The sequence below is a fragment of the Oceanospirillum maris DSM 6286 genome (assembly GCF_000422865.1).
Lineage (GTDB): Bacteria > Pseudomonadota > Gammaproteobacteria > Pseudomonadales > Halomonadaceae > Oceanospirillum > Oceanospirillum maris.
The window spans coordinates 57,672-115,342 of sequence record NZ_AUGW01000014.1 but is presented as its reverse complement, the minus strand read 5'-3'; the positions used below and the strand labels follow the sequence as shown (position 1 = coordinate 115,342).

42 protein-coding genes (1 of these 42 only partly in view) are annotated in these 57,671 nt (G+C 46.0%); 18 read left to right on the top strand and 24 right to left on the bottom strand.

The features are described from left to right. The 12 genes from G517_RS18115 to paaF form a co-directional block, all read right to left on the bottom strand. Positions 1-490, bottom strand: the 5' portion of a protein-coding gene (locus G517_RS18115) for a DUF2889 domain-containing protein (RefSeq protein ID WP_036590691.1). It extends 101 nt beyond the left edge of the window; 490 of the gene's 591 nt are visible here — the first part of the coding sequence; its start codon is at positions 488-490; its stop codon lies off the left edge, out of view. A gap of 30 nt (positions 491-520) precedes the next feature. Further along, a complete protein-coding gene (locus G517_RS0106855; RefSeq protein WP_028303794.1) occupies positions 521-1,885 on the bottom strand; it encodes an FAD-dependent oxidoreductase in 1,365 nt (454 codons plus the stop codon). Positions 1,886-1,894: 9 nt separating this feature from the next. Beyond that, the gene (paaX, locus tag G517_RS0106850) at positions 1,895-2,830 is read right to left on the bottom strand and encodes a phenylacetic acid degradation operon negative regulatory protein PaaX (protein ID WP_028303793.1); all 936 of its coding nucleotides are present in this window, start codon (positions 2,828-2,830) and stop codon (positions 1,895-1,897) included. A 238-nt stretch (positions 2,831-3,068) separates the two neighbouring features. Next, the gene (locus G517_RS0106845) at positions 3,069-5,114 is read right to left on the bottom strand and encodes a methyl-accepting chemotaxis protein (RefSeq protein WP_028303792.1); all 2,046 of its coding nucleotides are present in this window, start codon (positions 5,112-5,114) and stop codon (positions 3,069-3,071) included. Between the two features lie 243 nt (positions 5,115-5,357). Beyond that, complete coding sequence (locus tag G517_RS0106840; RefSeq protein ID WP_028303791.1) at positions 5,358-5,558, bottom strand: hypothetical protein; 201 nt, start codon at positions 5,556-5,558, stop codon at positions 5,358-5,360. Positions 5,559-5,718: 160 nt separating this feature from the next. Continuing rightward, a complete protein-coding gene (locus G517_RS0106835) occupies positions 5,719-7,608 on the bottom strand; it encodes a methyl-accepting chemotaxis protein (RefSeq protein WP_028303790.1) in 1,890 nt (629 codons plus the stop codon). Between the two features lie 439 nt (positions 7,609-8,047). Continuing rightward, positions 8,048-9,349 carry a phenylacetate--CoA ligase PaaK gene (gene paaK, locus G517_RS0106830; RefSeq protein ID WP_028303789.1) on the bottom strand — a complete coding sequence of 434 codons (1,302 nt, stop codon included), beginning with the start codon at positions 9,347-9,349 and terminating at the stop codon, positions 8,048-8,050. A gap of 231 nt (positions 9,350-9,580) precedes the next feature. Next, positions 9,581-10,789 carry a 3-oxoadipyl-CoA thiolase gene (gene pcaF, locus G517_RS0106825; protein ID WP_028303788.1) on the bottom strand — a complete coding sequence of 403 codons (1,209 nt, stop codon included), beginning with the start codon at positions 10,787-10,789 and terminating at the stop codon, positions 9,581-9,583. A 13-nt stretch (positions 10,790-10,802) separates the two neighbouring features. Further along, complete coding sequence (paaI, locus tag G517_RS0106820; RefSeq protein ID WP_036590690.1) at positions 10,803-11,288, bottom strand: hydroxyphenylacetyl-CoA thioesterase PaaI; 486 nt, start codon at positions 11,286-11,288, stop codon at positions 10,803-10,805. Next, positions 11,281-12,807, bottom strand: coding sequence for a 3-hydroxyacyl-CoA dehydrogenase PaaH (gene paaH / locus G517_RS0106815; RefSeq protein WP_028303786.1), 1,527 nt, complete (start codon positions 12,805-12,807; stop codon positions 11,281-11,283). Before paaH ends, paaI begins: the two co-directional genes overlap by 8 nt. Positions 12,808-12,816: 9 nt before the next feature. After that, positions 12,817-13,620, bottom strand: a complete 804-nt coding sequence (gene paaG / locus G517_RS0106810) for a 2-(1,2-epoxy-1,2-dihydrophenyl)acetyl-CoA isomerase PaaG (protein ID WP_028303785.1) — start codon at positions 13,618-13,620, stop codon at positions 12,817-12,819. A gap of 3 nt (positions 13,621-13,623) precedes the next feature. Beyond that, positions 13,624-14,397, bottom strand: a complete 774-nt coding sequence (paaF, locus tag G517_RS0106805) for a 2,3-dehydroadipyl-CoA hydratase PaaF (RefSeq protein WP_028303784.1) — start codon at positions 14,395-14,397, stop codon at positions 13,624-13,626. A 347-nt stretch (positions 14,398-14,744) separates the two neighbouring features. Here paaF and paaN point away from each other — a divergent pair, with 347 nt between their 5' ends. The 6 genes from paaN to G517_RS0106775 all read left to right on the top strand — a co-directional run bounded on the left by paaN (position 14,745) and on the right by G517_RS0106775 (position 24,150). Further along, positions 14,745-16,412 (top strand): phenylacetic acid degradation protein PaaN, encoded by a 1,668-nt coding sequence (gene paaN, locus G517_RS0106800; RefSeq protein WP_028303783.1) that lies wholly within the window; start codon positions 14,745-14,747, stop codon positions 16,410-16,412. Positions 16,413-16,509: 97 nt separating this feature from the next. Continuing rightward, positions 16,510-17,121, top strand: a complete 612-nt coding sequence (paaY, locus tag G517_RS0106795; RefSeq protein WP_028303782.1) for a phenylacetic acid degradation protein PaaY — start codon at positions 16,510-16,512, stop codon at positions 17,119-17,121. A 22-nt stretch (positions 17,122-17,143) separates the two neighbouring features. Then, the gene (locus tag G517_RS0106790; RefSeq protein ID WP_036590687.1) at positions 17,144-17,950 is read left to right on the top strand and encodes an enoyl-CoA hydratase; all 807 of its coding nucleotides are present in this window, start codon (positions 17,144-17,146) and stop codon (positions 17,948-17,950) included. A 443-nt stretch (positions 17,951-18,393) separates the two neighbouring features. Continuing rightward, a complete protein-coding gene (locus G517_RS0106785; RefSeq protein WP_028303780.1) occupies positions 18,394-19,362 on the top strand; it encodes a cytochrome-c peroxidase in 969 nt (322 codons plus the stop codon). After that, entirely contained in the window at positions 19,352-22,930 is a 3,579-nt protein-coding gene (locus G517_RS20025; RefSeq protein ID WP_051206180.1) for a hybrid sensor histidine kinase/response regulator, read from the top strand. Before G517_RS0106785 ends, G517_RS20025 begins: the two co-directional genes overlap by 11 nt. A gap of 176 nt (positions 22,931-23,106) precedes the next feature. After that, positions 23,107-24,150, top strand: a complete 1,044-nt coding sequence (locus G517_RS0106775) for a response regulator (protein ID WP_028303779.1) — start codon at positions 23,107-23,109, stop codon at positions 24,148-24,150. 104 nt (positions 24,151-24,254) lie between these two features. Here the strand turns inward: G517_RS0106775 and G517_RS0106770 are convergent, their stop codons facing one another. Continuing rightward, on the bottom strand, positions 24,255-26,204 hold the full coding sequence (locus G517_RS0106770) for an acetoacetate--CoA ligase (RefSeq protein WP_028303778.1): 1,950 nt from the start codon (positions 26,202-26,204) through the stop codon (positions 24,255-24,257). 331 nt (positions 26,205-26,535) lie between these two features. Between G517_RS0106770 and G517_RS0106765 the strand changes: the two genes are divergently transcribed. Both G517_RS0106765 and G517_RS0106760 read left to right on the top strand, forming a co-directional pair. Further along, on the top strand, positions 26,536-27,240 hold the full coding sequence (locus G517_RS0106765) for a glycerophosphodiester phosphodiesterase (RefSeq protein WP_028303777.1): 705 nt from the start codon (positions 26,536-26,538) through the stop codon (positions 27,238-27,240). A 343-nt stretch (positions 27,241-27,583) separates the two neighbouring features. Beyond that, on the top strand, positions 27,584-28,486 hold the full coding sequence (locus tag G517_RS0106760; RefSeq protein ID WP_028303776.1) for a DMT family transporter: 903 nt from the start codon (positions 27,584-27,586) through the stop codon (positions 28,484-28,486). 54 nt (positions 28,487-28,540) lie between these two features. Here G517_RS0106760 and G517_RS0106755 read toward each other — a convergent pair whose 3' ends face one another. The 6 genes from G517_RS0106755 to G517_RS0106730 all read right to left on the bottom strand — a co-directional run bounded on the left by G517_RS0106755 (position 28,541) and on the right by G517_RS0106730 (position 38,081). Further along, positions 28,541-30,925, bottom strand: a complete 2,385-nt coding sequence (locus G517_RS0106755; RefSeq protein WP_028303775.1) for a sensor domain-containing phosphodiesterase — start codon at positions 30,923-30,925, stop codon at positions 28,541-28,543. A 361-nt stretch (positions 30,926-31,286) separates the two neighbouring features. Next, complete coding sequence (locus G517_RS0106750; RefSeq protein ID WP_028303774.1) at positions 31,287-32,198, bottom strand: hydroxymethylglutaryl-CoA lyase; 912 nt, start codon at positions 32,196-32,198, stop codon at positions 31,287-31,289. After that, the gene (gene accC, locus G517_RS0106745; protein ID WP_028303773.1) at positions 32,198-34,246 is read right to left on the bottom strand and encodes an acetyl-CoA carboxylase biotin carboxylase subunit; all 2,049 of its coding nucleotides are present in this window, start codon (positions 34,244-34,246) and stop codon (positions 32,198-32,200) included. The genes G517_RS0106750 and accC overlap by 1 nt, the downstream gene beginning before the upstream one ends. A gap of 21 nt (positions 34,247-34,267) precedes the next feature. After that, positions 34,268-35,059, bottom strand: a complete 792-nt coding sequence (locus G517_RS0106740) for an enoyl-CoA hydratase/isomerase family protein (RefSeq protein ID WP_028303772.1) — start codon at positions 35,057-35,059, stop codon at positions 34,268-34,270. 14 nt (positions 35,060-35,073) lie between these two features. Continuing rightward, positions 35,074-36,681 (bottom strand): carboxyl transferase domain-containing protein, encoded by a 1,608-nt coding sequence (locus G517_RS0106735; RefSeq protein ID WP_028303771.1) that lies wholly within the window; start codon positions 36,679-36,681, stop codon positions 35,074-35,076. A 230-nt stretch (positions 36,682-36,911) separates the two neighbouring features. Further along, positions 36,912-38,081, bottom strand: a complete 1,170-nt coding sequence (locus G517_RS0106730) for an isovaleryl-CoA dehydrogenase (protein WP_036590683.1) — start codon at positions 38,079-38,081, stop codon at positions 36,912-36,914. Between the two features lie 396 nt (positions 38,082-38,477). Between G517_RS0106730 and G517_RS0106725 the strand changes: the two genes are divergently transcribed. Further along, on the top strand, positions 38,478-39,167 hold the full coding sequence (locus G517_RS0106725) for a pseudouridine synthase (protein ID WP_028303769.1): 690 nt from the start codon (positions 38,478-38,480) through the stop codon (positions 39,165-39,167). Between the two features lie 78 nt (positions 39,168-39,245). On the opposite strand, the gene G517_RS0106720 is transcribed toward G517_RS0106725, so the two are convergent. The 5 genes from G517_RS0106720 to G517_RS0106700 form a co-directional block, all read right to left on the bottom strand. Beyond that, on the bottom strand, positions 39,246-41,201 hold the full coding sequence (locus tag G517_RS0106720; protein WP_028303768.1) for a methyl-accepting chemotaxis protein: 1,956 nt from the start codon (positions 41,199-41,201) through the stop codon (positions 39,246-39,248). A gap of 312 nt (positions 41,202-41,513) precedes the next feature. After that, positions 41,514-42,389 carry a class I SAM-dependent methyltransferase gene (locus G517_RS18105; RefSeq protein WP_051206179.1) on the bottom strand — a complete coding sequence of 292 codons (876 nt, stop codon included), beginning with the start codon at positions 42,387-42,389 and terminating at the stop codon, positions 41,514-41,516. A 184-nt stretch (positions 42,390-42,573) separates the two neighbouring features. Continuing rightward, positions 42,574-44,259, bottom strand: coding sequence for an AMP-binding protein (locus tag G517_RS0106710; RefSeq protein ID WP_028303767.1), 1,686 nt, complete (start codon positions 44,257-44,259; stop codon positions 42,574-42,576). Positions 44,260-44,431: 172 nt separating this feature from the next. Further along, a complete protein-coding gene (locus G517_RS0106705; protein WP_028303766.1) occupies positions 44,432-44,854 on the bottom strand; it encodes a MerR family transcriptional regulator in 423 nt (140 codons plus the stop codon). 259 nt (positions 44,855-45,113) lie between these two features. Beyond that, complete coding sequence (locus tag G517_RS0106700; protein ID WP_028303765.1) at positions 45,114-45,995, bottom strand: AraC family transcriptional regulator; 882 nt, start codon at positions 45,993-45,995, stop codon at positions 45,114-45,116. Between the two features lie 192 nt (positions 45,996-46,187). On the opposite strand from G517_RS0106700, the gene G517_RS0106695 reads away from it, so the two are divergent. From G517_RS0106695 to G517_RS0106655, 9 genes are all read left to right on the top strand, one after another. Continuing rightward, positions 46,188-47,681, top strand: coding sequence for a CoA-acylating methylmalonate-semialdehyde dehydrogenase (locus G517_RS0106695; protein WP_028303764.1), 1,494 nt, complete (start codon positions 46,188-46,190; stop codon positions 47,679-47,681). A gap of 270 nt (positions 47,682-47,951) precedes the next feature. Beyond that, a complete protein-coding gene (locus tag G517_RS0106690) occupies positions 47,952-49,118 on the top strand; it encodes an acyl-CoA dehydrogenase family protein (protein ID WP_028303763.1) in 1,167 nt (388 codons plus the stop codon). Beyond that, positions 49,115-49,927: an enoyl-CoA hydratase gene (locus G517_RS0106685; RefSeq protein WP_036590681.1), complete on the top strand. Its 813-nt coding sequence runs from the start codon at positions 49,115-49,117 to the stop codon at positions 49,925-49,927. Before G517_RS0106690 ends, G517_RS0106685 begins: the two co-directional genes overlap by 4 nt. Positions 49,928-49,963: 36 nt before the next feature. After that, positions 49,964-51,076 (top strand): enoyl-CoA hydratase/isomerase family protein, encoded by a 1,113-nt coding sequence (locus G517_RS0106680; protein WP_036590679.1) that lies wholly within the window; start codon positions 49,964-49,966, stop codon positions 51,074-51,076. A 50-nt stretch (positions 51,077-51,126) separates the two neighbouring features. Further along, a complete protein-coding gene (mmsB, locus tag G517_RS0106675; protein WP_028303760.1) occupies positions 51,127-52,017 on the top strand; it encodes a 3-hydroxyisobutyrate dehydrogenase in 891 nt (296 codons plus the stop codon). A gap of 365 nt (positions 52,018-52,382) precedes the next feature. Further along, positions 52,383-54,281: a propionyl-CoA synthetase gene (locus G517_RS0106670; RefSeq protein WP_028303759.1), complete on the top strand. Its 1,899-nt coding sequence runs from the start codon at positions 52,383-52,385 to the stop codon at positions 54,279-54,281. 500 nt (positions 54,282-54,781) lie between these two features. Continuing rightward, complete coding sequence (locus G517_RS0106665; RefSeq protein ID WP_028303758.1) at positions 54,782-55,537, top strand: ABC transporter ATP-binding protein; 756 nt, start codon at positions 54,782-54,784, stop codon at positions 55,535-55,537. After that, positions 55,534-56,253: an ABC transporter ATP-binding protein gene (locus G517_RS0106660; RefSeq protein ID WP_028303757.1), complete on the top strand. Its 720-nt coding sequence runs from the start codon at positions 55,534-55,536 to the stop codon at positions 56,251-56,253. Before G517_RS0106665 ends, G517_RS0106660 begins: the two co-directional genes overlap by 4 nt. A gap of 130 nt (positions 56,254-56,383) precedes the next feature. Then, positions 56,384-57,601 carry an ABC transporter substrate-binding protein gene (locus tag G517_RS0106655; protein WP_028303756.1) on the top strand — a complete coding sequence of 406 codons (1,218 nt, stop codon included), beginning with the start codon at positions 56,384-56,386 and terminating at the stop codon, positions 57,599-57,601. Positions 57,602-57,671: the final 70 nt, after the last annotated feature.

The window sequence follows — 57,671 nt, the reverse complement described above, 5'->3', positions numbered from 1 at the left end:
CCAGAGCATGACAGGTGTTTAAAATACTGGGAGGCTTGTTATTGGCTTCTTCTTTGTCTTTTAGCTCTTTGTAAATAGCCTGAAATGCCGTTGTCGCCATAGGGCCTAACAGTTCGGTGTGATGGGTACAGCCTGCAGTATCACCGAGTCTTGTTTTAACCACTTTATTCCAGCCCGGCCCGATGGTTATTCCCTTTAATTTTTTATAGGCAGGGGTGATATTAGGACAGATCGTAAAAGGCGCAAAATCGGTACTGGCTTCGGCATCCTGTATGGTTAAATTTGAATCTAGCGTTATGCGTAGCCACATCTCATGTAGCGGCTCACCGGCGGGAATAACGCCGCCACGGTCTTCATTTGGAATATCCTGGGTTTTAATATCGGTCATATGGCCTTCAATATCCCAAAGCCCATCATCCCGTTTATAGGCTTGACACGTAACCGTTCTCGTATGAATCAGCTGGCGATTTTGGCTGGGCGACAATGTCATGGAAATCCTTAACAAAATAATAAAATATAATTAGCTACCAAAAATCTGAGCGAGCATGGCTTGGGTCGACGTGAATTTTTCCCGTGGCTTTTGATCTTTAGCCGCCGCAATTTCTGCTTGATTCAACTGCTGCCATTGGCTGTAGTTAACCACTTGCAAGCCTTTTTCCGCGATAAGTGTGTCAATGCTGACAAGGGGCGCTTGTTTAGGCGTTAGCACACCGGATTCAACATCACTTAAGATACGTTTACTCATTTCAAGGGCATCGGCACGGTTTGTCGGTATAACCCCTGTAGGGCCGCGACGTGCCCAACCTGTAATATAAACACCTGGCTCAGTTAAGCCATTTTTGTGTGGGATTCGCCCCAATTGATCATCAAAAGGAAGGCCTTTAATCGGGCGGCTATGGTAACCAATGGCACTAATCAACGTATCAATAGGCAGAGTGACCCGCTGAGGAGCTTGTCCTGCTAAGCGTTGCTCAAGTTCAAGGTGCGTGATACGCCCAGCATCGCCAAGAATAGCCTTAGGTTGATGCCAAAACAGCAGGTGTATACGGGTTTTTCCAGTCGTTTGTGTCACTGGTGCTCTTTGAGCTTGGGCTTGAACAGCATTAACTGAAAACTGCCGAAACAGATCAAGATTCATCTGTTTGGCTCGGGCCTCACGGGGCTCCCATTCCGAGCTTGGTTCAGCGGGAATCGCGCAAGCATTAATAACGGGCAATGCTTGGGCCAGCTCATTGAGCTCTGCAAGTTCCGGCGGGGTAAAGCGCGCTTGCTCTGGGCCACCTCGGCCGATGAGATAAATATCATCAATGACACATTGATCCATCTGCTCTAGGGCCGGTTGACAGATATCAGTGGCGGCCCGTTCTTCTGGGGTTTTCGCAAGGAGGCGGGCAATATCTAAAGCGACGTTACCGTGGCCGATGACCGCTACTGCAGAACCTTTTAGCTGGATATTTTTTTTCGTATTGCTCGTATTGATTGACTTATGGGCATCGGGGTTGGCGTTATACCAGCCGACAAAATGACTTGAACCATAAACACCGTCAAGATCCTCACCGGCAATATTCAGTCGATTATCTTCTGCGGCCCCCGTGGCAACAATAATAATGTCGTAGCAGTTTTTAAGCGCCTCGAAGGAGATTTCCTCACCGACTGTTAGATTAGCAAGCACTCGGATATTGTCTTTTTCAAGGGTTCGCTCAAACTGGCGGGTGACGTTTTTGGTGCCTTGGTGATCCGGTGCGACGCCTGCTCTGACCAAGCCAAACAGTGTTGGTAGGCGCTCAATAATATCAATCTGACAATCTGGGATTTTTCGACTGAGTAATTCTGCTAAAAAACAGCCAGAGGGGCCGCTACCAATAATCGCAATTTGAAAAGACATCGTATTTCCTTAAACCGGTAAGGTCTTTAAGCCACCAAAGCGCTTATAAAAAGTAGCAGAAGCGTTAGGAAGAGGCCCTTCTGCGGTTTCTAAAATCTGATCAAGGTGTTGCTCTGTTTTTTCGGCGACAAGTCGGTATAAATTTCGGCAGAGCAAGCGGGCGGCAGTACCTTCCCAGTCGCTAGGGAGTAGCTCCTCTGGCAGTTGAGGATCTTTTAGCAAAATCCGACGATATTCATGGATAAGAAGCGTACGTACTAAGAAGCAGTCTTCAGGATCAAGATGTTCCGCATCTTTCAGCTCCTGCCAAATAGGCCGGAATTTATTGAGAAAGTATCGATAACCCTCGGATAGCGCATCAAGATTCCAGCACTCTTTTACCATTAAGCGAAGGGGACGACCGTTGAGCAGATCCTGCTTTCGGGTTTCAAAAATAATGGCATCATCAAGGGCGTTAAGGTCTTTTAACGTGGCCTGAAGCTCAGGTAAGTCAACCTTTGGGTGAGCCATAACGCCAGGGGCGATATTACCAAAGCCTAACCAGCCTAATTCTTCTTTAACCGGACGCCGGGTTTCCTGTTCCATCTGTCCTGTCATTACGATACACCACTGGCCATCCCAGTCAGGCAAGACCGGTGCGTAGACGCGTTTAAACGCTTTCTCAAATCGACGGCGGCCAGCCCCTGTTAAACTGTAATAGCTGCGACGGCCGACTTGCTCAGCGGTTAACCATTCCTCTTTCGCTAAACGAAAGACAGAGGTACGAACTAAGCGTTGATTTAAGCCGAGGGGTTCAAGGGCTTTAATCAGGCTCCCAAGCCAAACTGTACCGCCACGAGTAGCGATGGCATCACCATAAACAGTAATAATCAGAGAGCCTGCTCGAATAGGCCGCTGCTGACAGAATTCTTCTACTAACTGCTGAACTGCTCGGTTATTTGGCATTAGGATTCTTTGTAACGCGTTGAGTTATTAGGGGATTAAGATTGTACGGAGGGGCGCGCATGCAGGCAAGGGCATTGGCAACCTTAAGTGATGGATGGTTTAAGTGATAGGCGGATGGTTTAAGCAATGAGCGGTTTGATAAAGACTGGCCTAAGTCAAAAGAACCCTCGGTGTAGAGGGCTCTTTGTCGCTGATTATTTTAAATGAAAGCTAATCGTGAAAAGTACAGATTAACCCTTTATTGACTAATGGCTCGGTGTTTTTCTTCAACCATGTCATCTAATAGTGACATAACCTCATCACTAGCACTTTCTGACCGTTTAACGGCGGCGATAATCTCATTCCTGAGATCTTGGTTTTTTAACCAATCATCACCAGCCAAACCAACGGCAAAGCGAGCACACTTGTGTACCGCTTCATGGGGTTTTTGCAGCTTTTTAAAGCTGTTCAAATGGCTAAACTGCTCTTGACCTACCCCTTCGTTATACCATTTTCCGAGACGACAGTTATGGTGATCAACACTGACCGCATCCACTTCGTTTTTATGGTGTTCCGTATCCTGGATACTCAGGTAGGTGCGCTGTTTGTAAACGATATGGTCAACTTTTGCTAGAATGGTAAAGTTTTTATCGCTGGAGCGGGCAAGGCGATTATGGGTATCAACAGCAGATTTGGCTAGGCGACCAAAGGTTTCATTAAAGCCGCCAATGTCACGATTAAGTGCTTCGGCTTCACCTCCGGCTTGCTCTGATGCGATACGCATCTGCTTAGAGCGTTCAGAAAAGGTGTCGATGATACGGCTAATGCTATCAGCAGCGCTTTTAGAGCGTCCAGCAAGGGTGCGCACCTCATCTGCTACTACAGCGAAACCTCGGCCATGCTCTCCTGCCCGTGCAGCCTCAATTGATGCATTAAGTGCTAATAAGTTTGTTTGTTCTGAAATATCAGAGATTAAAGTTAGAGCTTCTACTACTCGTTTACCATCATCATCTAATTTAATCACTAGGTCTTGAATGTTACTTAATACTCCGGTGATATTCGCTAGCTGAACCAGCATCGTATCAATAACGCGTTCAGACGCTTCAACATCTTGCCGGTTTTCACCAGCGGTATTCAATGCGATTTTGATCTCTTCAATAACATCGGCTAGATCGGTCTGAATGGTGGTTAAGTTGGGGACTAAGCAGCTAACATTGACTTCATTAAGCTGTGACATAAGCTCATTGCGTGAGCGAATACTTTGTACTTGGCGCATCGCCTCTAAACCGGTATTTAGCTGCTCAAGAGAACGGTGTGGTGCCCCTGAAACCGCGGTGCTAATGGCGTAGCGGTGAGCTTGTCCTCCTGATACATCCTGGAATGCGCTGTTTGCTTCTAAGTAGAAACTTTGAATCTGATCCAACAGCTCGTTCATTTCCCAGGCGACTTGGCCTACTTCGCCTAAGCCAGAAATATCATTCACGCGGTGATGAAATTCACCCATTTTAGAACGTTTAATCGTGTGGTGAACACGGTGCAATACTTTTAGTGCCCGCCCTAAAATTCCCCGTGTATAGATAATCACCGCAAGAACGGCTAAGGGATAAAGCAAAAACCAACTGCTGGCAGAATAAAGGTATTGTCCAGCCAATGTGACTGCTGTCGCCAGTGCGAGATGTAGCCCTTGGGCGATATTGACTTGGGTATGGAGGAAGGGCCAAGCGGCGCTATTACTGGATGTTTGCCGTGCGTAAGTTGAATTGTAGCCCTTGATACCTTCTTGCTTGCTTGGTGGTTGGTTGTGGTGAGCTTCAATCAGGTAATCGCTGTAACTACTATGCCCAGCCTCTTTGAGCTGTTGCTCTAGGCATTCTAAGCCAGAGTTAGGTTCTTTGGCTTCGGCTTCTAATACTTTCTTATAAATAGGCTCGATTAGCTGGATCATTGACTCGGATGCAGGGTAATGCACGGCGATATAGCCAATTTTTTGACCTTTAGCATCAAAGTTGGGGTATAAGGCTGAAAAACTCCAATAGGGCTGACCACTGGCGTTGCTGTTTTTTACTAAGATAAAAGCTTCATCATCTTTTTCTAAGCGTTTCCAAACGCGATGCCATATACAGCGTGGCATATCGTCGTGCCGAACAAGGCTATGATTATGACCAATCAGTTCTTTCTCGTGGTAACCTGAAACCCGCATAAACACACGGTTTACGTAATTAATCTTGCCGTCTAAACCTGTAGCCGACACCATAGTGTCACCCTTCGTAGGGGTGTTAATTTGGCCTGAGTCAAACGTTGACATGATGTCTCCTTGAGAATAATAAAGCCTTTCTGTTCATCAGGTTATCAATACTATCTGGTATCAATCATATCTGCCCTACCTTTAAGATGGCAATCAATTAGTGGTTGCTTACGAATTAAATACCTAATTCTTATTAAATATTTTCATTGGAGAAAAATAAAGGGGGAGAGGGGGATTTAAAAAGCTAAACATAGAATAAAAAAAAGGAAGCCACTGGCTTCCTTCTCTGATCAATAAAGCAGTTTACGCGCTAACATTGACCTTGTTACCTAGATGAGACTCAACAGATGCCGCTGGTTGAATCGTATTGATGGAACTCAGTAGCGTATCCATAATAACTTCACCTTGGTCTTTAGCGATATTGACCAATTTAATTTGTGCGCCTAAAAGCACATCCTGTTTAGCAACTTGATTTGCTATTGAACTTGTGTTTCCGATATCCATTATGTTCTCCCTCTGGATTCTATTGGATATTAAAGTAGTACCTTTAGTAGTCTAGCGGCTGACACTACTGAAACTTGAATATTTCAGGTATTTTTTTGTAAATTTCATGTTGGTATCTAGTTAATAGCGATTTAGTATATATTGCTAATTTATAATAAGCTCAGATGATAAACTTACCGGCTTCTGCTTTCAGATCAGAGGCAAACTTAGACAGCTTGTGTACCTGTTGTTCACTTTCTTCTGCATCTTTAGCCAAATCATCAGCGACGCTTCGAATGGTGCCCGTATTAGCGTGGATCTCTTCGCTTAGTGCAGCCTGCTGCTCTGTCGCAGCACTAATTTGAGCCGCTAGATTATTGATCTGTTGTACTGCATGAATAATTTGTATCAGCATATCTTGAGCGGTTTTAGCATCTTGTACGCTATCTTGAGCCAAAGTACTGCTTGCATCCATTAAAGCAGTGGCTTCCAGTGCGGATTTTTGCACCAGTTCCATGACTTTCTGTATCTCACTGGTGGAGCTGCTGGTACGTTGAGAAAGATTGCGTACCTCATCAGCCACCACGGCAAAACCACGGCCAGCCTCACCAGCTCGCGCGGCTTCAATAGCGGCATTAAGTGCTAACAAGTTTGTTTGATCCGCAATTTCTTCAATGGTGTTTAAAATGCCACTGATACCTTGAGCATTGTGGTTTAGCTCAGTAACCACTTGGCTTGCAGTTTGAAGCTTCTCTGCCAAGCCGTTAACAGAGCGTTGGCTCTTTTCAACTTGATGAATACCATCTTGGCCTAATGTTACAGTTTGCTGCACTTGATCGAGAGTGTTGTGGACGTGGCTTACAATATCTTGAGTAGAATGCGCTAATTGATTGATCGCATCGGCAACAGCGCTGGTTTCTGTACGCTGCTGATAAATCTTATTGCCGTTTTCCGTTGTTTTAGCTGCAATAATTTCGGACTGGCTACTCAGGTCTCTAGCTGTGTGTTCTAGCTTAGAAATAATGGCATGAAGGCTGATAACGAAGTGGTTAAAGTCTCGGGCTACTTGACCTACTTCATCGGTGCTGTGGGTTTCAATACGCTTGGTAAGATCCCCTTCGCCTTTTGCTATATAGCTAAGAGCTTGGCCAACACTTTGCAGGTCTTTTAGAAGCACTTTAACCATAACTGCAACGGTAAGCATTACAATCAGAAATATAGCAACACTGATACCCAGTTGAATACCAAGGGTTTCTGTAAATGCACGCATCTCTGTTGCTTCGTCAACTTCAACACCGAGCAGCCATGATGATCCTGGTATTTTTACTAAACGAACTAGCTTTGTACCACTAGAGGTTTGAACGGAACTTAAAATTTTGTTGCTGGATAAGCTGGTTGCATTGGATGCCTTGAGCTGGCTGTAAAGCTTATCCAGAGGCTCCAGTTGTAACGTTTTATCTTGGTGGGCAATAATCAATCCTTGGTCATTGAGTAGGAATAACTGGCTATTTTCACCAGACTCAAAGCCTGTAATCTCATTGAAAAGCTGGTTGAGTTGTAAGTCTGCCCCAATAATACCCGTCATACTGCCATTTTGAATCAGTGGGCGAGCAATCGTAAACGTCATCTCTTTAGTTGTTCTATCTTCATAGGGGCCGATTAGGATCATTTTCTTCTCGGCTAGCGCTTTTTTATACCAAGGGCGAGTCCTTGGGTCATAGCCGTTAACAAAGAATGTGCTGCCGTTGCTACCTATGCGTGTTCCGTCGGTTAGACCTGCAAAAATAGCAATAAACTCTCCTGCTTCACGGGTCATGTTGAGCTGTTCGATAAACGCATCTTGATCTGCAGGGCGGCTGGCAAGGGTGTTAAGTAATTGGTACTTAGCTGCTAGCCAACGCTCAACGCCTTTACTTACGGCATTGGTAACACCATCAACCCGTTGATCCGCATTAATTCGTGTCATATTGGATAGGCGAAAGGCAGAAAATCCCGTTAACGTCAGAGAAGTAATAAAGACCGCTAATGTCGCCATGGCGATGATCTTAGCTCGCAATGAAATCCCCTTCATTATTATATTCCTCGTTGGGATGAGTGGCCAAATCTTATGATTTTATGGTAATACACAAATGATGATGACGTATCTATTATGATTGCCGTGCGAACGTATCAAAAGAACATGCGTAAAATGTGCCTGTATCGTATTTCAATTGCGAAACAGCAAGGCAAAGCAATAAGATATAGAACCAGTATAAGTTTTGCAGAGCGTAAATACTAGTGCTGATACTTTAATAAGGGGTCGTACGTCACAGATTTTTTATTAGAAATGGAATCGATGGCGAGATATTAAAACGAAATGGATTGTTTGCTCTAAATTAGTGCAGATATTTCAAGTTTAAACTTGAGATTTATTCTCATTTATATTCGATATGCTCTAGCGTTTTGTTATAAGTGAAGTAAAGAGTAACACTTGCTGATCCTTCAGCAAGTGTTCAAAACCTTATGACGGATTAGCGTAGATCGGTAACATGCTTGGCTTTGCCTTCAGAGCGAGCCAAAGTACCCGGATCATTAACTTTGATCTTGGTGCTAATACCGATAAATGATTTGATATGGTGCTGAAGCTCAGCGGCGACGTCGGACTTAGCGCTATCGGACAAGCCCGCTTCTTTTAGCTCAACGCTAACATCAACTTTATCAAGGTTACCATCCTTATAAACGGTTAGCTCATAATGTGGCGTTAGGGTATTCATCTTCAATACCTGCTCTTCTATCTGAGTCGGGAAGACGTTGACGCCACGAATAATCAGCATATCGTCAGAACGGCCAGTGATCTTATCGATACGACGCATTGGCCGAGCGGTACCAGGTAATAAACGGGTCAGGTCTCGGGTGCGATAGCGAACAACCGGCATGGCTTCCTTGGTTAAAGAGGTAAACACCAGCTCGCCGTATTCGCCATCGGGTAAGACTTCACCGGTATTGGGATCAATAATTTCAGGATAAAAGAAATCTTCCCAGATCGTCGGCCCATCTTTGGTTTCGATACATTCTTGGGCAACACCTGGCCCCATAACTTCTGATAAACCGTAGATATCCACGGCATCAATACCTAAGCGTTGTTCCAGCTCATTACGCATCTGGCCTGTCCAAGGTTCAGCACCAAAAATACCAATACGCAGTGCCAGCTCTCTAGGGTCAAGACCTTGGCGATCCATCTCATCCGCAAGATTAAGCATATAAGATGGTGTCACCATAATGATATCAGGGTCAAAATCTCGGATCAGTTGTACCTGTTTCTCCGTTTGGCCACCAGACATAGGAATAACCGTACAACCTAATTTTTCTGCACCGTAGTGAGCACCGAGCCCGCCGGTAAAAAGGCCGTAGCCATAGGCGATATGCACTTTATCACCGGCATGGCCGCCAGCGGCACGAATAGAGCGCGCCACGACGGTGGCCCAGTCATCTATATCACTATGGGTATAGCCCACAACGGTCGGTTTACCCGTAGTTCCGCTAGAGGCATGAACCCGTACAACATCGCTCATGGGAACCGCGAACATATTAAAAGGGTAGTTATCTCTTAGATCGTGTTTGGTGGTAAAGGGGAACTTGGCCAGATCATCAAGAGATTTCAGATCAAAAGGGTGTACACCTTTAGCATCAAACGCTTTTTTATAATGAGGCACATTATTATACGCGTGAACTAAGCTCCAACGCATACGTTCAAGTTGATGTGCACGGAGTTGATCAATACTAGCAACTTCCATTGCATCAAGAGAGCCACGGGTAGAACGGTTAGTAGTCATAGGATTCTCTCCAATCTTTATTTTTATATTTATAATAGTTACGAGTTATTATCTGTAACGCTGTTGTTGTATGTTATGAGTTATAAATTTTTTTATTTATTATCAATTTATTGTTAATAACGGATTTTCTAAACTGAATTCTTTTAAAGGAAAAAGGCCGATCTGCAGTGACAGGCCTTTCTGCTTTAATATTTTTCTAGGCTGTTGTTTTTCTCGCCTACTATCACGACATTAGACTCGCTCGATAATCATTGCGATACCTTGGCCGACGCCAATACACATAGTACAAAGTGCATAACGGCCACCGGTACGGTGCAGTTGATACATCGCTGTTGTCACCAAGCGAGCACCGGATGCTCCCAGCGGGTGCCCTAGAGAGATCGCGCCACCGTTCGGATTTACGTGAGCGGCATCATCTGGCAAGCCTAGGTCGCGCATAACGGCTAAACCTTGAGAGGCAAACGCTTCGTTTAGTTCGATGACATCCATTTGATCAAGGGTTAAACCGGCTTTTTCTAGCACCTTGCGGGATGCAGGAGAAGGACCAAAGCCCATAATACGGGGTTCTAAACCGGCGGTGGCCATGGCTACTACACGAGCTTTTGGGGTTAGGCCATATTTTTCAGCCGCATCTTTAGACGCGATCAATAGCGCGCAGGCACCGTCATTTACACCGGATGCATTGCCTGCGGTTACTGAGCCGCCGTCACGGAAAGGGGCCCGTAGTTTTGCCAAGTCACCCAGAGTGGTTTCAGCTCTAGGGTGCTCATCGGTATTAACAACTCGGTCATCACCTTTGCGCTGAGGAATGGTTACTGGACAGATCTCCTCTTTAAATAAGCCCTTAGCCATCGCTTCAGCGGTTTTCTGCTGACTGCGAAATGCAAACAGGTCTTGGTCTTCACGGGAGATATTAAAATCTTCAGCAACATTTTCAGCAGTTTCTGGCATGGAATCCACGCCATACTGCGCTTTCATCAGTTTATTAACAAAGCGCCAACCGATGGTTGTATCGTAAAGACCGTTAGGGTTGCGACTAAAAGCAGATTCCGCCTTACCCATAACAAAAGGCGCACGGGACATAGATTCGCAACCACCGGCGACCATGAGATCTGTTTCACCGGCTTTAATCGCACGAGCAGCCGTGCCAATAGCATCCATACCCGAACCACAGAGACGGTTAAGGGTCGTGCCAGGAACGGTTGTTGGCATACCGGCCAATAGCGATGACATCCGAGCCACGTTACGATTGTCTTCACCGGCTTGGTTGGCGTTACCGTAAATCACATCGTCTACTTGAGACCAGTCAACCTGCGGATTGCGATCCATAAGAGCTTTGATCGGAATAGCGCCTAAGTCATCAGCGCGAACTGAGGACAGGCTGCCAGCATAGCGGCCAAAGGGTGTGCGAATAGCATCGCAGATATAAGCGTCTTTCATGCTTAATTTCCTCTTATTGATCTGATGATGAAGTGGCTTCAGTCGATATTATCTCGCCTTTAATTTGGCGCGATTTACCACGAAAATAAGCGATAGGATCACCGGCGGAATTGCTGATAGTGACATCATAGATACCGCTGCGACCGGCCAAGCTTACTTTTTTTGCTTCAGCAACCAAGGTGTCACCCAGTTTGCCAGGGGCGATAAATTCGATATTACAACCCGCTGCCACAGTCACTTTGTTATAGCTGTTACAGCTATAGGCAAAAGCCGTATCGGCCAGTGTAAACATCATGCCGCCATGACAGATACCGTGCCCGTTCGACATATCTTTACGTACCACCATGCTCAGTTTTGCATAGCCTTCACGAACGTCGATAATCGTCATTTCCAGAGCTTGGGCCGCCCAGTCACTTTCATACATCTTTTGAGCACAGCGGTTAGCCAGTTCATCCGGTGTTAGGTTGTCCAATGAGGTGTTGATAGTTGAATTAACCATGAAAGGTCTGTGCTCCAAATACTTTACGACGCAGCAATGGGGAAGGGCGGTAGCGATCTTCTCCATAGCTATTAACTAAATGAGCCAACACTCCGTGGAGATACTCTAGCCCGATATGGTCGGCCCAAGCCAAAGGGCCTTGCGGGTAATTTACGCCGCTTTGCATGGCGATATCGACATCTTTTACCGAGCAAACCTGCTGATTAACGGCATCAGCACCTTCATTGGCTAGCATGGCGACCGTGCGCATAAGCACCATGCCTGGAACGTCGTCGATCACAGAAACTTGCATCCCCAGTGCTTGAAATAAGCCCGCCGCGGCCATCAGGCTCTCTTCTGAGGTTTGATCCGCTTTAGTCAGCGCAATACGGGTGGCCCTGCTGTAATCCAGCGCCAGATCAAAGAGCACAAACTGGCGACGCTGCTTACTTGCAGCACGCTCTGTTGCCATTCGGCCATCGGTAAGTGCAATCACTAAGTCACCCACACAGATACGGCCATTGTGATCATATTCGGTAGAGCGATGCACCTTGATGCCTGCCGCTTCTATGCGGGCTAGCAAAGGCTCCGCGCAGCCTAGTTCACCTTCAACGGTGATGCTGGTCGGAGCGGCTTGAACCCCGAGAGTTTGCGGTTTAGGTTTTTCAGCATGATCAGAATAATCGTAGAAACCACGACCACTCTTACGACCATGAAAACCGGCTTCAACGAGATCTTTCTGAATGAGGGACGGCAGAAAACGCTGATCACCATAATAGGCATTAAAAACAGAGGAGGTGACCGCATAATTAACATCGTGACCGATCAAGTCCATCAGCTCAAAGGGCCCCATACGGAACTGGCCTGCTTCACGGATAATGGCATCAATGGTCGCCTCGTTAGTACCGCCTTCTTCCAATACCCGCAGTCCCTCTGCGTAGAACGGACGGGCTACACGATTCACAATAAAGCCCGGGGTCGATTTCGCCATAACCGCATGTTTGCCCCAGGCAACGGAGAGATCGTAAACCTGTTGAGCCACAGCCGTAGAAGTGGCCAAGCCTTGAATCACTTCAACCAGTTTCATAATAGGTGCAGGGTTGAAGAAGTGCATACCCACTAAGTTCTCAGGGCGCTTCAGAGCGGAACCGATGGCGGTAACAGAGATAGAAGACGTGTTGGTTGCCAAAATGGTATCGTCTGAGCAGAGTGCTTCCAGCTCAGAAAATACCGATTGCTTAACCGCCAAGTTCTCAACAATGGCTTCAATAATAAGGGTTGCTGGGGCTAGGTCAGCCAAAGTTTCAGTCGGCTGAATACGGCCCACTAAAGACTCTTTATCAGCCTGAGTCATTTTGCCTCGGGCGACTAACGTGTCTAAACCTTTTGCCGTACGGTTAAGGCCAGCCTGAGCCGCACCTTCCATCTTGTCGTATAGCAAAACTGTATGACCGTATTTAGCGGCTACCTGAGCAATACCGGCACCCATCGTGCCTGCACCGATAACGGCAACGGTATCATTAATGGATAAGGAACTCATAATCACCCCTTACTGACCTTTGAATGATGGCTGACGTTTCTCCATAAAGGCAGCAACACCTTCACGATAATCATCTGTGCGCCCCGCAATTGTTTGCAGATCACGTTCTAGATCTAATTGCTCATCAAGGGTGTTTGTCGCAGAAGCCTGAATCGCACGTTTAATCAGCGCCAACCCCTTGGTGGGTTGAGTTGCCAGTTCTTTAGCCGTTGCGATAGCGGTTTCTTTCAGTGCTTCGTCGTCAACCGCCTTCCAGATCATGCCCATCTGTTCCGCCTCTTCAGCAGAAACACGGTCGCCCAGCATAGACAGCGCCATAGCACGGGCTTGGCCCACACTATTTGATAATGTCCAGGTGCCGCCAGAATCGGGAATAAGGCCGATTTTGCAGAAGGCCTGAATAAATTTGGCAGATTTAGCGGCAAAGACAATGTCACAGGCCAAAGCGATATTGGCACCGGCACCGGCGGCCACACCGTTAACCGCGCAGATCACTGGCATTTCAAGGGCGCGAAGGGTACGAATCATCGGGTTGTAGTTCTTCTCGATGGACTCGCCCAGATTCGGTGTTTCTGTGCCGGGGGCAACATTACGGTCACTCAGATCTTGACCCGCACAGAAACCACGACCGTTACCGGTAATAACCAGTGCGCGCACGCTTGAATTGTTCTTCACTTCTTTTAATGCGGAGCGAACTTCCTCATGCATCTGTGCATTAAAGCTGTTCAAGCTGTCTGGGCGGTTTAGGGTTAGAATGGCAGTGCCATCCTCAATCACAAATTCGATATTTTCATATGACGGGTTGAATGACATAACTCAGCGTCCTTTAAATTCAGGTTTACGTTTTTCCATAAAAGCAGCGATGCCTTCACGGCGATCTTCGGTCGCAGCCAGCAAGGTGAACGACTTACGTTCAATCATCAGTCCAGACTCCAGATCGGTTTCAAAAGCTTTAAGCAGGGCTTCTTTTGCCAGACGAACCGCGATAGGTGGTTTTTTAGCGATGGTTTTAGCCAGTTGATGGGCGCGCTCGATCGTGCGCTCCGGGATAACCACTTCGGTGATGAGATTGGCTTGTTGTGCGGTTTTCGCGTCGATCATCTCACCGCTTAACACCATTTTCATGGCGAGAGGTTTACCTACGGTACGGATAAGACGTTGAGTGCCACCGGCACCGGGGATAATACCGAGATTAATTTCAGGCTGGCCGAAGAGCGCGTTGTCGCCTGCAATCACGATATCGCAATGCATCACTAGCTCACAACCGCCGCCCAAGGCATAGCCATTAACCGCAGCAATAAGAGGTTTACTGAATTGATAGATACGTTTCCAGTGCCTTGGGCGGGGGTCGTTCATGACACCAACAGCATCCAGAGAGGCCATCTCTTTGATGTCAGCACCGGCAGCAAAAACCTTAGGGCCACCCGTAATAACAACGACACGGATCGATTCGTTTTGATCGGCCTGATCAAGGACCTCTGCCATCTCGCTTAACAGCTGAGTGTTAAGGGCATTGAAAGCTTCAGGTCGGTTGAGTGTGATCGTCAGAACACCCTCAACGGATTGAGTGCTAATAGTCTGATAAGTCATTCAGCAGTATCCGGTTGCAGTATCGCTTTTAAAAAGCTTGTTCTTAGAATTCCGGCTCGTTATCGCTTACAACACGTACGTCTCTAACTCTAGGCTAGATAGAGGTGCATATGCAGAATTCTTGTTATTGTGTATAGAGATTAACCCAAAGCCAGAAAGGGATACAAGAATTAAATTCAATGCAAGGTTTCGGTATCGTAAATTATGGTGTATCTTGAGAATCATTGATTCAAGACTGCAATACCCTTAATTCCTGATGAATTAAGAGCGAATAAAGAGACTAAAGGTGTAGGCCTGCCTTAATAAAACAAAAATGTGATACGTGATTATTCGGAGAGATTATTCAAATGAGTCAATTAGATTTTTTTAATAAGCATCAAGAAACCCTAGATCAAGCTTTAAGTGCGATTAATACACGGGGTTTCTGGTCTCAGTACCCAGAAAATCCAAGCCCACGGGCCTATGGAGAAACGGCTGCAGCCGATGGTGAAGCGGCGTTTAATGGGTTATTAGGCAAAGCATTTGAACTAGAAATGCCAGGCATAACAGGCCAAGTTAAGGGTGAGCAATCACCTTACGGTATCGAAATGGGTGTCAGTTATCCTCAGGTTGATATTGATGTTTTAGTGTCGGCTATGAAGCAGGAAACCAAAGCTTGGCGTGATGCAGGGCCAGATGTTCGTGCTGGTATCTGTGTCGAGATTTTGGATCGCCTGAACAAGCGCAGCTTCGAGATTGGCCATGGAGTTATGCATACCTCTGGACAGGGTTTTATGATGGCGTTCCAAGCGGGCGGCCCCCATGCACAAGACCGAGGGCTTGAAGCCGTTGCCTATGGCTACCGAGCCATGAAAGAAGTACCTGAGACCACCGTTTGGACAAAACCTCAGGGTAAGCATGACCCTCTGGTTATGGATAAAACCTATCATATTGTTCCCCGTGGTATTTCTGTTGTCGTTGGTTGCTCTACGTTCCCAACGTGGAATACTTACCCAGGGCTGTTTGCCTCTTTGGTGACCGGTAATCCTGTGATCGTTAAGCCACATCCTGCCTCTGTTTTACCGGCAGCTATTTCAGTCAAAATTGCACAGGATGTCTTAAAAGAATCAGGTTTTGCCCCTCATATCGTCTCTATGGTGGTTGATACAGCTGATGCGCCGATTACAAAAGAACTAGCAACCCATAAAGATGTGAAGCTGATCGATTTTACCGGCTCTAGCGTCTTTGGTAACTGGTTGGAGCAACATGCGACTCAGGCACAGGTTTTCACTGAAAAAGCCGGTGTAAACACGGTGATCATCGATAGTGTTGCTGATATTAAAGCGGTAGCCCGTAACCTCGCCTTTACGCTAAGCCTTTACTCCGGTCAAATGTGTACAACGACTCAGGCGATCTATATTCCACGTGATGGTATCAAGACATCTGATGGCCAAATGAGTTTTGATGAAGTGGCCCAGGCGCTTTCCATCGCAACTTCTAAATTCCTCAGTGATAACGACCGTGCCTGTATGGTTCTTGGCGCCATTCAAGCCCCCGCAACGGTTGCCCGTATTAAAGAGTGTGAAGGGCTAGGCGAGGTTGTTCTGGCAAGCGAGAAACGTGAGCACCCTCAGTTCCCGAATGCTGAGATTCACACGCCACTGATTCTTAAAGTCGATGCCGCTGATATCGAGAAATACAGTGAAGAGCGCTTTGGCCCTATCTCCTTCTTGATCGCAACCGATAGCACAGAGCACAGTATGGCTTTGGCCAAGCAAGTGATCTCTGAGAAAGGGGCTATCACGCTGGGGGTTTACTCAACGGATGACGCTGTATTGGATCAAGCGGAAGAGCTGGCGATGGATGTTAAAGTTGCCCTGTCTATTAATCTTGATGGCGGTGTTTTTGTTAACCAATCGGCAGCTTATAGTGATTTCCATGCGACTGGAGGTAACCCCGCTGCCAATGCGTCGCTCACCGATACGGCTTTTGTCGCTAGCCGCTTTGTGGTGGTTCAAAGTCGTCGTCATCAGTAATCGGCCGTGAGTAGTCGTTAGCTGATGATCGCAATGAATCGATAGCGTTAAGCGCCCTCATCAATGGAGGGCGCTTCTGTATGTAAAGGATAAAACTATGCATGTTTATAGTATTGATGGCATTGTGCCTGTTGTTGACCCAACGGCTTTTGTTCACCCAACTGCTGTTCTGATTGGCGATGTCATTATTGGGCCAAACTGTTATATCGGCCCTAATGCCTGTCTGCGAGGGGATTTTGGTCGCCTAGTTATTAAAAAAGGTGCCAATGTGCAGGACACCTGTGTGATGCACGGCTTTCCGGGTACCGACACTATTATCGAAGAAGATGGTCATATTGGTCATGGTGCAGTGCTTCATGGCTGTCATATCGGAAAAAACGCCTTGATCGGTATGAACGCCGTCATTATGGATAATGCTCGAATTGGAGAGTCTGCTATTGTGGCGGCCTGTGGGTTTGTCAAAGCAGACTTTGAATGCCCTCCCCGATCATTGATGGCAGGAACACCGGCAAAGGTTATACGGGAATTGTCTGATCAAGAAATTGCCTGGAAAGGTAAGGGAACTGCGGAATACCAGAATCTGACGGTGCGCAGTTTGCAAACGATGCAGCCAGTACAACCTTTGACTGAAGTTGAAGCTGACCGTAAGCGCATTGAAATAGCCGATGTGAAGCCCCTGTATGCGGTAAAAAAAGATGATGATCAATAAAAATAAAAAGGAACTCTAAGATATGTCTCGTGAGAATACGAACGCGGTTTATAGCAATATTATCGTTGAAACCCGTGGTGCAGTGGGTTGGATTCAGTTAAACCGTCCTCAGGCGCTAAATGCGTTATCTACGGCGCTGATCACCGAAGTGGGTCAGGCTATTGAAGCATTTCAGAGCGATGATGATATCGGTGCCTTAGTGATTACCGGCAATGAAAAAGCCTTTGCCGCCGGTGCTGATATTAAAGATCTGGAAGGGCAAACCTTTATTGATCTATTTTTAAATGACTTTCCGTATAACCGTCGGGATGGTTGGAACAGTCTGAATACCGTGCGTAAGCCGATTATTGCTGCTGTTTCTGGTTTTGCCCTAGGGGGCGGCTGTGAGATGGCTATGGCCTGTGATTTTATTTTGGCCTCGGATACAGCCAAATTTGGTCAGCCTGAGATCAATATCGGCACGATACCCGGTGCCGGTGGTACTCAACGTTTGACCCGAGCCGTAGGTAAAGCAAAAGCGATGGAGATGTGCCTAACCGGCCGTATGATGGATGCAGAGGAAGCGGAGCGAGCTGGGTTAGTCAGCCGTATTCTTCCGGTGGCAGAGTTAGAAGCAGAAGCGTTAAAAGTAGCCAGTAAGATTGCCAAGCTGTCTCAACCTATCGTTTATATGGCAAAAGAAGCCGTTAACATGGCTTTTGAGAGCTCTTTGCAGGAGGGGTTGCGCTTTGAGCGTCGAGCCTTTGCTTCAACGTTTGCCACAGAAGATCAAAAGGAAGGCATGGCTGCGTTTGTAGAAAAACGTAAACCGGTGTTTAAGCATCGGTAACGTCTTGATGGCTCTTTTTAGTGACCCTTTTTAGCGGCTTTTTGGGTAGCCCTTTTAGATAATCCGTTTTGATAAAATTTCAATAATCTCATCTTATTTAGGCCGCCTCGTGCGGCTTTTTTTATGGGTGCTCAATCCATGTTTTTAATAGATGCTAATTTTTGTTCATATGATTTAAAATAAAGAGCTATTTATTTAATGAGTTTAACTATTTTAATGTGTATTCAACGGGGTTGTTTTAGGTGCTAAGCTAGGCACATAATAAATAGCGTAATAGATCGCACTAATAGTTTTTTTACGTGTTTTTTTGTTTTTTTACTCTGATTTTTGTTGGTCTTACCGTTTTTTGTTGGCTTTACCATCTGCTTTGTTGCACGAAAGGATATTTAAAAAAGTGTTTCAGCAGATTCTGAAAAGTGAAAAAGTGAAAGGTGGATAGCACTTTGAGTTTGAATCGTACTTTGGATTTGAATCGTACTTTGAGTTTGAATGGCGCTTTTAATCAGAAGAGCACATTTAATCAAAGAAAATCTCTTTTATTGGCCTTATCCTTTACCCTAATGACTGTTTCGATGTTATTTGTGAGTGACCGTGTCTTTGCGGGCCATGAGCTAAAGCATATCGATCCTGAACTTTCAACTATGGGACGCTTGATTTTCTCAGACGCCCGCTTCTCAAAGACAGGCCAAACAGCCTGTGCTTCTTGTCATAAGCCTGAATACTCCTTCTCAGACAATCAGGCGCTATCAACTAAAGATGATGGCACGCGTGCTATCTTAGCGACACCGGCACTGTTTAACTTAGATCGTAAGTTTGGTTATTTTTCTCGGCAAACTATCTTTTCTTTAGAGCGTGCGGTTCAGCGATGCATGACTAATCAAATGGATTCTTCCGTTGTTGATGTATACGTTGCCTTGAAAAAAGATAAAACCTTAAGCAACTTATCGTACGATAACTTTGGCCGTATTAGCGCAGGGGCAGTATATAAGTCGTTGACTAATTATCTTTTTAGTTTACAAGCTCAGCCCAGCCGCTATGAACTTTATCTTGGTGGTGATTTACAAGCTTTAACGCAGACAGAACAGCGAGGTATGGTTTTGTTTGAGAAAAAAGGCTGTAGCTTTTGCCATAACGGAAAGGATATGGGAGGCGCTGCATTTGCTGATGCTGTTAATGAAAACTATCTAGAGCCAGTGTTAGTCCCTAGGTTGCGTAATTTGAATGACACCGCACCTTATTTCTCTGATGGGTCTTCAAAGACACTTAAGCAAGCGATAACCAGAATGTATAGAATGCACAATAAATCTGTTCTAAGCCAAGATGAGTTAGAACTCATCGCATTATTTCTATTGAGTCACAGTAGTTCGATTCATGATTTTGAGGGCCCCGTGCGTCATGGGAATGTACGATAAATTTTGGCAAAAGCTTTCAACGGCTATTTTGTGGGGAAGTACCTCGGGGTTGTTACTGCTTTTTCCTGTAATGATCTACCTGTTACAGCCCGCAATGGATATAGAGCAGAAAGAGATCCGAGCGCAGGTTGCACTGCAAAAAAGTGTACTGTCTGAGATTAGAGCTGAAACAGCTCTTTTAACGACAGGGTATCGCAGTAATTCTCATGAAGAAATTCTAACGCTGCTGGAGCAACTTTTTGCCAGTGTTTATCGTGTAGACCTTGAGCTGAATGGCATCTCCTATGATGTAGCCGCATCGCGACGTAGTTGGGAGCGCTATCAAGAAAGCTTAGAAGAGTTGCAGGAAATTATTCTAGAGATCTCATCAGCCTCAGCGCTCTATGGCTTTACCATAAGCCAATTAGAGCCTGTATTTGATGTGGCCGAGAAAGAACTACAAACGTCAATGTTACCCGAAAAAATTAAACGCGCTTACGATCTACAGCTGGTTAAAATGATGGTGCTGGCGCTTCGTTATGCGGCGATGCCGACGGATGGGAATGCATTAATACTTGAAGAGCACTTAAGCTCGATCCGACAAAGTAGCCTAACGATTCCTTCCAGCGAAGCCCAGACGGCCTTTACGAAAGTTGTTAATTATGTAGATGGGTTACTGAACGCGACAACACGTATTCGCAAAAATTCAGCGCGTCTAATGAATGTATCAACATATGAGCATCTTAAAAATTTTGATAGTCGCTTTGAGCAGTGGCTTGATAATGCCCAAAAGCAACAACATCAAAGCCGTTGGTCTTTGTTGATTGCGGTGGTGCTTTTGACCGGTGCTATCGTGGTGATACTGATTCGACTTAAGCTAATTCAAGACCGATTATTAAGAACCAATACACAGCTTTCTGCTTATAAAAAGGCGATGGATGAGCACTCAATTGTCAGTATTACCGACCCGAGAGGGGTTATTCAATATATTAACCAGAAGTTTATTGATGTCAGTGGTTTTGAGCCGGACGAGTTGATTGGGCGAACCCATAAAGTGATTAACTCTGGCGTACATCCTAAAGGTTTCTTTAAAAACCTTTGGAACCATATTGGCAGTGGTGACATTTGGCATGATGAAGTGTGCAATCGCCGTAAAGATGGCACGTTATATTGGGTTAATGCGACCGTTATTCCTATGTTTGATGCGAGAGGCAAAGTCACATCGATTATCTCTGTACGAACCGATATTTCTGACCTGAAGCAGACGCAGCGAGCACTTACATCGGAGAAAGAACGAGCTGAAGTTGCCAATAAAGCTAAGGGTGATTTTTTAGCTAACATGAGTCATGAGATTCGAACTCCCATGAATGCCGTTATCGGTATGAGTCATTTGGCGCGGCAGGCGAGCCAAGATGAACAAGTGGGCAGTTACATTGATAAGATACAGCAAGCAGCACAGAATTTATTATCCATTATTAATGATATTTTAGACTTTTCCAAGATTGAAGCCGGGCGTCTTGATGTCGAAAATATACCCTTCCGTCTTGATAATGTAGTCAACCACCTTGCTGATCTTGCCTCTGTTAAAGCGAATGAGAAAAATCTTCCACTGCTTTTTAATGTTGATGAGCGTATCCCAAATAGCTTAAAGGGTGATCCGCTACGTCTAGGTCAGATTTTACTGAACCTCGTGAATAATGCGATTAAGTTTACTGCAAAAGGGCAAGTTGTTGTCGAAGCTAGTTTGCTAGAGCAGCGGCATGATATTGTTCAGGTTCGTTTTTCCGTTGTGGATACTGGCATTGGTTTAAGTAAGGAACAGGTTGGGCGTTTATTCAAATCTTTCTCGCAGGCAGATACTTCAACAACTCGCCAATATGGCGGAACAGGATTAGGGCTTGCTATTAGTAAGCAGCTGGTTGAACTGATGCACGGTGAAATCGGTGTTCATGCGACCGAGGGTGAGGGTAGTGAGTTCTTCTTTACTCTACCGCTGCAGGTTCACGCGGTTGATGAGCAAATAGAAAAGGTGGATTCTAGCCGTATCCGTGTTCTTGCCATTGATGATGATACGGTTAGCTTGCAGTGTGTCTGCGAGCATTTAGAGGCCCAAGGGATCACGGTTGATATTGAAAGCGATTCACCGGCGGGCCTTAATCGGTTGGTGAATGCTCACTCTATGGGGGAAGAGCCATACAATGTTCTATTAATTGACTGGCAGATGCCGGTTATGGATGGCTTTGAAGTGGCTAAGGCGGTACGCCATAACTCTGCGCTCCCCATCCAACCTGCTATTTTGATGTTAACGGCCTATGGTGGTGAAGACCTTCAACGTAGGATCAACCATAACTTAATTGATGGCGTTCTTCTTAAGCCAGTGAGTGGTTCGCATCTATTAAACGCTATTCAAGAGGCTGTGGTTAAGCGAGGGAAAAAACATAAAAGCTCTCGTATACGAGGCTTATTCCGTGATGGCGATGAGATTAATGCTTTGTTAGGTGCTCATGTGTTAATCGCGGAAGATAACGGTATCAATCAAGAAGTGATAACCGGCTTGTTAGAGCCTTACGGATTAGTGTTAACGCTCGCTTCTAATGGGCGAGAGGCGGTTGATTTAGTTCAACAGAAAGAGTTTGATCTCATTTTTATGGATATACAGATGCCTGAGGTTGATGGCTATCAGGCAACAGAACAAATCCTACAAATGAAGCTGCCTAAACCCCCAATCATTATTGCTATGACAGCCCATGCTCAAAGCGAAGATGTAAGCCGATGTCTCGAGCTGGGAATGAGCGACCATATTTCTAAGCCTATTAATCCTGATATCTTGAAGGAAAAACTGATTCAGTGGATTGAACCTAGAGTCATCTCCGGCTATGCTCCTGAATCTCTTGCCAGTGAAGAACAGATTGATATGCCTTGTTACCTCCATGGTGTAGATCTTAACAAGGCGTTACATTCAATGGGCGGTAATAAAAAGTTGTTGATGAAGCTGATGGGGCAGTTTTGCAATGATTACCATGAAGGCTTAGCCCCATTAAAAGCATCTATGGCAACAGGTGACTGGGATTATTTAATTCGGTGGATGCATACCCTGAAAGGGACATCTGCAACTCTGGGAATGGAGCAGATCACAGCTTTTGTTGAAGTACTTGAGCAGCAGTATTTTGACCAATCTTTACCCAGTGATGATGATTTAAGGCCCTTGAGTGATGAGCTTGCTCAAGTGATCGATGATATTGCTAACTGTATGCAGAGTAAGGGGCAAAGGGCATCTTTAATGGAGATGGCCTCAGCGAAAGATCACGAGCTATTAAGTCATAATCTTCTGGTTGATCACGACTTTGTTGCCAGTTTACAGCCGCCAATGTCAAAAAACAGCACAATGGAGCGCTTAGGAAAATTGCATCCTAAAATAGCAGCCCTTTTAGAAGAGGGTGATCCTGATGTTTTAGATGATCTGCCCGAGCTTTTAGAACTTGCTCAAGTTGATGCAGAGCTGTTATCCATTGCAGTTCAGGTCATGGAATATGCTGAAGTTTATGAATTTGATGAGGCTTTAGCAGCGCTTAATACTATGAAAATCTAAGCACCATGAAGATCTAAGTGCCATAAAAATCTAAGATGATTTTTGGTCGTATCAGTGGTTCTAGTGAATAAAGAAAAATTGATTTTTAGTAAGCTTATATTTTAATGTCTTATGTCTATGGCATCTAACAATAGGCTTAAGATTTAGGATCTTAAGGTTTAGGATAGTGATTTCAGATGCAAGAAACACGACAAAAAAACGTAGATCGTCCCCGTATTCTTATCGTTGATGATTCACCGCTTAATATTACAGTGTTGGTTGGCCTTTTAAAGACTGACTACAAAACATTGGTTGCTAAGGATGGTGAGCAAGCTTTTAATCGAGTATTTTCTGAGCAACAACCTGATTTAATCTTACTCGATATTATGATGCCCGGTATTGATGGTTATGAAGTCTGTCGTCAGTTAAAAGGAGACCCGCGCTCAAAGCATATTCCCATTATTTTTGTGAGTGCGATGAGTGATGCCGGAGATGAAGAAAAGGGTTTAGCCCTTGGTGCTGTCGATTTTATTGGTAAGCCTTTTAGCCCGCCGATTATTTTAGCCCGCATCAATACTCATCTTGCCTTGGCTCTGCAAAAAAGAGAACTAGAGCGTGAGGTTTATGAACGAACCAAAGAGCTCGAAATGTCTCGTAAAGATTTGGTTCGGCGCTTGGGGTTAGCGGCAGAATATAAAGATAATGAAACGGGTTTACATGTTCAACGTATGGCTGAATATGCTCGGCTTATTGCCTTGGAGTTGGGTTTTTCTGAACACGATGCTGAAACATTAGCTTCGGCAGCGCCTATGCATGATATCGGGAAGCTTGGTATACCTGATGCTATCTTATGTAAACCTGCACGGTTAACACCGGAAGAGTTTCAAGTGATTCAAGGGCACCCTGAAATAGGGGCACGCATATTGGAGAACCCAGATTCTGAGCTTCTGCATATTGCCCGAGAAATTGCGCTTTACCATCATGAGAAGTGGGATGGCTCAGGTTATCCCATGGGGCTGGCCGGTGAAGATATTCCTTTAGTTGCTCGAATTGCATCACTTGCTGACGTATTTGATGCTTTGGTATCGACTCGGCCTTATAAGCAACCTTGGAGTGTAATAAAAGCTATTGGGCTGTTTGAAGAAGAGAAGGGTAAGCACTTTGACCCCAATGTAGTGGATGCTTTCAAGCGTGTGTTGCCTAAGATTTTAAAGGTTAAGGAACGACTCGCTGAAGATTAACCTTGACGATGTATTTCTTCACATAACGTCCTCCCTGCATAAAAAAAACAGCCCTAGGATGTTTCCATAGGGCTGTTTGATATGACCTTAAATATCCTCTTCTACTAGCTCTGAAGCTGAGGCAAGTCTCTGTACTGTTCTAATGCTTCTGGGTTAGCCAGTGCATCGGTATTTTTCACCGGACGGTTATGTATCACATGACGTACGGCAAGTTCGACAATTTTCCCGCTAATAGTACGAGGAATATCACTCACTTCTATGATTTTAGCTGGGACATGGCGTGGCGTTGTATTCGCGCGGATCATGCTTTTAATCTCTTTTTCTATTTCTGGCGTTAAAGAGAAACCTTCTTTCATATGCACAAACAGCACAACACGAACATCATCTTCCCAGTCTTGCCCGATACAGAGGCTTTCCATCACCGATTCTACTTTTTCCACCTGGCGGTAGATCTCCGCAGTGCCAATACGAACCCCGCCGGGGTTGAGAACGGCATCGGATCGCCCGTGGATAATTAAGCCGTCATGCTCGGTGATCTCTGCATAGTCACCGTGGGCCCAAACATTATCGAAGGAAGCAAAGTAAGCATCGTGATACTTCTCGCCATCAGGGTCATTCCAAAAGCCAATCGGCATCGATGGGAAGGGTTTGGTACACACCAACTCACCTTTTTCTGAACGCAAAGACTTGCCGTTATCATCAAAAATATCAACGGCCATACCAAGGCCTCGGCATTGTAGTTCACCGGCATAGACCGGACGGATCGGGCAACCTAGGGCAAAACAGGAAACAATATCAGTGCCACCGGAGATAGACGACAAGCAGAGATCTTCTTTAATATCACGATAAACGTAATCAAAGCTTTCATGGGCTAAAGGCGAGCCGGTTGATAGCACGGCCCTCAGTTTTTCAAGGTTATGGCTTTCGCGCGGTTTAACGCCCACTTTTTCAAGGGCTGCAATATATTTGGCCGAGGTGCCAAAGATACTGATGCCCTCTTCTTCCGCTATATCCCACAGAATATTAGGACGGGGATGGAACGGTGATCCATCGTAAAGTAGCACCGTGCAACCCGTGGCAAGCCCTGTTACTAGCCAGTTCCACATCATCCAACCACAGGTCGTATAGTAGAACAAGACATCATCACGCTTCACATCGGTATGCAGCAGATGCTCTTTTAAGTGCTGAATTAACGTGCCACCAACGGAGTGTACGATACATTTAGGTACGCCCGTGGTGCCCGATGAATACATCACATAGAGCGGGTGATCAAAGCTTACTGGCTCAAAGTTAATCTCGGTGGCGCTTGGGTCGATAAAGTCAGACAGCAAGCTACCATGGTTTAAGCCGCTAATATCTGGGGTTTCGGTGACAAAAGGAATAACGACAACCTGCTGGATTGCCGGTAAGCGGTCAAGAATTCCCTGTACTTTTTCTAAAGAATCTAATGTTTTATTGCCGTAGAAATAGCCGTCAGTGGTAAAAAGTACCTTAGGCTCAATTTGACCGAAGCGGTCGTACACACCGTTAATGCCAAAGTCTGGAGAGCACGATGACCAAACAGCCCCCAGAGATGCGGTGGCGAGCATAGCGATCAAGGTTTCTGCACAGTTTGGCACAAAGCCCGCCACACGATCACCTTTGACAACACCGGCATTTTTTAACCCTGCCGCATACTGTGCCACTTGCTGGTACAGTTCGTTATAGGTCAGAGCTTTGCGTTGACCCTTTTCACCCCGAAAGACGATGGCGGGTTGATCATCACGAAACTTTAGTAAATTTTCAGCAAAGTTAAGCTTGCTCTCAGGGAACCAACGGGCTCCTGGCATTTTCTCTGGGTTGGCTAATACGACATTACTTTTTTTATCGGCAACAACACCGGAAAAGTCCCAGAGTTCTGACCAAAAGTCTTCAGTTTGGTCAATACTCCAGCGGTATAGATCGGTGTAGTCTTTTAGGGCGAGCTTATGCTGATCATTGACCTGTTGAATAAACTGCTGCAGATTACTGCTGGCGATACGATCAGAACTGGGTTGCCATAGGGGCGCACTCATGGGGCTTGCTCCTTCATTGAGGTTTTGCTTCGTCAATGGGGTCTTATTCCGTTAATAACAGTTTCCTGCTAATGACATTTGACATTACGGGTAGAACGCCATTAACAACAGAAAAATCTATTTTTGTTGTATTTTTGGGTGTTTTCTATCGCTAAACTTCTGAGAGCATAAGCGAGCCTTCTATTAGATAGAAGATAAAACGATATCTTCAGAAAATAAAACGATAGTAGTAATGCAACCACTGTCGGCTATAGTGGTTTATCAGTACTCTTAATTTACTTTAAGTTGACGTTAACGTAAAGGTTATAAGTGATCTGTTTTAAGGATTGATATGAAGTTTTTTGCTCATCGAGGTGCCTGTGCAGATGCGCCTGAGAATACACTGATGGCGATTGATATGGCCTTAGCCGCCGGTGCAAAGGGTGTAGAGATCGACATTGTTACCCATCAAGGGCGCTTATTGGTTTTGCATGATCTAACGTTAGATCGTACAACCAATGGTGCTGGGTCATTCACAGATAAAAGTATTACAGCATTACGGCAGCTAGATGCAGGGCTTGGGCAAAGAATTCCATTTGTAGAAGAAGTTCTGCTTTTGGTGGGCCAAAGAGCGACTTTGAATATCGAGCTTAAAAGTAAGGGAACCGCAGGCCCTCTTGCCGTATTACTGCAGCAGGAACCCTATCGCGCTTATAAAGAAAACTTAATTGTTTCTTCGTTTGATCATGTTGAGTTATTACATTTTCAGCAATTCTGCCCCGATGTTGATCTAGGCTTGCTGCTATACGGCTCTGTTTTATCGCTGCCAGCGGTTATTGGCCCATTAAAAATAAAGTCTCTGCATCTGAGTGATGAGTTTATTGATCTTGGGGTTATCGCCGCCGCTAAGACCCTTGGTCTAGCAGTATATTTTTATACTATTAATGATTTTGAGCAGCTTAAAAGACTATCGAAATTAAAAATTGATGGTGTTTTTACCGATTATTCAAGTATTTGGCAAGATTGGCAGGAGATAAACCGCTTGCCAGAGGGCTAGGATTCCGTAATAGTAAGCCCCTAACTTCAAAGGATCTTCTATGTACTTTTTTTCAGGTATGTACTCTTCTTCAGATAGGCGCTCGTTCTCAAGCAGCCCCAAGGCAATGATGACTTCTTGGCGCGCCATGTTTCGCGTAGAGCGCCTTTGGCGACGATGTTGATCCTGTTGGTATTTTAAAAGGTCGCCTCGTTAGCGGCCTTTTTTTATGGCTGCAATTTTGCTTCCCAGAAAACCCTTTTTTAGCCAGTCTTATTTTAAACACTAACTTTGAATGTAAGCTTTAAACACAGGCCCATCTTATTTATCTTGGCTCTTTAACGACAATAACAAGGAATTATTTATGTCGATCCCCGTCGCTTATGGTTTAGCGGTTTTAATCTGGTCTACTACGCCCCTCGCTATCGTTACCAGTGGTGATTCACTGCCACCAATGGCGGCGGCGGCATCTCGCATGGGGCTTGCAGCGCTTGTGGGGCTACCTTTATTAAAATTTATGGGGCTTAACCTTCCAGTACATAAGGCGGCATTTCGCTCTTATTTAACGGCTGTTATCGGTATTTTTGGCGCGATGGGTGTGACCTATGTGGCGGCCCAGTGGATTCCATCGGGTCTTATTTCGGTATTGTTTGGTTTTACCACCATTATGACCGGTGTACTAAGCCACTTTATTGTGCCTGATAGTCCGATGTCTCGAAAACAATGGTTATCTTGTGGTTTAGGGATTATCGGTTTAGGGGTTGTCTTTAGCGATAATTTAGTGGTGACAGGGCAGGGTGTTGTCGGTGTGCTTTTGGCCTTGTTAGCGGTTTTTTTCTTTAGCAGTAGTAACGTATTAATGAAGCGTAACGGCGCGGGTTTACATCCTTTGCAGCAAACCGTTGGGGCGCTGTGGTGTTCACTGCCTTTTTACGCGATGGCATGGTTTGTCGCAGGTACTGAGGTTGCTTGGGAAGATGTGAGTACCTTGAGTATTTTATCGGTGGTGTATTTAGCGATACTCGGTTCCTTGGTGGGCTTTATGGCTTACTTCCACCTGATTGCCAATTTACCACCGGCGTATGTGGCGTTAATCACCTTGATCACGCCGGTGATTGCTCTGTTCTTGGGCAGCCAGCTCCATGGCGAGCCAGTAACAAAAGAGATGCTGATAGGGGCAGGAGTCATTCTGCTTAGTCTGTTGTTGTTTCTGAGCGATAACTTTATTCGGCTTTATCAGGTAAAACGATATCAAGAGAAAAACTGAAACGTTAAGCCCAATTGATACTCATAATAATGCCGCCCTTGGCGTTCAGGGCGGCTAGGCGACGGTTGGTGCTTCTTGCATGTAGCGGGCGATAAAATCATCTAAAGGCAGAGGGCGGCTAAAGAAAAAACCTTGGAACTCATCAATACCAAGCTCCCGCAGCATTCTGATCTGCACTTCATTCTCCACACCTTCCGCATTGACCCAGATACCTAAGCCGTGACCCAATTCAAGAATGGTCTTAATAATCGCTCTATCTTGAGGGTCTTCATGCATCTCCATCACAAAGCTGCGATCAACTTTAAGCTTATCAACGGGTAGCTGTTTTAGATAACTTAAGGAGGAGTAACCAGTACCAAAATCGTCCAATGCGATTTTTACACCCATATTACGCAGCAGATTTAGTGTGTTTCGCACACTCTCAAAGCTTGTAATCATGTTTTGTTCGGTGATTTCTAGACAGAGACTACTGGCGGGTATGCCAGTGCGCTGGATCACCTGTTGCACATATTGGGCGAAATCCCGCTGATTTAAGCGGTGAGCGGAAATATTAACGGAAAGCTGAGGGAGATTTTTATCCTGGCTAAACCATAGCTGTAGTTGCTGGGCGGATCGGAGTAATACCCAGTCATCCACGCGGCTAATTAAGCCGGTTTTTTCCGCAATAGGAATAAACTCAAAAGGTGGGATCAAGCCCCGTTCAGGGTGTTGCCAACGTACTAATACTTCGGCACCGATAAGCTGCTCGGTATCGGCCTTAAGCAGCGGTTGGTAGTACAAAACCAGTTCATTATGTTCAATGGCTTCTCTTAGCTCTTTCTCAATCTGCTGCTCTTTGAGTACTTCAAGCTGCATCTCAATAGCAAAGAAAGTATGCCGGTTGCGACCATTGGATTTTGACCGATACAAGGCCAGATCGGCATAGCGGAAAAGCTGCTGTTGCACATCGCCTTCTTGGATAACGTCTTTGGCTTCAGGATAAAGGGCGATACCAGCGCTAACCGTACAACTGATTTCAGTGGTATCAAATGCAACGGGTTCGGCCAATATCTGTGTTAATTCTCTAATTTGAGCGGCAATCTTTTCTCTATCGGCAATATTGTTGATGGTAATGGCAAACTCATCTCCGCCTAACCGGAAAAACTGTGCTCTATGACCAAAAAAGTCCTGTAGGCGGTGGGCTGTTTTAATGAGCAACATATCGCCGGTTAAATGGCCTTGAGTGTCATTAATATCTTTAAAGTTGTCCAGATCAAGTACGATCAAGGCGATGGATTTAAGGTGTCCATCATCAACGTCTTCAACTAAGCGACCTAGCTCATTATGGAAAAAGACACGGTTTGGCAGTGTTGTCAGGCTATCGTAATGGGCTAGATATTTAATGCGCTCTTGGGCTCGCTTACCATCGGTGATATCAACCACAGATCCTTCAATATGCTCCGGTATTGTATCGCTAGCAGGAACGAGCCGATTGCTTACGGTTGCCCAGCGTTTGGTGCCGGCACGAGTGTATAGCTCAACTTCGTTAAGGGTGAAATAGCCCTCTTTGCGTAGACGTTTCATGGCTTTTAACCATTCATGGGGGCGCACATAAACTTGTTTACCAATATGGCTAATAGCCTCTAAGCAGTCTGCCGGTGAGCTGTAGCCTAAAATCCGGGCAAGAGCTGGATTAACATTTAAATAACGACCATCAAGGGTACTTTGATGCAAACCTGTCATGGAGTTTTCAAAGATACTACGAAACTTTTCTTCGGCGGTAGCCATGGCGGTTTCGGCGGTTTTCTGGGCGCTAATATCGTACACCGTACCAATAATGGCCTGTATGCTACCGTTTTGGTCTTTAAGTGCACGACCATTAATACGAATCCAAATGAGGGAGCCATCGACCCGTTTCATCTGGCATTCCATACCACGCACTTCACCAAATCGCTTCAGGTGTTGTAAAAAGGTTTCTCGGTCGGTTGCGTTATCGTAGAGATCCTCTGATAGCTGCTCAATCGCATCACACATATGTTGAGGATTATCGTAGCCAAATGTTGAGGCTAGCGCTTGGTTGGCATAAATAAGCTGACCCGCGCGATTGGTTTTATAGATACCATCAACGGAGTTTTCTAAAATAGCACGGTAGTTTTCACGATCGGTTAAGTTATAAGCTTGTAGAATAAAGGCATTATCTTGGGTGGCGATATACTGCCAGCGATAGCTTTGAGCATTGTCGTATAGGGTATCACTATAGACGCCTAACTCTGGTTGCCTTTGGAATAACAGTGGTTGAAGCTCATGGGGGAGCAAGTCGCAAAAATTGTCAAAGCCTAACTCTTCAGCCAGTGTTTTGGCCGCTGCATTAAAATGAGTGCATACGCCATCTAGGCTAATCTGCAGTGCAGGTGTCGGTAAATCATAAAGTGCTAACGGTGTGGTTAAGCTTGAACTCATAAGTGGCCAATAGCTGCGAGCAAAATAAAGGATTAAGTGTCTTTGACAAAGTAGCCTAATTATTTATACCAGAGAAAACAACCAGTTGTACCTATTCCTATCCTAAATATTGTAAATGGCGTTCAAATTTCAGGTTTTACCTGGATTTCAAATCGAATTTAAAAACAGTATTTAAATAGTGCTTAAATAGTTACTTATAGTAATGCTGGCGGCTTAATTGTAGCGTTATTGTAAAGGCTTGGATGTAGGCAAGAAACTTGGCCATAGGTTATAGCAAGGCAGGTAGATCAGGAATATTTTAAGATGAATTGACATAGAGCAACGGTTGAAAACCCCCTGTTTATGGCAGGGGGCCTTGTCGTTAGGATGACATCGCTAAACCCACCCTAGAACGATTCTGACTACCAATGGCATGGGTTATAAAATTCCCCGTAGCCACTAGTTTGTTAAGGTCGATACCGGTTTCAATGCCCAGCCCTTGTAGCATATACACCACGTCTTCTGTGGCCACATTGCCAGAAGCCCCTTTGGCGTAAGGGCAACCGCCCAAGCCACCTACAGAGCTATCAACAACGGCAACACCTTCCTCTAATACCGCGTAGATATTCGCTAGAGCTTGACCGTAAGTATCATGGAAATGCGCTGCCAGTTTCTCAACGGGCACCACTTTACTGACTTCACGGATCATCGCCTTTGCTTTACGGGGCGTGCCAACACCGACCGTGTCACCTAGAGAGATCTCGTAGCAACCCATGTCATACAGTGCTTTCGCGACTTCTGCGACCTTTTCTGGGGCAATCTCGCCATCGTAAGGACAACCAAGAACACAGGAAACATAACCCCGTACCTTAATGTTATTGGCCTTCGCCATCGCCATCACAGGGGCAAAGCGTTCAAGACTTTCGGCAATAGAGCAGTTGATGTTCTTTTGTGAAAACGCTTCCGAGGCCGCGCCAAATACCGCAACTTCTTCCACTCCGGCAGCAATAGCGCTTTCCAAACCTTTTAGATTCGGCGTTAAAGCGGCGTAGGTAACACCAGATTTGCGTTGCAAGCCGGTCATAACGGCTTTGGCATCACCCATTTGAGGCACCCACTTAGGGGAAACAAAGCTGGCTGACTCAATATAACGTACACCGGCATCCGCAAGTTTGTCGATAAGCTGTAGCTTGATCTCGGTGCTGATGACTCCCGGTTCATTTTGTAGGCCATCACGGGGGCCTACTTCTACAATACGTACCGATTGAGGTAATACAGGCATTTCAGCGGACATTAGTCTGTCTCCTCAGCCTCAAAGGCGACTAGATCTGCACCACCTTCAACCAGATCACCGGTTTGGAAGAAAATTTCCGTCACGGTGCCGTCAACAGAAGCCGTAATGGTGTGCTCCATTTTCATCGCTTCCATAATCACCATTGCCGTGCCCTTGGTGACTTTCTGACCTTGTTCGACCAAGACTGCAACAATGCTACCGTTCATTGGAGCGGTAAGACTGGCTTTTTCCTCTTCGAAATCATGGCTGTCTAGATCAGGGCGCTGCCATTGATATTCAAAAGCGCCTTGATCGGTAAAGACGGTGACATGGCCGTTAAGCTCTGCAACAAAGGCATTACGGTTATGGCCGTTTACATTGGCGTGTAAGCGATCATCGTTGAGCTTGCCATCAACGATCATAATATGGCCGTCTAAGGTTAAACGGTAACCATGATCCAGCCAGTTAACGGTTACCTCATGCTCAATTTTTTCTTGATCGGTACCTTCCTGAGAAAAGCGCACCACATGAGTTGGCTCTTCATTTAAGCGCCAGCCAGAGAACTGGTGCCAAGGCGACGTTCCATCATGGCTGTGAATCGCTTCTGCCTGTCTGCTTTGCTGCTGTTTTAGCAAAGTATATAGGGTTGCCATCGCAAGTGGGTTCGCACTTTGGCTGCCGGCTCGGCTACCTGTTTGGCTATCGGTAGGAGTATTCTCAAAAAGATCTGCTTCGTGCTTTTCAATAAAGCCGGTATCCAGCTCTGCGTCACGGAAGGCTTTATGGTCGATCAGGCGTTTCAGGAAGTGTGTATTGGTTTTCATGCCCGCAATACGATATTCCGCCAGCGCTTGGCTCATACGCTGTAGGGCGCGGTCACGGTTTTCATCCCAAACGATCAATTTAGCGATCATAGGATCGTAATAGATGCTTACTTCATCCCCTTCACGGACACCGGTATCCACGCGCACATGACGGTTTTCTTCGGGTGTCCGAAGGTATTCCAGTTTACCGGTAGCCGGTAGGAAATCATTATCAGGATCTTCGGCGTAGATGCGTACTTCAACCGCATGACCCTTGATTTGTACCTCATCTTGGCTGATCGGTAGGGGCTGATTTGCCGCTACGGCTAGCTGCCACTCCACTAAATCTTGACCGGTAATCAGCTCCGTTACGGGGTGCTCTACCTGCAGACGGGTGTTCATCTCCATAAAGTAGAAAGAACCATCTTCATCGAGTAGGAACTCAACGGTTCCTGCGCCCACATAGCCGATCGCTTCTGCCGCCCGTACGGCGGCTTCACCCATCGCTTTACGCAGCTCATCGGACATACCGGGAGCTGGAGCTTCTTCAACCACTTTTTGGTGACGGCGCTGAACCGAGCAATCCCGTTCAGCCAAATAAACGCTGTTACCGTGTTGATCACAGAATACCTGAATCTCCACATGACGCGGTTTGGTGAGGTACTTCTCGACCAACATGGTGTCATCGGCAAAGCCATTTATCGCTTCACGCTTAGCGGCATCCAAGGCGCTGGTAAACTCATCAGGAGCCCAAACAACCCGCATCCCTTTACCACCGCCACCGGCGGTTGCTTTTAAGAGAACAGGGTAGCCCATCTCATCAGAGTGTTTTTTTAGCAGGGCAGGGTCTTGGTCGTCACCATGATAGCCCGGTACGAGAGGTACGTTCGCCTCTTCCATAATGCGTTTTGCAGCGCTTTTAGAACCCATCGCTCGAATCGCATCCGCTGGTGGGCCAATAAAGGCCACGCCCGCTTCTTGGCACTTTTGTACAAAAGGCGCGTTTTCCGATAAAAAGCCATAACCCGGGTGAATCGCTTGGGCGCCTGTTTCTTTCGCGACCTGAAGAATCGTATCCATTTTTAGATAGCTATCTTTGCTGGCCGCAGGGCCAACACACACCGCTTCATCGGCCATCGCAACGTGCATGGCGTTGGCGTCGGCCTCAGAATAGACCGCTACGCAGCGAATACCCAGTTTGTGAGCGGTACGAATCACGCGGCAAGCGATCTCGCCACGGTTTGCAATTAGAATTTTATTAAACATGGTGTTATCTCCAGCTCTATCTCAGTCTCGACGCCAGCCCGGAGCGCGCTTTTCAAAAAAGGCACTCAAACCTTCCTGACCTTCCTCAGACACACGGATTTCAGCGATCAGGCGTTGGGTGTATTCGATCATCTCTTGATCGATCGGGCCTTTAGCCACACGAGCGATCAATTCTTTACTGCGACGAACACTTTGGGGGCTATTGGCTAGCAGTTTTTGCGTCATCTCAGACACGGCGTTTTCGAGTTCATCATGGCTGACCATTTGATGGGCAAGGCCCAACTGTACGGCTTCAGCGCCATCAAAGACCTCAGCGGTGAGGAAATAGCGCCGTGCGGCCCGTTCGCCTATGGCAGCCACCACAAAGGGACTAATAACCGCCGGTGAGAGGCCGATTTTAACTTCGCTCAGGCAGAAACGCGCTTTTTCACTGGCGATACAGATATCACAGCAGGCCGCAAGACCCACAGCACCACCATAGGCGGCACCCTGAACCATCGCAATAGTCGGCTTGTTCAGGTTGTTGAGGGTGTGCATTAGGCGGGCTAGCTCACCGGCATCGTTGAAGTTGTCCTCTAAGCTATACTGGGCCATCCGCTTCATCCAGCCTAGATCAGCACCGGCAGAAAACGACTTACCATTAGAGCGCAGAATAACCACACGCACGGCATCATTAGCATTAAGGCTATCCAGTATCGTCAATATTTCAGCGATTAACTTATCATCAAAGGCGTTGTGTACTTCAGGACGATTTAGAATAACCGAAGCCACACCTTGATCGGAGATCTCGCACAGTACTTGTTGATCTGTCATCTGGTTGTCTCCGATTACATACGGAACACGCCAAAGCGCGTCTCACGTATAGGTGCATTCAAGGCGGCAGAGATCGCAAGTCCCAGTACATCACGGGTTTGAGCCGGATCAATTACGCCATCATCCCATAGGCGGGCGCTGGCATAGTAAGGATGACCTTGGTGCTCATACTGATCGACAATGGGCTTCTTGAAGGCTGCTTCATCATCAATAGCCCAGCTCTCACCTTTACGCTCCATATTGTCCCGTTTCACTTGGGCCAATACGCCAGCGGCTTGCTCGCCACCCATCACTGAAATTCGAGCGTTAGGCCACATCCACATCAGATTAGGATCATAAGAGCGACCGCACATGCCGTAGTTACCTGCCCCGAAACTACCGCCGATTAATACGGTAAATTTGGGTACTTTGGCACAAGCCACAGCCGTTACCATCTTGGCACCGTTTTTGGCGATACCTTCGGACTCGTATTTACCGCCCACCATAAAGCCGGTGATATTTTGCAGGAAGACCAGAGGAATATTGCGCTGGGCACAGAGTTCAATAAAGTGTGCGCCTTTAAGGGCGGCTTCAGAGAAAAGTACGCCGTTGTTCGCCACAATACCTACGGGATAGCCGTGGATGCGGGCAAAACCGGTGACCAGGGTTGTGCCGTACAACTGTTTAAATTCGTCAAATTCTGAGCCATCGACAGTACGGGCGATCACTTCACGTACATCGTAGGGCTTGCGTAGATCTTCAGACACAATGCCGTAGATCTCTTTCGGGTCATACAGTGGTGGCCGAGACGGTTGAATATCCAGCTCTGTCTTCTTGCTTGGGTTCAGTCGCGAGACACATTGGCGGGCGATCTGCAGGGCATGTTGATCGTTCATCGCATAGTGATCAGCAACACCAGAGGTTCTACAGTGCACATCTGCACCGCCTAGGTCTTCTGCGGTGATCACTTCGCCGGTGGCTGCTTTAACTAGCGGTGGGCCTGCTAAGAAAATAGTACCTTGCTCGCGGACAATAATAGACTCATCCGCCATGGCTGGTACATAAGCACCGCCAGCGGTACAGGAGCCCATCACAACCGCAATCTGTGGAATACCCTTGGCAGACATATTGGCCTGATTGTAGAAAATACGGCCAAAGTGATCCCGGTCTGGGAATACTTCATCTTGATTGGGCAGGTTAGCACCGCCGGAATCCACTAGGTAGATACAGGTCAGGTGGTTTTTATCCGCAATTTCCTGAGCCCGTAAATGTTTTTTCACCGTTAGAGGGTAATAAGTACCGCCCTTGGTCGTCGCATCGTTAGCGATAATCATACATTCTTGGCCGCTAACACGACCGATACCGGTAATAATACCCGCTGAAGGAACGTAGTCTTTATACACGTTTAAACCGGCCAGTTGCGACAGCTCCATAAAGGGAGCGCCCTCATCTAGCAGCGTATTAATACGATCCCGAGGCAGCAGCTTACCTCGGTCTAGATGTTTTTTCTGAGCGGCTTCACCGCCACCTTGCTTAATCTTTGTTAATTGGTCACGAAGATCTTGTACCAGACGTTTGATATTGCTGCAGTTGGCCTGAAACTCTTCTGAGCGGGTATTGATCTTACTTTTGATAACCGCCATGGCTAGCTCCCGATAATATAAGTTGGTAAGACAGACTGACCATCGTCGTGCAGGGGGGGGAGTCAATCTGCCTTACCAGACCTGCGCCCGAGTCTTACTCGCCCACTGTCTATAAAAAGGGCTTGTATTAAAATGTGTATTAAAAAGAGTAAGATCGGAAATAGGGTTGGGTATTCAGAAACGCGGGCTGGTTTATCAGCCCGCAGAAAGACTATCCTTTAATGAATCGCTTATTTCGATTCCATAAAGATTTCACGGCCAATCAGCATACGACGCACTTCCGACGTACCGGCACCAATTTCATACAGCTTGGCATCGCGCAGTAAACGACCAGTAGGGAACTCATTGATATAACCGTTACCGCCCAGCAGCTGAATAGAATCCAGTGCCACTTGGGTGGCTTTCTCTGCACAATAAAGAATGACACCGGCAGCATCTTTACGGCTGGTTTCACCGCGATCACAGGCACGGGCAACCGCATAGAGGTAAGATTTACAGGCATTCATCGTGGTGTACATATCCGCCACTTTACCTTGAACCAACTGGAACTCACCGATGGACTGACCAAACTGCTGGCGGTCATGTAGGTAAGGCACCACAACATCCATCGCCGCTTGCATAATGCCTGTAGGGCCACCGGTTAGAACCGTACGTTCGTAGTCTAGGCCGCTCATCAATACGCGAACGCCTTTGCCGACTTCGCCCAATACGTTTTCTTCTGGTACTTCACAGTCAACAAAAACCAATTCACAGGTGTTAGAACCGCGCATTCCCAGTTTGTCTAACTTCTGATGACGGCTAAAACCAGGGAAATCACGCTCAACGATAAAAGCGGTAATACCTTTGGAACCAGCAGAGGTATCGGTTTTGGCATAGATCACATAAGTGTTGGCGTCAGGGCCATTGGTGATCCACATTTTGTTGCCGTTTAGAATATAACGGTCGCCTTTTTTATCAGCCCGCAGCTTCATGCTAACCACATCAGAACCGGCACCTGGCTCAGACATCGCCAGCGCACCAATATGCTCACCGGAAACCAGCTTAGGCAAGTACTTTTCTTTCTGCGCTTGATTACCGTTAATTTTGATTTGGTTAACACACAGGTTAGAGTGCGCGCCATAGGACAGGCCTACAGAGGCAGAGGCACGGGAGATCTCTTCCATCGCGATAACATGAGCCAAATAGCCCATATCAGAACCGCCAAACTCTTCAGGGACAGTAATACCCAATAAACCCATATCACCGAATTTGCGCCATAAGTCCGCAGGAAACTCGTTGTCGATATCAATTTGCTCAGCGCGAGGTGCGATCTCTTCTGTTGCGAAACGGTTTACCTGCTCGCGCAGCATGTCGTAGGTCTCGCCAAGATCAAAGTTGAATTCTTTGTAAATGGTTTTCATGGTGATGCCCCTTTCTTCTTTATTTGTTGTTGTCTCGTGGCCGGTGTTTCGCATTGTGGATGGTGAAAGTCACCGGCACTAAAATAATCAGATAAGGTAAATTTAATCTAAGTTGACGTTAACGTAAAGGGAAAATTTTAATAGACGTTTGATAAGAGGGATATAGATACGCAGTGATGGCCAGTAAGCTGGCTCGCTTTGTCTGACTTAATGCTCGGTTTACCTGATTAAGCAAATTAGATAAGCTGCAAAATCAATGCATTATGGAAGCCGTGATTGCCCATTGTTTTTAAGAGCACAGGCGCGCGGTTTTTTTATCCCTGATAGTGGTTGGTATTCTAAATAAAATAGGGTAACGAGGCTGTAGAAAAACCTCCCGAACAATGTTGCTTAAATATGCGTCTCGATAAGTTTGTTTGTAAAAGTACTGCGTTAACACGCTCTGAAGCGACAGCACAGATTAATGCTGGGCGCGTGAAGGTTAATGGTGAGGCGGTTGTTAAGGAAAGAACTCAGGTGCATGAGAGTAACCGCATCACTCAGGATGGAGTGGTTCTGGCGCCTCGGCCTTTTCGCTATATTCTTTTGCATAAACCCGCTGGTACGGTTTGCTCTAATATTGATGAAGCGTACCCTTCGGTGTTCCGGTGTCTTGATCTGGAGCGCACGGATGAGTTGCATATTGCAGGCCGCTTGGATGCTGATACCACCGGCTTGGTTTTGATAACGGATGATGGGCGTTGGTCGTTTGATATTATCCGGCCTGACCAACGGTGTGAGAAAGTCTACCGGGTAGGGTTATCGCAACCTATTGCTGACGATGTGGCGGATAGATTTAAGCGGGGACTGTCATTACAGGGTGAAGATCAGCTAACCTTGCCTGCTCGGTTGCAAATAGTGACGCCAACGGAGGTGCTGTTGACGATCACGGAAGGGCGATTTCATCAGGTAAAACGCATGTTCGCAGCGGTGGGGAACCGTGTGGTGTCTTTGCATCGTGAGAAAATCGGTAAAATAAATTTAGATATTGATGTAGGGCAGTGGCGTGCTTTAACAGAGGATGAAGTGCTGTCGTTTTCAAGCTAAGCCGATACGGCGTGTCGATTTTTTATAAATGCTGATTCATCAGTATTGGTGCTAAAAGCCCCTTGCGGGGCTTTTGCTTTAAATAGCCTGTGCCACATGCTCCATCTCTTGACCTGCATTGGCCATTGAGGCGCTCTGTTGCGTGATTTGAGCGGTCTCTTCCTGTAATACCGCAACGGCTTCGGCCAAATGGCGGATGTTATTGTTCACTTCCTCCATTGTCGCTTGCTGCTCCTCTGTGGCACTGGCAATTTGTAGGTTCATCTGCTCTAGATTCGCAACCGACCCTTGGATATCTGTTAGTGCTTGCTCCGCTTGCTGCGAACGCTCTACCGTATCGACGGCTTCTTTTGCACCATCATCCATGGTGCTAATGGCGTGGGTGATTAATCCGCGCAGTTCTTGGATCACCACTTGAGTTTTTTCCGTTGAGTGACGGGTTTGTTCCGATAGGGTGCGGACTTCATCAGCAACGACCGCAAAACCACGGCCGTGTTCGCCAGCCCGTGCTGCTTCAATGGCAGCGTTAAGCGCTAGCAAGTTGGTTTGTTCAGCAATGCCGGTAATGCTATCGAGTACTTCGCCAATCTGTTCGCTCGATTGATGCAGTTGCTTCAGCTCTTCTGCCGCACCGCTAATTCGAGTAGACAGAGACGTGATCTGCTTTTGGTTCTCAACTAATGCGATATGGCCTTTGTTTGCTTGTTCTTTAACGCGTACGCTTTCATCTGAGGCCAGTTGTGCATTATGGGCAACTTCTTCAAAGGTGGCCGTCAGTTGGTTAGCGGCGGAGGCGACCTGATCCATCTCTTGAGACTGAGTGGTTACTTGCTTGCCTAGTGTGCTGCCGGTGTTCTCTAGTGCTTTTGAAGCTTGGGATAGCTCCCCTGCAACCCCAATAATACGGTCAACGGATACACTTAACTTTTCCATAAAGCGGTTGAAACTGTTGGTTACCGCTTGGATCTCACGGGGGCCAGAGGCTTCTAGTCGCGCGCTGATACCACTGTCGTTGCTACTGACGACCTCCATTGCGGTGGCTAGTTTTGCAATAGGCTTAGCTAGGGATATGCTTGCCATAACAACTAGGGCAACAATAATGATGAGCCCGCCCAGCATAATAAGAACGAGCAGACTGGATAAACGGTTGGCACTGGCATAAAGCTCTTTTGTCGGTACGGATACACCAAACGTCCAGCTTGGTGTGTTTTTGATCTGTGAGAAAATCATCGTGGCAGGTTCGCCCTGAATGTTCAGAATTTCACCAGTGCCGCTTTCCCCTGCAACCATGCGTTTTCCATGGGCATCTAAGCCCGTAAAACCATCTTTATCTGCATTGGTGACGTTGACTGTCATTCGGGCTTTTTCAGAGGGATGGGCGACAATAAGCCCTGTACCATCGACAATCCAAGCATAGCTGTTGTCCGTTAGCTCAGTGTTGACCGTAATTTGACTGAGTACTTCCAAGGTGATGGTAATGGCTAAAATACCAATCACATCGCCTTGGTCGTTTTTAATTGACCTTGCCACTACCGATATAGGATTGTTTGTTGTTTTGGATACAATTGGATTGGTTAAAACACTGGATACTTTGCCGCTGAGCAGATCTTTTACATATTGGCGCTGACTAAGATCGGCAACCCCCATTTTGCCGTTCTTGGACATAAACGTTGCCTGTGAGCGAGTATCCACAAAGAAAATCATCTCCGCCAGCTTCATTTGAGATAAATTACCCCTAAACCATGTTTCTAGCGCCTGGTCTCTTCGATTAGAGATGAGCATCGGGGTTGACGCTAGCATGGCCACTTCTTCCTGTAATCCGGCGAGAATGGCACTAACCTCTGCAGCATGGCCCTCTACAACTTGAGCGCCTGAATGCAGCATGATTTCAGAGGTTTCATCTTTGATCTCACTATAAATCCAGAAGGTTAGGCCAACCATTAAAACAATAATGGGAAGCATAACCGTGAGAAGCATTTGGGTTAGTAATGGGGTTCCTGACGCAGAACGAATAGACATTCCTTGGGCGCTCATAGTGGCTTATCTCCTTGGGTGTTACTTTTAATTATTATTTTCTGATGTGTAAATCCATTAGGGCATCAACTCCTGTTGATGCTAAGCCGCGGTAGCTCTATCGGCCTATTTGATATTAGGAATATGTTATTGAAACTATTTAACTAAGACCAGCATTTTTAAGGGGTTTTAGATATTTCTACGACTTATTTATAACAGTATTGATAGTCTTTTGCTGGGCAGGGGGATATCGCAGATAAGCGGGCTGACAAAGCGTTGATTCACCTCAAACAAGGTGGCTTTTTTTGGATTTTCGAGGGGATTCTTAGAGTGCTATTTTTTGATAAAAATAGCCTCAACGACCCGTACTTTATCCGTGGCGAGGTTGGCCATTACGTTTTTACCCATCTGGATAAATCGCTCACCAAAAATCAGCTTGGGATTTAGGGGGGATTTTTGCTGGGTTTTTCCTTGATCGCTTTGCCCTGCCTCCCTTTGGGTATGCTTATTGCGCCATGCTAGAGCATCTTCGCTCACATTGTGTATGCTTGCTAAAGTAAAACCTGCTTGCTCTAACAATGCAATAAGGGCTTGTTGTTGAGGTAGGTCGCTGTGCTCCGGTTGGGATGCCCACGGAACGGGTAAGGCGAGAGCTTCTAAATTATCCCCAGCGATCACCTCGTGCAGTAATAGCTTGCCGTTAGGCTTTAAGCTATTAAACAGTGTGTTAAGTAGTGATACTTTATCTGGGATATTCATTAGAGTGTGCTGACTAATGATCACATCTTGGCTGGCAGCGGCAACATGTGGCAGGCAGGCATCCCCGCAGATAGAGTGAATATTCTGATAGTTCATGAGGTTATTGATCTGCTGGCAAGCGAAAGTGAAGCTTGAAGTGATATCGACAGCAGTGATGTGACAGTTGCTCTGTTTTTTTAGCTGATCTGCGATAAGACGAGCGGTACCACCCAAGCCTGCACCAATTTCTAGTACATGGCTTTGTGAGGGTAATTCTGCCCGTTGTAATAGGTTTTGGGTCGCTTTTCGTCCGCCTATATGCAGTTGATCAATAGGGGCGAGTAAGTCTGCCGTTAGTTTAGATAAATCAATAGAGGCATCTGTTAAGCTATTGGTGATTTTTTGCCATAAGGCGTGGTCAAGGCAATCCTGTGCTGGGCTTTCTTGATAATGCTGTGCGATATCGGTCATTCGAATATGACTCCCTTGTGTTTTTCACTACTGTCGACCTTTGACAATATATTCGACTATTGAAAGTTCATCGGCCATTAAAAGCCAAAAAAGCGACCCTTCTTTTAAACAACGCTTTAAACAGTTCTGGCGATTAACTGCGCTTAATATAGAAGGGCCGATTTTATCGGTAGCGCTTAAAAAGCTAGTCTTCTAAGCCTAACTCTTCAGTACTGATTTCACGCATTTTAAACTTCTGGATTTTTCCGGTGACGGTCATCGGAAAATCACGGGTGATTTTAAAGTAACGCGGTACTTTAAAGTGGGCGATTTTACCTTTACAGAACGCACGAATCTCGTCTTCACTAAGGTCTTTACCTTCGTGCAGAGAAACCCAAGCCATTACTTCTTCACCGTATTTCTGATCAGGTACACCGATTACCTGAACATCACTGACATCAGGATGGGTATAAAGAAACTCTTCAACTTCGCGAGGGTAAATATTTTCGCCGCCACGGATGATCATATCTTTGATTCGACCCGTAATGGCAACGTAGCCCTCTTCATCCATTTCCGCTAAATCACCGGTGTGCATCCAGCCATTTTCAATAGATTTGGCGGTAGCTTCTTCGTTATTCCAGTAGCTAAGCATCACACTATAACCTCGGGTGCATAGCTCACCTTTTTCGCCGCGCTCAACCACATGACCGGTTTCAGGATCAACTAGCTTGACTTCAAGGTGTGGGTGAATCGTACCTACAGTGGAAACCCGTTTTTCAATGGGGGCATCCATTTTGGTCTGGAAGCTCACAGGGCTGGTTTCTGTCATGCCATAGCAGATGGTGACATCTTTCATATGCATCTTAGCGATAACTTTTTTCATCACTTCGATTGGACAGATAGAACCTGCCATGATGCCTGTGCGTAGCGTGCTTAAATCGAAACTTTCGAAATCAGGGTGCTCTAGTTCGGCAATAAACATGGTAGGCACGCCGTAAAGTGCGGTGGCCTTCTCTTCAGCAACCGCCTGAAGAGTCGTAACGGGATCAAAACCAGCGGCGGGATAGATCATGGTCGCACCGTGGGTAATACACCCCAAGTTGCCCATCACCATGCCAAAGCAGTGGTATAGCGGTACTGGAATCACCATGCGGTCTTGATCGTTTAGATCCATACCTCGGGCAACAAAGTAGCCGTTGTTCAGAATATTATGATGGCTTAAGGTTGCGCCTTTAGGAGCACCGGTTGTCCCTGAGGTGTACTGAATATTGATAGGGTCATCGAACTGCAGGCTAGATTGTAGCTCGCGTAGTTCCGCATCCGTTACTTGGTCATGCATCGACATTAAGTCAGACCATGTCCACATGCCTTCTGTGGCTAAGTCATCTTCTAGGCAGATAACACGTTTTAGCTGAGGTAGCTTATCGGAATGGAACTCAGCAGGAATACTATTACGCAGCTCTGGCGCTAGTTCGCAGATCATATTAACATAATGAGAAACTTTGAATTCACCCTGTAAGATTAAGGTGCTGGCGCCAGACTGTTTCAGAGCATATTCCAGCTCATGGGTACGATAGCTTGGATTAATATTAACAAGAATAGCGCCCATCTTTGCGGTAGCAAATTGAGTGATACACCATTCCGCACAGTTAGGTGCCCAAATGCCGACTCGATCACCTTTTTTAACCCCCATATGCAGTAATGCTTTGGCGCAGCGGTTAACCTCTGCTTGAAGCTCTTGATAGGTATAGCGCAAATTTTGATGGCGCGAGATCAGAGCGTCATTGCAGGGAAATTTAGTGGCGGTATCATCAAACAGATCGCCAATAGTCTTGCCAATTAAGGGTGTATCGCTAATGCCACTTACGTAGCTCATTGCTTTTGTAGTCATAACCCACCTTCTTAGGTTTGTTTTCTTGTTGTTTTAACACGAGCATGATTACTGCCGCTCGCAAGTCATTTCTCTTTTGCCCGTTTATTTTTTTTATGTCAGGCAGAAGACGATGAATATGTTAATTAAGGCTGTTAAGGCTAATGACGACCGACGCAGGCTTACATGAGGTTTAAACGGATTTTTCTTTCTTTTTAACAACCTCATCAAGTGCTTTTTGACAACGGTCTTGCACTAAACTTAGTTCGGTTTTAACACGATCAATATCTTGTAGCTGTTGCTCTAATTCTGCATTTTTCTGATTAAGAATACCTAAAATAAGGTTTAACTGTTTTTCATCACCCTCAAGGGTGGTGTCATATAAATCAAATAGCTCTTTGGTTTCTGCCAAGCTAAAACCAAGGCGTTTACCCCGTAGCGTTAACATTAGGCGCACGCGGTCTTTCTCGCTGTAAATACGGGTTTGTCCGCTGCGAGCTGGGCTAATTAGCCCTTGCTGTTCGTAAAAACGAATGGTGCGGGTTGTAATATCAAACTCTTTTGACAGTTCGCTAATGCCGTAGGTTTTTTTTGTAATCGATTTTTGTAGGGTCATAGTGTGTCTGCCTGTCAGTTCAGGCTTACTCTATCCAAAGTTTACGTTTACGTAAAGGTGAAAAGTGGCAGTAGCTTAGAAAATAGTAGCGCTTAAAGTGAGCACTTCATCATCGCCAAATAGCTTGGCGAGTGGCGTATTAAGCTAACTGCTTGGAATAATGAGGCATTTTAGCAAAAAAGGGACTGGCCGCGTTAGAGGGGATGATTGTTAGATTGAGGAGAATGATTGTTAAATTGAAGAGGGCGTTATGATGAGATTAATGCCTTTGCTTTCGCCGGTATTGAGTGGGGGCTATCCCCATGACTTTTTTAAACAGACGAGAAAAGTAGTAGCTGTCTTCGTAGCCTAAGCTGTAGCTGATCTCGGTAATGCTCTGTTGGGTGATGTCTAATAGGTAGCAGGCTCTTTCGATCTTTAAGTGCAAAAAATGCTGAATAGGCGTTAGACCTGTCAGTTCTTTGTATTTATTAACAAAGTGAAATTTCGATAGGTTTACCTCTTTTGCTAGGGTATCTAGATCTAGGCGAGTATGCAGGTTTTCTTGCATTAAGGCGTGTACGGTATTGAGATTCAGTTGGCTGCGCCGAGCACTGGTGGTGGTGGGTTTTAATAACGCGATATACGCCAAAATCTGCCGGATTAAACTGGCCGCATAGACCGAAGTGTTAATATTGTACCCTCCTGTGCGGCAGTCGATAAGCTGGTCAAAATCTTGAATCAACTTAGGGTGGCTACCGATATGCTGAAGATAAGCGCCTTTAGAGAAGCCAGCGTGTTCTGCCGCTAAATCGCAATCTTCTCCTTTTAAGTGTAACCAGTAGATGCTCCATGGGTCATCATCTCTTGTTTTATACTGGTGGTTGATTTTGGGTGGCAGTAAGAGCAGATCTCCGGCGACAACTTGATAATACTGGTCTTCCAGCCAAAGGTCTGCGCCACCCTTAACACAATAAATAATCAGGAAATCGTCGTGATCTTGCCGCTTCATCTGATGGCCAAGGGCTTCTTTGTAATTGCCAAATGAAACGGGGTAAAGGCCACAGCTTAAAGGGTGTTGTCGCAACTTATCACGAAGAAACTGTGGAACAAGGTAGCGAATGCTACCAGAGGGAAGCGGCCAATCTGAGGTTTGCGACATTAGTCTGACTCCAAGGCTTTATCTGTTGTAAACAGCAATATAGTCCATTAAGTGGGCAATTTAGTCAATCCTTGCCTTTCGACCCCTGTGCTAGTTTACATATATCCAAGCAACCGCTAGGTTTGTCTTAGCCGTAGCAATTAAAGACTAACAACAATAAAACCGGTTAACCGGACAGAAAAAGGTGAAATCATGACTAAGAAAGTTCCGCTATTTATTGATGGTGAATTTATACAGAGTAAGTCTGATAAATTCATGCCGGTAACCAATCCTGCGACTCAAGAAGTACTGTGTGAAGTTCCTTTTGCAACTCAAAGTGAAATGGAAGCCGCTTACGCGAGTGCTAAGGCAGCATTTGAAATCTGGAAAGAAACACCTATTTCTGAGCGTGCTCGTGTGATGATGCGCTATCAAGCGTTGCTGAAAGAGCATCACGATGAAATTGCAGAAATTCTAAGCTCTGAAACAGGTAAAACCTTTGAAGATGCGAAAGGCGATCTGTGGCGCGGCATCGAAGTGGTTGAACATGCGGCAAATATCCCAAGTTTGATGATGGGTGAGACGGTAGAAAACGTTGCCCGTGAAATTGATACCTACAGCTATATTCAACCGCTAGGTGTTTGTGCTGGTATTACACCGTTTAACTTCCCTGCGATGATTCCGCTGTGGATGTACCCAATGGCGATCGCTTCCGGTAACACCTTTATTCTTAAACCGTCAGAGCAAGATCCGCTAACGCCAACTCGTCTTGCGGAACTGTTTGTTGAAGCGGGTGCCCCTAAAGGTGTTTTACAGGTTATTCATGGTGGTAAAGAGCAGGTCGATTTCTTGCTGCACCATCCTGATATCCGTGCGATTTCGTTTGTCGGTTCTGTCCCTGTTGGTCAGTACATTTATAAAACCGGTACTGACAATCTGAAGCGCGTACAAAGCTTCGCTGGTGCTAAAAACCACATGGTTGTTATGCCAGATGCCGCCAAACAGCGTGTGATCAATAATATTGCAGGTGCCTCTGTCGGTGCTGCGGGTCAGCGCTGTATGGCGATTTCGGTCACGATCTTAGTCGGTGAAGCTCGCGAATGGAAACACGAGATCAAAGAAGCACTGATGCAGGCCCGTCCAGGTGCTTGGGATGATCCAGCGGCAAGTTATGGCCCTGTGATTAGCCCACAAGCGAAAGAGCGTGTTTGCAGTCTGATCCAGAAAGGCGTTGATGAAGGTGCAGAGCTGCTGTTAGATGGCCGTGATGTTGTGGTTGAAGGTTATCCTGATGGTAACTGGATTGGCCCAACCTTGTTTGCTGGTGTAAAACCAGACATGACGATCTACAAAGATGAAATCTTTGGCCCTGTATTGTGCTTGGTAGAAGTAGACACACTGGATGAAGCGATTGAGCTGATCAATAACTCACCATACGGTAACGGCACGTCTATGTTTACTGCTTCTGGTGCGGCGGCGCGTAAGTTCCAGCATGAGATTGAAGTGGGTCAGGTGGGGATTAATATTCCAATTCCTGTGCCGCTACCTTTCTTCTCATTCACGGGCTGGAAAGGTTCTTTCTACGGTGATCAGCATGCTTACGGTAAGCAAGCGGTTCGTTTCTATACTGAAACGAAGACGATTACAGCTCGTTGGTTTAACGAAGATATCGAATCTGGCCCTAACTTCTCGATTAACTTGAAGTAAGCCGCTAGAAAGAGCAGAGAAGGCTGCCCCCTTCTTTGCTCTTATACTCTTTATATTTACTCTTTTATTTTGTCCTGATTGCAGTTAACGTAAACGTCATCTATTTTTAAAGTTCAGTCGGTCTGTTTTTGGTGTTATCAATTTGGAATTATCAAAAAGAGGTTTCTTAATAAAATAAAAAGAGACAAGAGACTGGTTTTTGAAAAGTGTTGAGTGGGACATCCATTAAAACGTCCATTAAAACGACAACGACAGCCAATGGTATAAATTATGGATTTTAATTTATCTGAAGATCAGATCGCCTTTCGTGATGCAGCGCGATCTTTTGCTCAAAATGAGATGGCTCCCCATGCAGCTCAATGGGATGCAGAGCATATTTTTCCTATTGATGTGATCAAAAAAGCCGGTGAAATGGGATTTTGCGGTATCTATGTGCCAGAAGAAGCCGGTGGCATGGGGCTAAGCCGATTAGATGCCAGTGTCATTATCGAAGAACTCGCTATGGGGTGTACCTCAACGACCGCCTATATCACCATTCACAATATGGCAACGTGGATGATCGCAAGCTTTGCGGCAGAAGACTTACGAGATGAGTTTGCTCCTGGGATGGCGATGGGTGAAAAGCTGGGTTCTTACTGTTTGACGGAACCTGGTGCAGGCTCTGATGCTGGTGCATTACGCAGTACGGCTCGACGTGATGGGGATGACTATGTGCTCAATGGTAGCAAGATGTTTATCTCCGGCGCAGGCAGTACTGACGTACTGGTTGTGATGGCTCGAACCGGTACTCAGGAAGATGGCGCGAAAGGCATTTCAGCCTTTGTTGTGCCCGCTGATGCTGAAGGCGTCCATTACGGTAAAGCGGAAGAAAAAATGGGTTGGAACAGCCAGCCAACGCGCTTGATCACCTTTGAAGACGTGCGTATCCCTGCCCGCAATATACTGGGTAAAGAGGGCGATGGTTTTAAAATCGCCATGAAAGGTTTAGACGGTGGCCGTATTAATATCGCCACTTGCTCATTAGGTGCAGCACAGGCTGCGGTTAGTGATACGCAACGTTATATGCAAGAGCGTGAGCAGTTCGGTAAGCCGCTAGCAAGCTTTCAGGCGCTGCAATTTAAGTTAGCGGATATGGTGACTCAGTTAGTCGCCTCTCGTCAGATGGTACGCTTGGCAGCTTCTAAGCTGGATGAGAAAGATACCGAAGCAACCCTTTACTGTGCCATGGCAAAACGCTTTGCCACAGATGCTTGTTTTGATGTAACCAATGATGCGATTCAGCTGCACGGTGGTTACGGTTATATTAAAGAATACCCTCTGGAGCGCTATATGCGTGATGCCCGTGTGCATCAGATTCTAGAAGGCACTAATGAAATTATGCGTTTAATTATTTCTCGCCGCGTGATGATGGACGGCGTGTTGGAGGTCATTCGATGAGCATTTCTGATAAGCAAACCGTTAAATCTACGACGGAAAAATTGTTACTGGATATTCAAGGTAATACGGCTGTTATTACGATTAACAACCCTCCAGCGAATACCTGGGATGATGAGAGCCTGCCTGCGCTAAAGCAGTTGGTAGACGACTTAAATGCCGATCGTAATATCTATGCCTTAGTGATTACGGGCCAAGGTGAAAAGTTCTTCTCAGCTGGTGCCGATCTGAATAAATTTGCGGATGGCGATAAGGCGGTTGCTCGTCAAATGGCACGTATTTTTGGTGAAGCCTTTGAAGCGTTGCAAGCTTTCCGTGGCGTGTCTATTGCCGCTATTAACGGTTATGCCATGGGAGGTGGTTTAGAGTGTGCTCTGGCTTGTGATATTCGTATTGCAGAGGAACATGCTCAAATGGCACTGCCAGAGGCTTCTGTTGGTCTACTGCCTTGCGCTGGTGGCACGCAAAATTTATCTTGGCTGGTTGGTGAAGGCTGGGCTAAGCGGATGATCCTGTGTGGTGAGCGTATTACCGCAGAAAAAGCTGAAAAAATCGGCTTGGTTGAAGAGGTTGTTGCTAAAGGCGAGGCGCTATCGACCGCAATCGCTCTGGCACAACGAGTGGCTAAACAAAGCCCTGTTGCTGTTAGCGCCTGTAAAACCTTGGTACACAATGCCCGTGGTAATAATTCATTGGCTGTGGGTTGTATGCAGGAGCGTGAGCTGTTTGTTGACCTGTTTGATACCAAAGACCAGAAAGAGGGTGTTAATGCTTTCTTGGATAAGCGTAAGCCTGAATGGAAGAACGCCTGATCTCTTGGGTGAGGCGCAATGTCTAAGGAGCCTGTAATGTCTGATGCACCAGTAATTTTTGAAGAGTTGGCAACCCATGATGGCAATCTGATCGGGATTGCCACTTTGAATGCACCTAAAGCCCTGAACGCCTTGAGCCTTGAGATGATTGAGGCGATGTATCCGCAGTTTTTGGCTTGGCAGAAAAATGATCAAGTCAAAGCGGTTTGGTTACAGGGCGCTGGCGATAAAGCCTTTTGTGCCGGTGGTGATATCGTTCAGTTGTATAGGTCAATGGTTGAGCATCCTGGTGGTCCTAATCCCTACGCGGAAAAATTCTTCACCGATGAGTACCGTTTAGATCACTTGATTCACACCTTCAACAAGCCGTTTATTCTTTGGGGTAACGGTATTGTGATGGGTGGCGGCTTAGGTCTTATGGCCGGTGCAAGTCATCGTGTGGTGACAGAGTCGGCTCGTATTGCTATGCCAGAAATCACCATCGGTTTATATCCTGATGTGGGTGGTAGCTACTTCTTGAATCGTATGCCAGGGCGCACCGGTCTGTTTTTAGGTTTAACCGGCGCGAGCATTAATGCAGCGGATGCCTTATTCGTTGGCCTAGGCGATCGTTTTGTGACCCATGATCGCCGTGATGCTGCTTTCGATGCGCTTAAGTCTGCCGATTGGTCTACCGATGGGAATACTGTGGTTAATCAGGTGTTACGTCGCTTGGAGGCTGAAAGTCTTGATGCACTGCCTGCGTCTCCAGTGCGTGATCATTTCGATGCCATTCAGCATCTGACTGATGCCGATGATGTTGTTACATTAGTACAGCAAATTACATCAATCAAAACAGAAGATAAATGGCTCTCCCGTGCGGCCTCAACTCTTGCGGCGGGTTCACCAACGTCGATGCATTTAATTGTGCGCCAACTTGAGGCAACGGCTCAAATGTCTCTGGCAGAAGTGTTCCGTGCAGAGTTAAACCTTTCTGTGCAGGCTGCCTGTAAAGGTGAGTTTGCCGAAGGTATTCGTGCCCTGCTGATTGATAAAGATCGCACTCCTAAATGGCACAGTCATGCGGTTAGCGATGTTGATGATGCTTGGCTGAATGGCTTCTTTGCGCCAGTGTGGCCTGAACATGAACATCCGCTGGAAACCCTATAGAACACGCAATAAACAAAATCAAAACAAGAACAAAAGATGGAGATTAACAGATGGCTAAGATTGCATTTATCGGTTTAGGTAATATGGGCGGCCCAATGGCGGTTAATCTGGTTAAAGCAGGCCATGAGGTTACTGTTTTTGATCTGGTTCCTGCTGCGGTTGCAGCTGCAGTTGCTGAAGGTGCTCAGGCGAGTGATTCTGCTGAAGTTGCAGCCAAGGGCAAAGATTTTATTGTATCCATGCTTCCGGCTAGCCAGCATGTTGAAGGCCTATATATTGATGGTACGGGTCTTTTAGATATCGTTGATAAGAATACCGTTATTATTGATTCCAGCACTATCGCGGCAGAGTCTGCTCGCCGTGTTGCTGAAGAAGCCGCTAAGCGTGGCATTAAAATGGTGGATGCACCGGTTTCCGGTGGTGTAGGCGGGGCCGTAGCCGGTACTCTGTCCTTTATCGTTGGCGGTACTACAGAAGCCTTTGAACTCGTTAAGCCTATTCTGGAAGCGATGGGTAAAAATATCTTCCACGCTGGTGATTCCGGTGCCGGTCAGGTCGCTAAAGTGTGTAATAACATGTTGCTAGCAATCCTTATGGCGGGTACCACGGAAGCGATTGGTATGGGCGTTAAAAATGGCCTAGATCCTGCGGTATTGTCAGATATTATGGCGAAAAGCTCCGGCAATAACTGGGCGCTGCAAGTTTATAACCCTTATCCTGGTGTGATGGAAACAGCTCCGGCTTCTAACGGTTATCAAGGCGGTTTTATGGTGGACTTGATGGCAAAAGATCTGGGGTTGGCGTTTGATTCTGCGGTTAAATCTCGTTGCAGTATCCCAATGGGTTCTATGGCTCGCAATTTGTTTGCGATGCATGCGGCCAATGGTAATGGCTCACTCGATTTCTCCAGTATTCAAAAAATGTTTGCTGATCTGGACTAATTAATTCGATCTCTGTGCGCTCTGTATCGGTCTTATTTGTCTATTATTTCGGTTTATATCAGTCTTGTTTATGACTAATACTGAATTGGAATGTGACTAAAGATACGGTGCAGAGTTTTTTTGTACCTGATAGGGTGTTTTTGAGGGTTCAAGCAACTTGATGGTTAAATAATCGGTAGTTTGAACCATCGCCCGAGCTGACCGTCACTGTTTTATTAAAAACATTATTAATAAAAATAAATAAGCGCTATTTCAAGTAAAACAGTAAACACTGGAATATCGGTTTCATTTGATGTTTCAGTCGTACTTGCCGCTATTTTTAGCAACATTTATTTGCAACAACAATAACAAAATGGAAGGCCGATATGAGTTATGCAAGTGAATATCAGCGTTCGCTGAATGAACCAGAAGCGTTCTGGAAGGATCAGGCGGATCAAATTGCTTGGTTTAAAAAACCAGAAACAATTTTAGAAACCCTGGACGACGGTACTCACCGTTGGTTTGGTGATGGAGAGCTTAACAGCAGCTACTTGGCTCTTGATTATCAGATTGAGCAGGGTCGAGGTGAGCAGACTGCGCTTATTTATGATTCCCCTGCTACAAACAGTAAAAAACAGTTTACCTATAATGAACTTCGCGATCAGGTTGCGCAGTTTGCAGGCGCTTTAACCAGTTTAGGGGTTAGTAAAGGCGACGGCGTTATCATTTATATGCCAATGGTACCCGAAGCTGGTATTGCGATGCTGGCCTGCGCTCGTATTGGTGCTGTTCATTCCGTTGTATTTGGCGGTTTTGCCCCCCATGAGCTAGCGATTCGTATCAATGATGCGAAGCCAAAAGTTGTTTTAACCGCGTCCTGCGGTATCGAATTTACTAAAGTGATTGAATATAAGCCGTTAGTGGATGAAGCACTGAATCAGGCTGAGCATAAACCAGAGAAAGTTGTGGTGCTGCAACGGCCTCAGGCAAAAGCAGAGATGCAGGCAGGGCGCGATCTGGATTGGTATGAGCTGTTTGAGCAATCATCACCGGTGGGTTGTACGCCGATGAAGAGCACCGATCCTCTGTATATTATGTATACCTCGGGTACGACGGGCAAACCTAAAGGTATTGTACGAGATAACGGCGGCCATGCGGTGGCCCTGTATTATGCCCTGCGCAATATTTATAACATGCAGGCCGGTGATGTCTGGATGGGTTGCTCTGATGTGGGTTGGGTTGTGGGGCACTCGTTTATTATGTACGGCCCATTAATGGGCGGTTGTACCACGGTCTTTCTTGAAGGCAAGCCGGTTCGTACACCGGATGCAGGTACATTCTGGCGTGTTGTTGAAGAACATAAAGTCAATGGTATGTTTGCTGCGCCAACAGCTTTTCGTGCGATTCGTAAAGAAGATCCTGAGGGTAAGCTGTTCCGTAAATATGATGTTTCCTCTCTTAAGCATATCTTTGTTGCCGGTGAGAAGCTGGACTCTCCTACCTATCATTGGTTGCATGAGATCTCACAAAAACCTATTTACGACCACTGGTGGCAAACCGAAACAGGTTGGCCGGTAACGGCTCCTGCTACCGCTCTAGGTGCGACGGATATCCGTGTGGGATCAACCAACCGTGCCGTTGCAGGTTATAACGTGCAGGTATTAGACCCAATGGGGCACCAGTTGGGGGCGAATGAAAATGGTGGTATCGCCATTAAATTGCCGTTACCTCCGGGTTGTGCGCAAACGCTTTGGAACGATCATGGTCGCTACCTAACCTCTTATTTAGGTGACTATCCCGGTTATTACCATACGGGTGATGGTGGTTATATTGATGAGAACGGCTTTGTTTACATTATGGGCCGCACGGATGATGTGATTAACGTTTCTGGCCACCGGTTATCGACGGGTGAAATGGAAGAGTTGGTGGCTAAGCATCCAGCGGTTGCTGAGTGTGCTGTGATTGGTGTTCATGAAGCTCTGAAAGGGCAGGTGCCCGTCGGGTTGATACTGCTAAAAGATGGTGTTGATATTGAAGAAGAGCAGCTTGAAAAAGAGCTCGTCGCCATGATTCGTGAACAGATCGGTGCTATTGCCTGTTTCCAGAGAGCTTTGGTTGTTGATCGCTTACCTAAGACCCGTTCTGGCAAAATTCTACGGGCGGTGTTGCGTAAAATTGCTAATGGTGAGCAGTATGTTATGCCTTCAACGATCGACGATGAGTCCATCTTGCCAGAAATAACAGAAAAAATGGTACAGGAAGGTTTAACTTCAACGGCAGGTTAATAGCATTTGTAGTGTTAATTTAGCGTCATAACCGGAACGGTCCATCTTTAGAGGTTCGGATTGATACAATATCGATAATCTAAGCTCTAGGAGGGCCGTTCATTCCTATATTGCTCTTATGATGACTTATTTTTGAGTGATTTTTTATAACCAATTGATTAATAATGGTTTTTTATTATTTTTCTAGATGACTGGCTAGTCTCTTTTTTGCAACAAATGACTGTGGATAGTCACATGTTTTAAACATTATTAGTCATTAGTCTAATAGTTTGAAAAAGGGATTGTAGGGTCTTTTTAAACCCTATATGTTACGTTTACGTAAAGGTTATTTAAAAGACCTTCGTTGACCTGACTAGAATACTTCTGAGTGCTCTTTTCTGGCGGTAAAAAAATAACAACACCAGAACAGACAGATAAATTCAGATCGACATAAAACAATAACAATACAATTTATGGAATGTAGAGCGAGTTGTTCGCATTCCGGCTACGAGGACTTTGGAATGAGCCAAGATTTTGTGCTAGAAACCCAAGGCTTGATCAAAGAGTTTAAAGGGTTCACCGCAGTTGACGATGTTAACCTTCAAGTCCAGCGCGGACATATACATGCTTTGATCGGCCCTAATGGCGCAGGCAAGACAACGTGTTTCAACCTGTTGACTAAGTTTCTAACGCCAACTCATGGAAAGATTCTGCTTAACGGCACGGATATTACCCGCCAATCCCCTACCGATATTGCCAAAATGGGCATGGTTCGATCGTTTCAAATTTCTGCGGTATTTCCACACTTAACAGTGATGGACAATGTTCGCATCGCATTACAGCGCCAACTGGGTACGTCGTTCCATTTTTGGAAATCTGATCGCACTTTAAATGTGCTTAACGACAGAGCCATGGAGCTATTAGAAGAAGTTGATCTCGCTCAATGGGCCGATACCATCACCGTTGAGATGCCTTATGGTCGTAAACGAGCTCTTGAACTGGCGACAACGCTTGCCCTTGAGCCAGAGTTAATGTTGCTTGATGAGCCGACCCAAGGCATGGGCCATGAAGATGTTGAGCGTGTGATGCATCTGATTAAAAAAGTGTCTGCAGGTCGTACTATCTTAATGGTTGAGCATAACCTGCATGTTGTTTCCAGTCTTTGTGATCGTATTACCGTTCTTCAGCGCGGTGCGGTGCTGACAGAGGGGCCTTATGATGAAGTTTCTCAGAATGCACAGGTACGCGAAGCTTACATGGGGAGTGAAGCCGCATGAGTGAGCAAAAAAGAGATGTAGAGCAGTTACGTGTATCGGATCTGCACGCCTTTTATGGTGAATCCCATATTCTTCATGGCATAGATATGAAGGTAAATCGAGGCGAGCTGGTCACGTTGCTAGGACGTAATGGTTCGGGCCGGTCTACCACGCTGAAGTCAATCATGAATATGGTTGGTAAGCGTACCGGTTCTATTATGGTTAATGGTAATGAGACAGTAGGGATGCCCGCACACCAGATTGCGCATCTGGGTGTCGGCTTTTGCCCTGAAGAGCGGGGCATCTTCTCAAGCTTAAATGTAGAAGAAAACCTGATGCTACCACCAACGGTTCGCAGTGGTGGTATGTCTCTGGATGAAATTTATGAGATGTTCCCGAATCTTTATGAGCGCCGAATGAGCCCTGGTACTCGTTTGTCCGGTGGTGAACAGCAAATGTTGGCTATGGCGCGTATCTTGCGTACAGGCGCTAACCTGTTGTTACTGGATGAAATTACCGAAGGGTTAGCCCCTGTTATCGTTCAAACCCTTGGCGAAGTGTTGCTTAAGCTGAAAGCTAAAGGACTGACGATTGTCTTGGTTGAGCAAAACTTCCGCTTTGCTGCACCTTTGGCTGATCGTCACTATTTAATGGAGCATGGCTCGATCGTTGAAGAGATCGCAAGCCATGAACTCGAAGAGAAAATGGATCTGCTAAATACTTATTTAGGCGTTTAAAACGGTTTTTAATAAGAGCTTGCAGTTAATAAGAATAATAAATATCGAATAGGTTTGTAACAAACCTTGGTTTTTGAACCAACCCTAAAACCACAACAACAATAACAACGCGAAAGCGATGGAGTGGACTATGAAAATGCTGAAAAAACTGATGTGCAGCGCAATTGTATCGGCCACGGCGGCCTCAACTGCAGCATACGCGGATATTTCTGATAATGAAGTACGTATTGGCTATCTAGCGGATATGTCGGGTACTTATTCTGCCCTTGCAGGCCCTGGTGGTTTGGAAGCGGCTAAAATGGCTATTGAAGACTTTGGTGGTACCGTAAACGGTAAAAAAATCACTATTGTCAGCGCTGATGATCAGAACAAACCTGATATCGGTGCCAACAAAGTTCGCCAGTGGATTGATGTTAACAATGTTGACATGGTTGCGGGCATGGTCTCATCGGCGGTAACGATTGCTGTAAATAAGGTTGTTGAATCTAAAGATAAAATCTCTTTGGTTTCAGGGTCTGCTTCTTCTTCAATCACCAACCAATACTGTACCCCTAACTCTGTTCACTACGTTTATGACACTTATGCACTTGCTCACGGTACTGGTGAAGCGGTTGTAAAAGAAGGTGGTGATAGCTGGTTCTTCCTAACCGCTGATTATGCCTTTGGTCACTCTATGGAAGCCGATGTAACCGAAGTGGTTAAAGAGAGCGGTGGTAAAATTGTCGGTGGTGTTCGTCACCCTCTATCTACTAATGATTTCTCCTCATTTATTCTTCAGGCTCAAGCGTCTGGTGCAAAAATTGTTGGCTTGGCTAATGCCGGTGCTGATACTACAAACTCTTTGAAAACCGCTAAAGAGTTTGGTGTAGTGCAAGCGGGTCAGAAAATTGCAGGCCTGTTAATCTTCCTGAACGATGTTCACAGTTTAGGTCTTGAAACAACTCAAGGCCTTCAGCTAACGACTGGTTACTACTGGGATCGTACGCCAGAGACCCGTGCATGGTCTAAGCGCTACTTTGACCGCACAGGCAAAATGCCAACAATGGTACAAGCGGGTATCTACTCTTCTGTTGATCATTACCTAAAAGCAATTCAAACCGTAAAAACCGATGCGGCTTCTGCTGTAATGGCTGAAATGAAGAAAGCACCGATCAATGATTTCTTTGCTCAGAATGGTCAGATTCGTGATGACGGTCGTATGATCCACGATATGTATCTTGCTGAAGTTAAGAAACCTTCTGAATCAACCGGTGAATGGGATTTGTACAAAATTCTACGTACTATTCCAGCGGATAAAGCATTCCGCCCTTTGTCTGAATCTAAGTGCAAACTGGTTGCAGGCCGTTAATTTAGCCTGAAACCTTGTTAGATGTACCGGGCTTTGTGCCCGGTACACTCAAGCGTTCATCTGCTTGGGT

Coding starts and splice junctions, on each gene's coding strand:
- G517_RS0106855 (WP_028303794.1), bottom strand. CDS start 1,885: ATGTCTTTTCAAATTGCGATTATTGGTAGCGGCCCCTCTGGCTGTTTT.
- paaX (WP_028303793.1), bottom strand. CDS start 2,830: ATGCCAAATAACCGAGCAGTTCAGCAGTTAGTAGAAGAATTCTGTCAG.
- G517_RS0106845 (WP_028303792.1), bottom strand. CDS start 5,114: ATGTCAACGTTTGACTCAGGCCAAATTAACACCCCTACGAAGGGTGAC.
- G517_RS0106840 (WP_028303791.1), bottom strand. CDS start 5,558: ATGGATATCGGAAACACAAGTTCAATAGCAAATCAAGTTGCTAAACAG.
- G517_RS0106835 (WP_028303790.1), bottom strand. CDS start 7,608: ATGAAGGGGATTTCATTGCGAGCTAAGATCATCGCCATGGCGACATTA.
- paaK (WP_028303789.1), bottom strand. CDS start 9,349: ATGACTACTAACCGTTCTACCCGTGGCTCTCTTGATGCAATGGAAGTT.
- pcaF (WP_028303788.1), bottom strand. CDS start 10,789: ATGAAAGACGCTTATATCTGCGATGCTATTCGCACACCCTTTGGCCGC.
- paaI (WP_036590690.1), bottom strand. CDS start 11,288: ATGGTTAATTCAACTATCAACACCTCATTGGACAACCTAACACCGGAT.
- paaH (WP_028303786.1), bottom strand. CDS start 12,807: ATGAGTTCCTTATCCATTAATGATACCGTTGCCGTTATCGGTGCAGGC.
- paaG (WP_028303785.1), bottom strand. CDS start 13,620: ATGTCATTCAACCCGTCATATGAAAATATCGAATTTGTGATTGAGGAT.
- paaF (WP_028303784.1), bottom strand. CDS start 14,397: ATGACTTATCAGACTATTAGCACTCAATCCGTTGAGGGTGTTCTGACG.
- paaN (WP_028303783.1), top strand. CDS start 14,745: ATGAGTCAATTAGATTTTTTTAATAAGCATCAAGAAACCCTAGATCAA.
- paaY (WP_028303782.1), top strand. CDS start 16,510: ATGCATGTTTATAGTATTGATGGCATTGTGCCTGTTGTTGACCCAACG.
- G517_RS0106790 (WP_036590687.1), top strand. CDS start 17,144: ATGTCTCGTGAGAATACGAACGCGGTTTATAGCAATATTATCGTTGAA.
- G517_RS20025 (WP_051206180.1), top strand. CDS start 19,352: ATGTACGATAAATTTTGGCAAAAGCTTTCAACGGCTATTTTGTGGGGA.
- G517_RS0106775 (WP_028303779.1), top strand. CDS start 23,107: ATGCAAGAAACACGACAAAAAAACGTAGATCGTCCCCGTATTCTTATC.
- G517_RS0106770 (WP_028303778.1), bottom strand. CDS start 26,204: ATGAGTGCGCCCCTATGGCAACCCAGTTCTGATCGTATCGCCAGCAGT.
- G517_RS0106765 (WP_028303777.1), top strand. CDS start 26,536: ATGAAGTTTTTTGCTCATCGAGGTGCCTGTGCAGATGCGCCTGAGAAT.
- G517_RS0106760 (WP_028303776.1), top strand. CDS start 27,584: ATGTCGATCCCCGTCGCTTATGGTTTAGCGGTTTTAATCTGGTCTACT.
- G517_RS0106755 (WP_028303775.1), bottom strand. CDS start 30,925: ATGAGTTCAAGCTTAACCACACCGTTAGCACTTTATGATTTACCGACA.
- G517_RS0106750 (WP_028303774.1), bottom strand. CDS start 32,198: ATGTCCGCTGAAATGCCTGTATTACCTCAATCGGTACGTATTGTAGAA.
- accC (WP_028303773.1), bottom strand. CDS start 34,246: ATGTTTAATAAAATTCTAATTGCAAACCGTGGCGAGATCGCTTGCCGC.
- G517_RS0106740 (WP_028303772.1), bottom strand. CDS start 35,059: ATGACAGATCAACAAGTACTGTGCGAGATCTCCGATCAAGGTGTGGCT.
- G517_RS0106735 (WP_028303771.1), bottom strand. CDS start 36,681: ATGGCGGTTATCAAAAGTAAGATCAATACCCGCTCAGAAGAGTTTCAG.
- G517_RS0106730 (WP_036590683.1), bottom strand. CDS start 38,081: ATGAAAACCATTTACAAAGAATTCAACTTTGATCTTGGCGAGACCTAC.
- G517_RS0106725 (WP_028303769.1), top strand. CDS start 38,478: ATGCGTCTCGATAAGTTTGTTTGTAAAAGTACTGCGTTAACACGCTCT.
- G517_RS0106720 (WP_028303768.1), bottom strand. CDS start 41,201: ATGAGCGCCCAAGGAATGTCTATTCGTTCTGCGTCAGGAACCCCATTA.
- G517_RS18105 (WP_051206179.1), bottom strand. CDS start 42,389: ATGACCGATATCGCACAGCATTATCAAGAAAGCCCAGCACAGGATTGC.
- G517_RS0106710 (WP_028303767.1), bottom strand. CDS start 44,259: ATGACTACAAAAGCAATGAGCTACGTAAGTGGCATTAGCGATACACCC.
- G517_RS0106705 (WP_028303766.1), bottom strand. CDS start 44,854: ATGACCCTACAAAAATCGATTACAAAAAAAACCTACGGCATTAGCGAA.
- G517_RS0106700 (WP_028303765.1), bottom strand. CDS start 45,995: ATGTCGCAAACCTCAGATTGGCCGCTTCCCTCTGGTAGCATTCGCTAC.
- G517_RS0106695 (WP_028303764.1), top strand. CDS start 46,188: ATGACTAAGAAAGTTCCGCTATTTATTGATGGTGAATTTATACAGAGT.
- G517_RS0106690 (WP_028303763.1), top strand. CDS start 47,952: ATGGATTTTAATTTATCTGAAGATCAGATCGCCTTTCGTGATGCAGCG.
- G517_RS0106685 (WP_036590681.1), top strand. CDS start 49,115: ATGAGCATTTCTGATAAGCAAACCGTTAAATCTACGACGGAAAAATTG.
- G517_RS0106680 (WP_036590679.1), top strand. CDS start 49,964: ATGTCTGATGCACCAGTAATTTTTGAAGAGTTGGCAACCCATGATGGC.
- mmsB (WP_028303760.1), top strand. CDS start 51,127: ATGGCTAAGATTGCATTTATCGGTTTAGGTAATATGGGCGGCCCAATG.
- G517_RS0106670 (WP_028303759.1), top strand. CDS start 52,383: ATGAGTTATGCAAGTGAATATCAGCGTTCGCTGAATGAACCAGAAGCG.
- G517_RS0106665 (WP_028303758.1), top strand. CDS start 54,782: ATGAGCCAAGATTTTGTGCTAGAAACCCAAGGCTTGATCAAAGAGTTT.
- G517_RS0106660 (WP_028303757.1), top strand. CDS start 55,534: ATGAGTGAGCAAAAAAGAGATGTAGAGCAGTTACGTGTATCGGATCTG.
- G517_RS0106655 (WP_028303756.1), top strand. CDS start 56,384: ATGAAAATGCTGAAAAAACTGATGTGCAGCGCAATTGTATCGGCCACG.